General features: G+C 72.2%; 51 protein-coding genes and 1 pseudogene (1 of these 52 running past the window's edge). 29 read left to right on the top strand and 23 right to left on the bottom strand.

Annotated features, from left to right (window positions below):
• On the bottom strand, positions 1-57 hold the 5' end (the start) of the coding sequence (locus ACIF80_RS16135; protein WP_399804731.1) for an LLM class flavin-dependent oxidoreductase. It extends 1107 nt beyond the left edge of the window; only the first 57 of its 1164 coding nucleotides appear in the window; the start codon lies at positions 55-57; the stop codon falls past the left edge of the window.
• A gap of 771 nt (positions 58-828) precedes the next feature.
• Here ACIF80_RS16135 and ACIF80_RS16130 point away from each other — a divergent pair.
• From ACIF80_RS16130 to ACIF80_RS16110, 5 genes are all read left to right on the top strand, one after another.
• Positions 829-1929 (top strand): amino acid ABC transporter permease, encoded by a 1101-nt coding sequence (locus tag ACIF80_RS16130; protein ID WP_399804728.1) that lies wholly within the window; start codon positions 829-831, stop codon positions 1927-1929.
• A 148-nt stretch (positions 1930-2077) separates the two neighbouring features.
• Positions 2078-3337, top strand: coding sequence for an acyl-CoA dehydrogenase family protein (locus ACIF80_RS16125; protein ID WP_399805285.1), 1260 nt, complete (start codon positions 2078-2080; stop codon positions 3335-3337).
• Between the two features lie 53 nt (positions 3338-3390).
• Positions 3391-3849 carry an RrF2 family transcriptional regulator gene (locus tag ACIF80_RS16120; protein WP_399804725.1) on the top strand — a complete coding sequence of 153 codons (459 nt, stop codon included), beginning with the start codon at positions 3391-3393 and terminating at the stop codon, positions 3847-3849.
• Between the two features lie 555 nt (positions 3850-4404).
• Entirely contained in the window at positions 4405-5511 is a 1107-nt protein-coding gene (locus tag ACIF80_RS16115) for an aliphatic sulfonate ABC transporter substrate-binding protein (RefSeq protein ID WP_399804722.1), read from the top strand.
• A gap of 175 nt (positions 5512-5686) precedes the next feature.
• Positions 5687-6466, top strand: coding sequence for a YqjF family protein (locus tag ACIF80_RS16110; protein WP_399804719.1), 780 nt, complete (start codon positions 5687-5689; stop codon positions 6464-6466).
• A gap of 78 nt (positions 6467-6544) precedes the next feature.
• Here the strand turns inward: ACIF80_RS16110 and ACIF80_RS16105 are convergent, their stop codons facing one another.
• The gene (locus ACIF80_RS16105; RefSeq protein ID WP_399804716.1) at positions 6545-6745 is read right to left on the bottom strand and encodes a type II toxin-antitoxin system VapB family antitoxin; all 201 of its coding nucleotides are present in this window, start codon (positions 6743-6745) and stop codon (positions 6545-6547) included.
• A gap of 278 nt (positions 6746-7023) precedes the next feature.
• Between ACIF80_RS16105 and ACIF80_RS16100 the strand changes: the two genes are divergently transcribed.
• On the top strand, positions 7024-11331 hold the full coding sequence (locus tag ACIF80_RS16100) for a GH92 family glycosyl hydrolase (RefSeq protein ID WP_399804713.1): 4308 nt from the start codon (positions 7024-7026) through the stop codon (positions 11329-11331).
• 139 nt (positions 11332-11470) lie between these two features.
• On the opposite strand, the gene ACIF80_RS16095 is transcribed toward ACIF80_RS16100, so the two are convergent.
• The gene (locus tag ACIF80_RS16095; RefSeq protein WP_399804710.1) at positions 11471-11854 is read right to left on the bottom strand and encodes a hypothetical protein; all 384 of its coding nucleotides are present in this window, start codon (positions 11852-11854) and stop codon (positions 11471-11473) included.
• 290 nt (positions 11855-12144) lie between these two features.
• Between ACIF80_RS16095 and ACIF80_RS16090 the strand changes: the two genes are divergently transcribed.
• From ACIF80_RS16090 to ACIF80_RS16015, 16 genes are all read left to right on the top strand, one after another.
• Positions 12145-13944, top strand: coding sequence for a hydrogenase maturation protein (locus ACIF80_RS16090; protein WP_399804708.1), 1800 nt, complete (start codon positions 12145-12147; stop codon positions 13942-13944).
• On the top strand, positions 13916-15004 hold the full coding sequence (locus ACIF80_RS16085; RefSeq protein ID WP_399804705.1) for a hydrogenase expression protein HypE: 1089 nt from the start codon (positions 13916-13918) through the stop codon (positions 15002-15004). Before ACIF80_RS16090 ends, ACIF80_RS16085 begins: the two co-directional genes overlap by 29 nt.
• 82 nt (positions 15005-15086) lie before the next feature.
• Positions 15087-16868, top strand: a complete 1782-nt coding sequence (locus ACIF80_RS16080; RefSeq protein WP_399804703.1) for a nickel-dependent hydrogenase large subunit — start codon at positions 15087-15089, stop codon at positions 16866-16868.
• On the top strand, positions 16865-17437 hold the full coding sequence (locus ACIF80_RS16075; protein WP_399804701.1) for a hypothetical protein: 573 nt from the start codon (positions 16865-16867) through the stop codon (positions 17435-17437). The genes ACIF80_RS16080 and ACIF80_RS16075 overlap by 4 nt, the downstream gene beginning before the upstream one ends.
• Positions 17434-18099, top strand: coding sequence for a DUF5947 family protein (locus tag ACIF80_RS16070; RefSeq protein WP_399804698.1), 666 nt, complete (start codon positions 17434-17436; stop codon positions 18097-18099). Before ACIF80_RS16075 ends, ACIF80_RS16070 begins: the two co-directional genes overlap by 4 nt.
• Entirely contained in the window at positions 18096-18734 is a 639-nt protein-coding gene (locus ACIF80_RS16065; protein ID WP_399804696.1) for a DUF6084 family protein, read from the top strand. The genes ACIF80_RS16070 and ACIF80_RS16065 overlap by 4 nt, the downstream gene beginning before the upstream one ends.
• Positions 18731-20215 carry a hypothetical protein gene (locus tag ACIF80_RS16060; protein WP_399804693.1) on the top strand — a complete coding sequence of 495 codons (1485 nt, stop codon included), beginning with the start codon at positions 18731-18733 and terminating at the stop codon, positions 20213-20215. The genes ACIF80_RS16065 and ACIF80_RS16060 overlap by 4 nt, the downstream gene beginning before the upstream one ends.
• Positions 20212-20799 (top strand): hydrogenase maturation protease, encoded by a 588-nt coding sequence (locus ACIF80_RS16055; RefSeq protein WP_399804691.1) that lies wholly within the window; start codon positions 20212-20214, stop codon positions 20797-20799. Before ACIF80_RS16060 ends, ACIF80_RS16055 begins: the two co-directional genes overlap by 4 nt.
• Positions 20796-20912, top strand: a complete 117-nt coding sequence (locus ACIF80_RS16050; protein ID WP_374118310.1) for a DUF6893 family small protein — start codon at positions 20796-20798, stop codon at positions 20910-20912. The genes ACIF80_RS16055 and ACIF80_RS16050 overlap by 4 nt, the downstream gene beginning before the upstream one ends.
• A 146-nt stretch (positions 20913-21058) precedes the next feature.
• A complete protein-coding gene (locus tag ACIF80_RS16045) occupies positions 21059-21460 on the top strand; it encodes a hydrogenase maturation nickel metallochaperone HypA (RefSeq protein WP_399804687.1) in 402 nt (133 codons plus the stop codon).
• A gap of 2 nt (positions 21461-21462) precedes the next feature.
• The gene (gene hypB / locus ACIF80_RS16040; RefSeq protein WP_399805282.1) at positions 21463-22158 is read left to right on the top strand and encodes a hydrogenase nickel incorporation protein HypB; all 696 of its coding nucleotides are present in this window, start codon (positions 21463-21465) and stop codon (positions 22156-22158) included.
• Positions 22155-24542 carry a carbamoyltransferase HypF gene (gene hypF, locus ACIF80_RS16035; protein ID WP_399804684.1) on the top strand — a complete coding sequence of 796 codons (2388 nt, stop codon included), beginning with the start codon at positions 22155-22157 and terminating at the stop codon, positions 24540-24542. The genes hypB and hypF overlap by 4 nt, the downstream gene beginning before the upstream one ends.
• Positions 24543-24631: 89 nt before the next feature.
• Positions 24632-24937, top strand: a complete 306-nt coding sequence (locus tag ACIF80_RS16030) for a HypC/HybG/HupF family hydrogenase formation chaperone (protein WP_399804682.1) — start codon at positions 24632-24634, stop codon at positions 24935-24937.
• Positions 24934-26124: a hydrogenase formation protein HypD gene (gene hypD / locus ACIF80_RS16025; RefSeq protein ID WP_399804679.1), complete on the top strand. Its 1191-nt coding sequence runs from the start codon at positions 24934-24936 to the stop codon at positions 26122-26124. Before ACIF80_RS16030 ends, hypD begins: the two co-directional genes overlap by 4 nt.
• Positions 26117-27184: a hydrogenase expression/formation protein HypE gene (hypE, locus tag ACIF80_RS16020; RefSeq protein ID WP_399804677.1), complete on the top strand. Its 1068-nt coding sequence runs from the start codon at positions 26117-26119 to the stop codon at positions 27182-27184. Before hypD ends, hypE begins: the two co-directional genes overlap by 8 nt.
• A gap of 214 nt (positions 27185-27398) precedes the next feature.
• Entirely contained in the window at positions 27399-28064 is a 666-nt protein-coding gene (locus ACIF80_RS16015) for a CBS domain-containing protein (RefSeq protein WP_399804674.1), read from the top strand.
• A gap of 118 nt (positions 28065-28182) precedes the next feature.
• Here ACIF80_RS16015 and ACIF80_RS16010 read toward each other — a convergent pair whose 3' ends face one another.
• From ACIF80_RS16010 to ACIF80_RS15995, 4 genes are read right to left on the bottom strand one after another with little or no spacing between them, the layout of a single operon-like run.
• Positions 28183-29559: a GH1 family beta-glucosidase gene (locus ACIF80_RS16010; protein WP_399805279.1), complete on the bottom strand. Its 1377-nt coding sequence runs from the start codon at positions 29557-29559 to the stop codon at positions 28183-28185.
• Between the two features lie 32 nt (positions 29560-29591).
• Positions 29592-30434, bottom strand: coding sequence for a carbohydrate ABC transporter permease (locus ACIF80_RS16005; protein ID WP_399804672.1), 843 nt, complete (start codon positions 30432-30434; stop codon positions 29592-29594).
• Positions 30435-30439: 5 nt separating this feature from the next.
• Positions 30440-31393: a carbohydrate ABC transporter permease gene (locus ACIF80_RS16000; protein ID WP_399804670.1), complete on the bottom strand. Its 954-nt coding sequence runs from the start codon at positions 31391-31393 to the stop codon at positions 30440-30442.
• Positions 31390-32664: an ABC transporter substrate-binding protein gene (locus ACIF80_RS15995; protein WP_399804668.1), complete on the bottom strand. Its 1275-nt coding sequence runs from the start codon at positions 32662-32664 to the stop codon at positions 31390-31392. The genes ACIF80_RS16000 and ACIF80_RS15995 overlap by 4 nt, the downstream gene beginning before the upstream one ends.
• Before the next feature lie 319 nt (positions 32665-32983).
• Here ACIF80_RS15995 and yicI point away from each other — a divergent pair, with 319 nt between their 5' ends.
• Positions 32984-35257 carry an alpha-xylosidase gene (gene yicI, locus ACIF80_RS15990; protein ID WP_399804666.1) on the top strand — a complete coding sequence of 758 codons (2274 nt, stop codon included), beginning with the start codon at positions 32984-32986 and terminating at the stop codon, positions 35255-35257.
• 135 nt (positions 35258-35392) lie between these two features.
• Here the strand turns inward: yicI and ACIF80_RS15985 are convergent, their stop codons facing one another.
• The 7 genes and pseudogenes from ACIF80_RS15985 to ACIF80_RS15955 form a co-directional block, all read right to left on the bottom strand.
• Positions 35393-36502, bottom strand: a complete 1110-nt coding sequence (locus tag ACIF80_RS15985; protein ID WP_399804663.1) for a glycoside hydrolase family 5 protein — start codon at positions 36500-36502, stop codon at positions 35393-35395.
• A 184-nt stretch (positions 36503-36686) separates the two neighbouring features.
• Entirely contained in the window at positions 36687-36998 is a 312-nt protein-coding gene (locus ACIF80_RS15980) for a hypothetical protein (protein WP_399804661.1), read from the bottom strand.
• 67 nt (positions 36999-37065) lie between these two features.
• On the bottom strand, positions 37066-37854 hold the full coding sequence (locus ACIF80_RS15975; protein WP_399804658.1) for an SAM-dependent methyltransferase: 789 nt from the start codon (positions 37852-37854) through the stop codon (positions 37066-37068).
• Between the two features lie 120 nt (positions 37855-37974).
• Positions 37975-38183 (bottom strand): annotated as a pseudogene (locus ACIF80_RS15970) (substrate-binding domain-containing protein); the annotation flags it as partial.
• 117 nt (positions 38184-38300) lie between these two features.
• Complete coding sequence (locus ACIF80_RS15965; RefSeq protein ID WP_399804655.1) at positions 38301-39689, bottom strand: VWA-like domain-containing protein; 1389 nt, start codon at positions 39687-39689, stop codon at positions 38301-38303.
• A complete protein-coding gene (locus ACIF80_RS15960; RefSeq protein WP_399804652.1) occupies positions 39686-40978 on the bottom strand; it encodes an AAA family ATPase in 1293 nt (430 codons plus the stop codon). Before ACIF80_RS15960 ends, ACIF80_RS15965 begins: the two co-directional genes overlap by 4 nt.
• Before the next feature lie 107 nt (positions 40979-41085).
• Positions 41086-42537 carry a hypothetical protein gene (locus tag ACIF80_RS15955; RefSeq protein WP_399804649.1) on the bottom strand — a complete coding sequence of 484 codons (1452 nt, stop codon included), beginning with the start codon at positions 42535-42537 and terminating at the stop codon, positions 41086-41088.
• 307 nt (positions 42538-42844) lie between these two features.
• On the opposite strand from ACIF80_RS15955, the gene ACIF80_RS15950 reads away from it, so the two are divergent.
• The gene (locus ACIF80_RS15950) at positions 42845-43297 is read left to right on the top strand and encodes a phospholipase (RefSeq protein WP_399804646.1); all 453 of its coding nucleotides are present in this window, start codon (positions 42845-42847) and stop codon (positions 43295-43297) included.
• A 69-nt stretch (positions 43298-43366) separates the two neighbouring features.
• On the opposite strand, the gene ACIF80_RS15945 is transcribed toward ACIF80_RS15950, so the two are convergent.
• From ACIF80_RS15945 to ACIF80_RS15935, 3 genes are read right to left on the bottom strand one after another with little or no spacing between them, the layout of a single operon-like run.
• On the bottom strand, positions 43367-45445 hold the full coding sequence (locus ACIF80_RS15945) for an iron ABC transporter permease (RefSeq protein ID WP_399804644.1): 2079 nt from the start codon (positions 45443-45445) through the stop codon (positions 43367-43369).
• 4 nt (positions 45446-45449) lie between these two features.
• Positions 45450-46427 carry an ABC transporter substrate-binding protein gene (locus ACIF80_RS15940; protein ID WP_399804642.1) on the bottom strand — a complete coding sequence of 326 codons (978 nt, stop codon included), beginning with the start codon at positions 46425-46427 and terminating at the stop codon, positions 45450-45452.
• Entirely contained in the window at positions 46424-47278 is an 855-nt protein-coding gene (locus ACIF80_RS15935) for an ABC transporter ATP-binding protein (RefSeq protein WP_399804639.1), read from the bottom strand. Before ACIF80_RS15935 ends, ACIF80_RS15940 begins: the two co-directional genes overlap by 4 nt.
• A 323-nt stretch (positions 47279-47601) precedes the next feature.
• Between ACIF80_RS15935 and ACIF80_RS15930 the strand changes: the two genes are divergently transcribed.
• Positions 47602-48093, top strand: coding sequence for a DUF5949 family protein (locus tag ACIF80_RS15930; RefSeq protein WP_399804636.1), 492 nt, complete (start codon positions 47602-47604; stop codon positions 48091-48093).
• Between the two features lie 27 nt (positions 48094-48120).
• Here the strand turns inward: ACIF80_RS15930 and ACIF80_RS15925 are convergent, their stop codons facing one another.
• Positions 48121-48345 carry a hypothetical protein gene (locus ACIF80_RS15925; protein WP_399804634.1) on the bottom strand — a complete coding sequence of 75 codons (225 nt, stop codon included), beginning with the start codon at positions 48343-48345 and terminating at the stop codon, positions 48121-48123.
• Positions 48346-48408: 63 nt separating this feature from the next.
• Positions 48409-48609, bottom strand: a complete 201-nt coding sequence (locus tag ACIF80_RS15920) for a hypothetical protein (RefSeq protein ID WP_399804632.1) — start codon at positions 48607-48609, stop codon at positions 48409-48411.
• A gap of 186 nt (positions 48610-48795) precedes the next feature.
• Between ACIF80_RS15920 and ACIF80_RS15915 the strand changes: the two genes are divergently transcribed.
• Positions 48796-49269 (top strand): carboxymuconolactone decarboxylase family protein, encoded by a 474-nt coding sequence (locus ACIF80_RS15915; RefSeq protein ID WP_399805276.1) that lies wholly within the window; start codon positions 48796-48798, stop codon positions 49267-49269.
• Positions 49270-49577: 308 nt separating this feature from the next.
• Here ACIF80_RS15915 and msrA read toward each other — a convergent pair whose 3' ends face one another.
• Complete coding sequence (gene msrA / locus ACIF80_RS15910; RefSeq protein WP_381356737.1) at positions 49578-50090, bottom strand: peptide-methionine (S)-S-oxide reductase MsrA; 513 nt, start codon at positions 50088-50090, stop codon at positions 49578-49580.
• A 184-nt stretch (positions 50091-50274) separates the two neighbouring features.
• Here msrA and ACIF80_RS15905 point away from each other — a divergent pair, with 184 nt between their 5' ends.
• The 3 genes from ACIF80_RS15905 (at position 50275) to ACIF80_RS15895 (ending at position 53635) form a co-directional block, all read left to right on the top strand.
• Complete coding sequence (locus ACIF80_RS15905; protein ID WP_399804629.1) at positions 50275-50724, top strand: helix-turn-helix transcriptional regulator; 450 nt, start codon at positions 50275-50277, stop codon at positions 50722-50724.
• Between the two features lie 5 nt (positions 50725-50729).
• Positions 50730-51143, top strand: coding sequence for a VOC family protein (locus ACIF80_RS15900; RefSeq protein WP_399804626.1), 414 nt, complete (start codon positions 50730-50732; stop codon positions 51141-51143).
• Positions 51144-51235: 92 nt separating this feature from the next.
• The gene (locus tag ACIF80_RS15895) at positions 51236-53635 is read left to right on the top strand and encodes an ATP-binding cassette domain-containing protein (RefSeq protein WP_399805273.1); all 2400 of its coding nucleotides are present in this window, start codon (positions 51236-51238) and stop codon (positions 53633-53635) included.
• Positions 53636-53822: 187 nt separating this feature from the next.
• Here the strand turns inward: ACIF80_RS15895 and ACIF80_RS15890 are convergent, their stop codons facing one another.
• The 3 genes from ACIF80_RS15890 to ACIF80_RS15880 all read right to left on the bottom strand — a co-directional run bounded on the left by ACIF80_RS15890 (position 53823) and on the right by ACIF80_RS15880 (position 56151).
• Positions 53823-54275, bottom strand: coding sequence for an ATP-binding protein (locus ACIF80_RS15890; RefSeq protein ID WP_399804624.1), 453 nt, complete (start codon positions 54273-54275; stop codon positions 53823-53825).
• A 135-nt stretch (positions 54276-54410) separates the two neighbouring features.
• Positions 54411-54977, bottom strand: a complete 567-nt coding sequence (locus ACIF80_RS15885) for a DUF2269 family protein (RefSeq protein ID WP_399804621.1) — start codon at positions 54975-54977, stop codon at positions 54411-54413.
• An 88-nt stretch (positions 54978-55065) separates the two neighbouring features.
• Positions 55066-56151 (bottom strand): GNAT family N-acetyltransferase, encoded by a 1086-nt coding sequence (locus tag ACIF80_RS15880; RefSeq protein ID WP_399804619.1) that lies wholly within the window; start codon positions 56149-56151, stop codon positions 55066-55068.
• Positions 56152-56668: the final 517 nt, after the last annotated feature.

Here is a 56668-nt window from a genome sequence, read left to right as displayed (position 1 = left end):
CGGTGTCGTCTCGGTGCCGTTGTTGGTGGCCGCGATGCCAAGGAACTCCACGGGCATGGGAGAGGGCCTTTCCTCGAGTTCTGGGACGCCGCCGGCCGGCCCGGAAGCGGTGCCGGGGCGGCTCGGGGCGGTAGGAAGTCGGCAGGGAGCAGCAGGGCCGGCAGGGAGGAGCGCACGGAACCCCGGGCGGGACGGCCGCCTTTCGCGCAGCCGGGCTCGGCGGCGCTCCGGTGCGCCGGGTGCCGGGGTGGGCCGAGCAGGTGTGACGACGCCGGGGGCATGAGCCGGGGCTGGGGGAACGGGGCGGCGGCAGCGCGTGTCAGGTCCGGCGGGACCGGCCGTCCCCGAACTCGGGGTGGAGAGTCGGGTGTTCCCGACGCCCGCTCACGGCGGTTCCGCGCAGGAGGGGGTCCGGCCCCACGACGGGGGTGCCGAGGAAGGGATGGGCCGGCCGGACGGCCCGCTGCCGCGTCAGGCGCAACACTGGGCGGACCACACACGACCGAAGTCGATGTGGTCGCGAGTCACCAAGTGCTGCGCGGCGTTCATGCGACCCATTGAGCAGTACATCGCGCTTCTCGTCAACTGCCGCCCGGATACCGGACCGCCGCCGTTCTGCTGCCGAACACGGTTGACATGAGCGGGCGTTGGGCACCTACGATCGGCGGGCCGTGTTGAGGGACACGGTCAGTGCCGAGCACGACGACACCGGTTGCCACTGCGCGGGCGGACGCACGCCGTAGGCGCGCCCGTTCACGCGGGAGCCGCGTCCATGTGCCGCCGGGCGGCCACCGGCGCCCGTGCCTCCCTCACCTGGAGAGCCTTCTGATGGTCTCGTCCTCGGACACCACCGACTCCTCCCCCGATTCCTCCCCCAAGTCCCCCTCCGGGCCTTTCTCCGGCGTTTCCACCGTCTCCGCCACGGCCGTCCCGGCTGTGGAAGCCGCCGAGGCGGACGGCGGGGAGACAGCCCCGGGGTGCGGTGACGCGCTGCCGCGGATCGTGCCGCGCCGGAACGCCGGCCGGCTGGTGGCCGCCGCTGTCGCGCTGCTGCTGTTCGCGATGGCGGTCAACTCCGTCGCCCGCAACCGTGCCTTCCAGTGGGACGTGGTCGGCCGCTACTTCACCACCTCCGCCGTGCTCGACGGGCTGCTGCTCACCCTGTGGCTGACCGGTGTGGTGATGGTGCTCGGCTTTCTGCTCGGCACGCCCCTCGCCGTGATGCGGCTTTCCGCCAACCCGGTGCTGCGCACACTGAGCTGGGGCTACGTGTGGATCTTCCGGTCCACTCCCCTGCTGGTGCAGCTGCTGTTCTGGTTCAACATCGGCGCTCTGTACCCGAGGCTCGGCCTGGGGATTCCCTTCGGGCCCCAGTTCGCCACCGTCGAAACGGTGAACCTGCTCGGTCCCACCCTCACCGCCGTCATCGGCCTGACCCTGCACGAGGCGGCGTACGCCACCGAGGTGGTACGCGGCGGCATCCTGTCCGTGGACGCCGGCCAGACGGAGGCCGCCCAGGCGCTCGGCATCCCGCGGCGGCGCGTGCTGCGCAGGATCGTCGTTCCGCAGGCGATGCGCTCGATCGTGCCGACCGCGGGGAACATGCTGATCGGCACCCTGAAGGGCACGAGCATCGTCAGCGTGCTGGCCGTGCACGACCTGCTGTACTCGGTGCAGCTGGTCTACAACCAGACGTACCAGATCATCCCGCTGCTGATGGTCGCCACCCTCTGGTACGTCGCCGTCACCACCGTGCTCAGCACGGGGCAGTTCTACGTCGAGCGCCACTACGCGCGCGGTTCTGCCCGCGCGCTGCCGCCCACGCCGCTGCAGAGGCTCAACGAACGGGCGGCCACGCTGCGGACCCGCCTGGTCACGGCGACGGCACCGGACGCCCGGAGCGCGCCCGAGGACCGTCGTGACCGATAACCGACCTCCCTTCCCCACTTTCCCTATCGATTTACTAGGGAAGTGTTGACGGGGCCCGGCGCGGGTGCACAGGATGAGGAGCGGAATCCAGGTTCCGCACCGCGTGCCCGCGCCGCGCCGAGCGGCCGACCTCGAGGAGACCACCGTCATGGGCGTTGCCCCCGCACCGTCCAGCCCCGTCCAGGACCCCGACCGGCGCCCCTTCGGACGGCAGGACTCCGACCGGACCGGGCCGGACCGTGCGCACTGGCTGCGCGTCGCCCGTGAGACGGCGGACGACCTGGCCACCGACGCGGCGGCCAGGGAACAGGCGGGCAAGGCTCCCGTCGACGAGGTGTCCCGGCTGCGCGAGGCGGGACTGCTGGCCCTGCTGGTGCCGGCCCGGTTCGGCGGCGGAGGGGCAGACTGGCGTACGGCCTACGCCGTCGTCCGGGAGATAGCCGCGGCCGACGGCGCGATCGGCCAACTGCTCGGTTCGCACTACTTCCTGTCGTGGAGCGCCCGGTTCTTCACCGATCCGGCCCGTGCCGCGCGGATCGAGCGGCGGTCGGCGGCGGAGCAGTGGTGCTGGGGCGGCGGTTTCGCCCACCAGGAGCCCCCGCTGACGCTGACCGGGAAGGCCGGCGGGCAGGTGCTGGACGGCCGGCAGAGCTTCGCCGCCGGGGTCCTGGTCGCCGACCGGCTCGCCGTGCGCGCCGTCCGGGCCGACACCGGTGAACCACTGGCCGTCACGGTCGATCCGACTCTGCCCGGCGTGGGTGTCGACGGGGACGCGGACACCTTCGGCCAGCGGCTGGCGGCCGGCGGGTCCATGGAGTTCGACGCCGTGCCGGTCACCGCCGACGACGTCCTCGGCTCGCTGTCCGCGGACGAGGACGTCCTCTCGCCCCTGACGGCGCTGGCGTCCCCGGTCAGCCGCCTCCTCTCCGTGCAGCTCCGGCTCGGTCTGGCCGAGGGCGTGCTCGCCGAGGCCCGTGAGTACAGCAGGTCGGGGCAGTGGCCCTGGCATCCCGCCTGGCCCGCCGAACCGCCCCGGGATCCGCAGACGCTCACCGCGTTCGGGGAACTCACCGTCCTCACCCGTTCCGCGGCCGCGCTCACGGACCAGGCGGTGGACGCCGTACTGACGGGGCTGGAGCGCGGGGAAGGGCTCGCCTACGCCGAGTACGCGGAGATCTCGGTCCTCGTGGCGATGGCGGAAGCCGCCGCTTCCAGGGCCGCGCAGGAGTCCACGTCCCGCGCCCTCGACATCATCGGCGCCCGTTCCATGTCCGCGCGGCTGGGCTTCGACCGGTTCTGGCGCAACGCCAGGGCCCACACCCTGTACGAGCCGGTCTCGCACCGGCTGCGCGACGTCGGCGACTACTTCCTCAACGGCGCGTATCCGCCGTTCGTCCTGCCGGCCTGATCATCCGGGGGCCCGCGCCGGACACCGGCCGCGGCGTGCGGGATACTACGGACATGCGGATCTCAGCCAGGGCGGACTACGCGGTGCGGGCCGCGCTGCAGCTCGCCGCCTCACGGGACGACGCTCCCCTCAAGACCGAGGCCATCGCCGACGCCCAGGACATTCCGCACAAGTTCCTCGAAGGCATTCTGAACGACATGCGCCGGGGCGGTCTCGTCCTCAGCCAGCGCGGCGGCAACGGCGGGTACCGGCTCGCCAGGCCGGCCGAGTCCATCAGCATCGCCGATGTCATCCGTGTCGTGGACGGGCCGCTGGTCTCGGTGCGCGGGGTCCGCCCGCCCGACCTGTCCTACTCCGGGCCGGCCCAGTCGCTGCTGCCCCTGTGGATCGCGCTGCGGTCCAATGTGCGCGAGATCCTCGAAGGGGTGTCGCTGGCCGATGTCGCCGCGGCCGAACTGCCCGCCGATGTCGCGGCGTTGACCGACGCCCCGGACGCCTGGGTGAACCCCTGAGGGACCGGCCGACCAGCCGCGTATCAGATTGCGAGATGAGTCCATCCATCATATGAACACCCCCTTGGGGTGGGCGTCGTCTTCTGCCACGATCCCTATCAACCAGGTAGGAAAACTAGGGATCAGGGGGTGGCCGTGGCCATGCGTACGCTCGACCGTGCGGCTCGCCTGCTGCCCCGCCTCACCTCGCGCCGCCACATCGACTTCGGCCGCACGTCGAGCGCCATCTGTCGTCGCTCCGCACCCCGGTAGTCCCCCTCCGGGCAGCCCGACCGCGGGCCGTCGGACTCCGGACGGTCCGTCCCAGCGGACCGTCCGCCTCCCGGCACGTCCGAGGCGGCCCGCTCACGGGGCGCGCGGGCTCCGCGCAGCTCACCGCCCCGCCCCGCCCGCCCCGGCCCCGTCCGCCGGTCCCCTCGTCCGTCCGCGCCGTACGTCCCGCCCGGCCGTGAGCGGGGGCCCGGCGCCCGGCGCACCCATCGGTGCGTTCCGGCGGGCCCGCCGGAACGCACCCTGCCGTTTCGTCTCCTCACCCATCCCCGAAAGGACACCTCCGTGTCTGCCGCCAGACCGCACACCCTCCTGCGCGCCATCGCCGTCACCGCGACGCTGCCCCTCCTGCTCACCGCGTGCGGCTACGGCTCCGAGTCCACCGACGACGGCAAGCAGTCCGAGGTCGCGGCGGACGCCGAGAAGCTGTCCGTCGACGAGGTGAAGCTCGGCTACTTCCCGAACCTCACCCACGCCAACGCGCTGGTGGGCATCGAGGAGGGCCTGCTGCAGAAGGAACTCGGCGCCACCAGGATCAAGTCGGCGACCTTCAACGCCGGACCGTCCGAGATCGAGGCGCTGAACGCCGGTTCCATCGACATCGGCTGGATCGGCCCCTCCCCCTCCATCAACGGATTCACCAAGTCCCAGGGCAAGAACCTGCGCATCATCAGCGGTTCCGCCTCCGGCGGCGTGAAGCTGGTGGTGAACCCGGACAGGATCAAGTCCGAGGACGACCTCAAGGGCAAGAAGATCGCGACCCCGCAGCTCGGCAACACCCAGGACGTCGCGTTCCTCAACTGGATCGCGGAGAAGGGCTGGAAGGTCAACGCGCAGAGCGGAAAGGGCGACGTCTCCGTCGTCCGCACCGACAACAAGGTGGCGCCCGACGCCTACAGGTCCGGCTCGATCGACGGTGCCTGGGTGCCGGAGCCGACGGCGTCCAGGCTGGTCGCGGAGGGCGCCGAGGTGCTGCTCGACGAGGCCGACCTGTGGCCCGACAAGAAGTTCGTGATCACGAACATCATCGTGTCGCAGAAGTTCCTCGAGGAGCACCCAGACGTCGTCGAGGCCGTGCTGCGCGGCTCGGTGAAGACCAACGACTGGATCAAGGCCAACCCCGACAAGGCCAAGGCGTCCGCGAACAAGGCCCTCGAGGAACTGTCCGGCAAGGCCCTGCCGGAGAACGTCCTCGACCCGGCCTGGGAGTCCATCACCTTCCTCGACGACCCGCTGGCCTCCACGCTCGACTCGCAGGCGCAGCACGCGGTGAAGGCCGGTCTGCTGAAGCAGCCCACCCTGGACGGCATCTATGACCTGGCACCGCTGAACAAGGTGCTCAAGACCGAGAACAAGGAAGAGGTGGACGACGCGGGTCTCGGCGTGAAGTAGCGCCCACGCCCCGACCCGGGCGAGTCCGCGGGAGCGGCGGCCGTGGCGACGGCCGCCGCTCCCGCGTGCGCCGACCGACGTACGTCTTACGTCGGTCGTCGTACGTCGCATGTCGGTCGTACGGCTTGAGGCCCCGACAGCGTGCCCTTCCCGGAGCGGTTGAGATACTGCTGTGATGCCGTCGACCCCGCCGCCCCCGCCCCTGGGGCCCCCGGAACCCATCACCGCCGACCCGCCCAAGGCGATCGCACGTCCGCTGCTCACCCAGTCGTGGCTCGACCTGACCTTCCTCCACTGGGCCGTGGACCCGGCCGACGTGGCTCCTCTGCTGCCGCCCGGCACCGTGCCCGACACCCTGGACGGCGTCACCTACGTGGGGCTGGTCGCCTTCCGGATGCACCGGGTCGGATGGCTGCGCCTCCCCGGCATCCCCTACCTCGGCACCTTCCCCGAGACCAACGTCCGCCTCTACTCGGTGGACGAACACGGGCGCCGGGGCGTGGTGTTCCTCTCCCTGGACGCCTCCCGGCTGCTGCCCGTGGCGGTCGCCCGGGCCGGCTTCCGGATGCCCTACCTCTGGTCCCGCATGACCGTCCGGCACAGCGGCGACACCGTCACGTACACCAGCTCCCGGCGCTGGCCCGGCCCCCGCGGTGCCCGCAGCCGCATCACCGTGCGGGTCGGCGAGCGGATCGGGGAACCCACCGGGCTGGAGCACTTCCTGACCGCCCGCTGGGGCCTGCACGGCGCCTTCTTCGGCCGGTCGATGTACCTGCCCAACGCCCATCCCCGCTGGTCCCTGCACCGCGCCGAGGCGGTCGAGTGCGAGGAGGACCTGGTGACGGCGGCGGGCCTGCCGAAGCCGGTGGGCGGCCCCGTGAGCGTCCTCTACTCGCCGGGCGTCCCCGCCCGCTTCGGACGCCCCGCCCGCCCGGCGGGCATCCGGACCCCTTGACCTGTCGACGGGCCGAAGCCCGGCGCGCTGCGAGGAGTTCCGGTGGTGCGGGCCCCTGTCCGGGGCCCGCATCCGGGCTCAGCCCTGCGGCTCCTGCGGCTTGGCGTCCGTCTCGCGCAGGTTCTGGTCCGTGAGTCCGGCGCGTGCCTCCGTACGGTGACCGCGGGCGATGTAGTCCCGCACCACGACCTCGACGGCGTCCTGGGGCGACCCCACTCCGGCCAGAACCATGACTTCCACGACGAGTTCGGCGTCGAGTGTGACGGTGACCTTGGCCATGGCGCTCTCCTGACGGCGTCGGGCGCTGCGCGGCCCGGATCACCGAACTCTACAAGGCGGGCCTCGTCTCCGTTCGCGCGGACGCGTGAACCCCTGGGCGACTCCCCCGCTCTCCGGGGCATGCACGCGCCACTTCTCCCGGTGTTCATCCGGTCTTTCCCGGGGGCTTCCCTCCTGCGCACTGCGGGAGTTGAACTGTAGGCACGCGATCCGCAGTGGCCTCGGAAACCACACGGACAACGTTGTCACATCCACCGAGAGCAGAGGCATCCCCCGTCATGTGGAAGTCCGACAGGCCGCATCCACCGTCGCCCCCGCCGGGGCGCCGCAGACTCCTGGCCGCCCTTGTGGCCCTGGGCACGCTCGTGACCGGGCTGGTTCCCGCGTCCGGTGCCGCCGCCTCCCAGAGCCGTGAGGTCGCCGCGTTCGACGCCGTCGACCCGTTCATCGGCACCGGGCTGGACCCCACGCAGAACAAGGGGAACAGCGCGTACGGGAACACCTGGCCGGGAGCCACGGTGCCGTTCGGCATGGTGCAGTCCTCCCCCACCACCTACCGCTCCTCGGACGGCGACCAGAAGGGGGGCTACGAGTACACCGCTGACAGGATCCGCGGCTTCGGCATGACCCGGCTCTCCGGAACGGGCTGCGAAGGCCGGTACAGCGGCTTCGACTTCCCGGTGCTGCCCTACACCGGCGAACTCCCCGACGGTTCCCTGCCGTCCAGCCCTGCCGGGTCGATCACCGACTACTACCTGGGTTTCGACCACGACGGTGAGAAGGCGGACCCCGGCTACTACTCGGTGGATCTCGCCAACGGTGTGGAGACCGAACTGACCGCCACCACGCGCACCGCGGTGAGCCGGTACGACTTCCCCTCCGAGGGTTCCTCGACGCTGCTGTTCGACGTGGCCGGTTCCAACAACCGGGTCTTCGGCAGCGAGGTGAACGTCGAGGGCAGGACCGTCAGCGGGTGGGTGGAGACCGCCTCGGTGTGCGACGAGGGCGGACGCTACCGGGCGTACTTCTCGACCACGTTCGACCGGCCCGTGAAGGCCCACGGCACCTGGCAGGGCCCCGAGACCCGGCCGGGCGCGGACAGCGCCTCCGGTGGTGACACCAAGCACGGGGCGGGCGCCTACCTCGTCTTCGACCGCGGGGCGAAGGTCACCGCGAAGACCGGCCTCAGCTACGTCAGCGTCGCGAACGCGGCCCACAACGCGGCGGCCGAGACCCGCGGCAAGGGCTTCGACCAGGTACGCGCGCAGTCCGCGCGGGTGTGGCGGGACGCACTGGGCACGGTCGACGCCGCCGGTGGCAGCCGTGAGGAACGGGTGAAGTTCTACACCGCGCTCTACCACGCGCTGCTGCACCCGAACGTCTTCGACGACGTGAACGGGCAGTACCGGGGCTACGACGGCAAGGTGCGCCGCGTCGCCAAGGGCCGTCACCACTACGTCACCTACGCGGGCTGGGACATCTACCGCAGCCAGGCCCAGCTGATCGCCCTGCTGTTCCCGAAGGTCGGCAGCGACATCAACCAGTCGATCACCGACATGGTGCGCCAGACCGGCAACTGGCCCAACTGGCCGCACCTCAACCAGGCGCAGCAGAAGATGAGCGGCGACTCGCTGCAGTCCGTCGTCGCCTCCATCGACGCGTTCGGCTCCACCGACTACGACCGGCGGGCCGCGCTCGGCCTGATGAAGTCCACGCAGGACCTGCCCGCCGACTCGACGCTGCGCCGGCACGCCTACCAGTACGCGGCGGCCGGTTTCATCGAGAACCGCAAGGGCGACTCCGCGACGTCGAAGACGCTCGAGTACGCCGTCGACGACTTCGGCATCGCCCGGCTCGCGGAGCGCCTCGGCGACCGGGGGACGTACGACCGCTACATGGCGCGGGCGCAGAACTGGCAGAACGTCTTCGACGACGCCAGTGACCACATCCGGCCCCGGGAGCGGACGGGATTCGACCGCGGCTTCGACCTGGGTGAGCGGGGCAACCAGTTCGAGCAGGCCACCGGCTACCAGTACGGCTGGATGGTGCCGCACAACGTGGGCGGGCTCATCGAGAAGCGCGGCGGCATCGAGGCCGCCACCAAGGCCCTGGACGACCACACCCGCGTTCTCGACGCGGGCGTGTACAACACCTCCGGTGCCTATCTGAGCAACCAGCCCAGCTTCACGATGCCGTTCGTCTACAACTGGCTGCGGCGGCCGCACCGTACGGCGGACGTGCTGCGGCGGGCCGTGGACGAGATGTACGACACCACCGAGCGGGGCCTGCCGGGCAACGACGACCTCGGCTCGCTGAGCAGCTGGTACGTCTGGGCCGGCATCGGTCTCTTCCCCGCCGTCCCGGGCACCTCCGAACTGGTCGTCAGCGGGCCCATGTTCGACCGGGTCACCCTCGACAGCGCCGACAGCAGGCGGAGGATCACGCTGAAGTCGCCCGGTGGCGACGAGGCGCGTTACGTGACGTCGCTGAAGGTGAACGGCCGGTCCACCACCCGGTCCTGGATCGACGAGCGCTTCACCCGCGAGGGCGGCACGCTCGACTTCCGCATGGCCCGGACGCCCGGCACCTGGGGCACCGGCGCCGCCGACGTCCCCCCGTCGTACACGGACGGCTCCGACGCCCGGAACAACATCGGCATCACCCCGGACGGCCGGGGCACCCTCGGTTCGCTGGACCTGAGCGACAACTCGCTGTCACGGGAGCGGCTGGCCGCGGCCGGGGCCGCGCCGGGGGCCACACTGCCGCTCGGCGACACGGGCGTCGAGTTCACCTGGCCCGACACCGGGCCCGGGCAGCCCGACAACTGGATTCCGCACGGCCAGCGCATCGGGCTGGGCGGCGTCGCGGCCACCGGTGTCTCCTTCCTCGGTCTGGCCACCAACGGGCCGGCGCAGGGCACCGCGGTCGTCGAGTACACCGACGGCTCCACGCAGTCGGTGCCGGTGCAGTTCACCGACTGGACGCCGGGGACGAACCACCAGTTCGGCAACGAGCCCCTGGTGACCACCACGGGACGCAACCGGGCCTCGGGTGGTGCCGACACCGTGGAGACCAAGGTCTTCGCCACGCGGCCCCGGCTGCTGGATCCGGCGAAGCGGGTCGCCGCCGTCGTGCTGCCGCAGGGCAGCGACCGTGGTGTCATGCACGTGTTCGACGTCGCGCTCACCGACAAGCCGGACCTGGAGGTTCCCGGTTCGGCTCCGGAGCGCATCGTCCTGACGCCGACCGAGAAGCCGGAGAACTCGCAGGCCGTCACCTGGAGCACGGCCGCCGCCCTCACCTCCGGCGAGGTGCGGGTCCGCGAGGCCGGCGGCGAACAGTGGCGGACCGTCCGGGCCCGCGCCAACGAGGAGCTGTCCGCCGGCGGCGAGCAGGTGCGGACGCACTCCGCGGTCCTCGACGGCCTGTCACCCGGCACCGAGTACGAGTACCGGGTGGGCACGGGCGACCGGTTCAGCCCCGCCCACCGGTTCACCACGGCGCGTCCCGCGGGCGAGGAGTTCACCTTCCTCTACTTCGGCGACGCGCAGAACGAGCTGTCCTCGAAGTGGGCGCCGGTGGTGAAGCAGGCCTACGACCGCTACCCGGACGCCGTGGGCAGTGTCAACGCCGGCGACCTGGTCAACACCTCGGGCAACGACAGCGAGTGGCGCGACTGGTTCGGCGCGATGGACGGCTACAGCCGGACGACCAACGTCATCGCCGCGCCCGGCAACCACGAGTACGCGGGCGACACCTTCCTGAAGAAGTGGAAGTCGACGTTCGAGTACCCGGGCAACGGTCCGGGCGGCACCCCGGCCCGTGACAACAGCCCCGCCGAACGGCAGCGGGCGGCGTACGAGGCGCACATGGCCGAAGCCCTCGCCGAGACCGCGTACTACACCGACTACCAGGGGGTGCGGTTCCTCTCCCTCAACGCCGGCACGGGTGACGCGCGCCGGCTGATGACCCCGGACGACCTGCCGGCGTGCACGGAGAACTGCCCCGACCCCGAGAAGCTCTGGCTGGACCTGCAGGGCCGCTGGCTGGACGCGGCCGTCGAGGACAATCCGGGCAAGTGGGCGGTGGCGGTCTTCCACCAGCCGGTCTTCTCCGGTGCCGAGGGCCGCGACGAGAAGGCGGTGCGCGACGCCTGGCTCCCCGTGTTCCGGAGCAGCGGCATCGACCTGGTGCTGATGGGCCACGACCACGTGTACGCCCGCGGGTTCGCCGACGAGGACGCCACCGGCATGCCCGGCGTGACGACCGGGCCCGTCTACACGGTGGCCGTCTCGGGGCCGAAGTACTACGAACTCGCCCCCGAGGACGACAACGTGTGGACCCGCAACGGTGCGACGCAGGTGGTCCGCGCCGGTCACACCTCCACGTTCCAGGGGATCAGGGTCACGAAGGACCGGCTCCACTACGAGGCCGTCGTCGCGGCCAAGTGGGACGACCGGTCGACCACCGACAAGGAGGTCGGCGAGGTGCTGGACTCGTTCACCGTCACCAAGTACGACGACGGCACGAAGTACGTGACCGAGGAGGGGATACCGGCGCCGCCCGCGCCGACGTCCGGACGCTGAACGCAGGCGGCCGGACGCTGAACGCAGGCGCCGCCGCGGCCGGCTACGGCCGACGAGACCGCCGGCCCGTGCCCCCGGACCCGGTCCGGGGGCACGGGCCGGCCGCGCGGCCCCGCCGCGGCCGGGCGCCCGCCGTCCGTCAACCCGGCCGGTGTCCGGTGTCGGAGTCGTCGGGGTCGACCCCGGTGAAGGCGTCCTCGTCCTTCGTGCCGCTGGGGCGCCCGGAGCGGCCCCGGCGCCCGGTGCTCCGCACGCCCTTCTCCTGCTCGGCGCCGTACTCCTCGCCGCGCCGGGCGTCACTGCGCACGACGTCACCGGGGACCGAGGTGTGCTCCTCCTCGGTGCGCTTGCGTCCCGGTCCGCGCGAGGGGGCGTGCTCCTCCGTGTGGAAGGACCGGTGAGCGCTCGGGTTCTCCTGCTGCCGTGTCTCGTCGACGTCCGGGGACCAGCCGTGGTGCTCGGTCCCCTTGTGACGGCTTGCCCCGCCACCGGAGGGTTTCGACGGTTTGCGCTCCTTGGCCATGTCTCGGCCCACCTGTCCGCTGTCGTAGTCGTAGGCGGCACGTCTCCTGAGTGCCCAGGACAGTAAAAGTCTCCCACTTGCTCCCATCGCGGGCATATCGGCTGGCCCACGGGAGGTGGGCCCGGCGTGAGCGCGGGCGAGCCCGGCGGCCGTCTGCCACGTGGCGGGAGCGGTCACTCTGTCGAGTGAGAAGCGGGATTCATGTCGACGCTCGCGCCCCGCCATGGCCGACGATCGCAGGCAGCCGGTCGCCCCACCGTCACGGCCGCGGTACCCCGGGAAGGGTCGTCATGCGCATCCTGCTCATCGCCAGCGCGTACAACAGTCTCACTCAGCGCGTGCACGCCGAGTTGCACGGCCGCGGGCACGCCGTGGCCGTGGAGGTGACGCCCCGGGGCCCGGACGTGGTCGCCGCCGTCGGCCGGCACGAACCCGACCTGATCGTGGCGCCCATGCTGAAGACGGTCGTACCGCGAGAGGTGTGGACGGCCAGGACCTGTCTGATCGTCCATCCCGGGCCCGTCGGGGACCGCGGACCGTCGTCCCTGGACTGGGCGGTCCACGAGGACGCCCGGGAGTGGGGTGTCACCGTCCTCCAGGCCGAGGAGGAGATGGACGCGGGGCCCGTCTGGGCCACGGCGACCTTCCCCGTGCCCCGGGTGGGCAAGAGCGACCTGTACCGCAACGAGCTGTCCGACGCGGCTCTCGACGCGGTGCTGACGGCGGTCGAGCGGTTCGCGTCCGGCAGCTGCGCCCCCCTCGACCAGCGCACCCTGCCGAGCACGCCGGGTGCCCGGACCCGCCCTCCGATGCGCCAGGAGACGCGCCGCATCGCGTGGGCCGACGAGGCGACCGAGACGGTCCTGCGCAAGCTGCGCGCCGCCGACTCCCAGCCCGGCGTCCTGGACGAGCTGCTCGGCGGGGAGTGGTTCCTGCACGGCGGCCACGCCGAGCGCGGCCTGCGCGGGCGGCCCGGCGAACTGCTGGCGACCCGGGCGGGCGCGATCTGCCGGGCCACGGCGGACGGCGCGGTCTGGATTCCCGAACTGCGGGCCCGTACCGGTGCCGGTGCGCCGAGGGCCTGCAAGCTGCCCGCGGTCCACGCCCTGGACGGCCGGCTGCCGCGGCTGCCGGACCTGCCCGCTCCCGTACTGCCCTGCGCGGACGACGCCGGCTGGTCGGACATCCGCTACCGGGAGGAGGGGCCGGTGGGAGTGCTGTCCTTCTCGTTCCCCGGCGGAGCGATGTCCACCGGCCACTGCCGACGCCTGCTGGAGGCCTACCGGGCGGCCTGTGACCGGCCCACCGCCGTGCTGGTGCTCGGCGGCGCCCGCGACTTCTTCTCCAACGGCATCCACCTCGGCGTCATCGAGGCGGCCTCGGACCCCGCCGCGGAGTCCTGGGCCAACATCAACGCCATGGACGACCTCGTCGAGGCCGTCCTGAACACCACCGACCGCCTCGTGGTCGGTGCGATCGGTGGCAACGCCGCCGCCGGTGGCGTCATGCTGGCGCTGGCCGCCGACGAGGTGTGGTGCCGCTCCGGTTCCGTGCTCAACCCGCACTACCGGCGCATGGGCCTGTACGGATCCGAGTACTGGACGTACAGCCTGCCGCGCCGGGTCGGCGCCGCGACGGCCGAGCGGCTGACCCGGGAGGCGCTGCCGGTCAGCGGTGCCTCGGCCCGGGACATCGGCCTGGCCGACCGGCTGATCGAGTGCCCTCCCGCCCGTTTCACCGCCGAGGTCACCCGGCTGGCCGAACGCTGGGCGGGTTCCCCGGGGGCGCAGTCACGCCTCGCCGCGAAGAAGGCGGAGTACGAGCGCCGGGAGGCCGTCACCCCTCTGGCCGCGGTACGCGCGCGGGAACTCGCCCGCATGCGCAGAATTTTCTTCGACCCCGACGCGCCGTACCACGCGCTGCGCCGGGCGTTCGTGCGCAAGGAATCGGCTCCTGTCGGCCCGGCCGCCACGCGTGCGGAGGCGGGCGAGCGGGTCGACGCTTGGCAAGGAACCCGGCCGGTCAACCGGCTCTGCCGTAATTCCTCCCCAGGAGGCGTTGATGAACGCAGCAACCCCGGCCACCAGTGAGGCGCCTGAGACGTCCAGCGCGGCCGGCACGGACGAGAAGCCGATCCACATCCTCTGGATCAACGCCGGGCTGAGTTGCGACGGTGACTCGGTCGCCCTGACGGCGGCCATGCAGCCCAGCATCGAGGAGATCGCTCTGGGCGCCCTGCCCGGACTGCCGAAGATCGCCGTGCACTGGCCGCTCATCGACTTCGAGTGCGGACCGGTCGGTGGCGCGGACACGTTCATCGAATGGTTCTTCAAGGGGGAGCGCGGCGAGATCGACCCGTTCGTCCTCGTGATCGAGGGATCCATCCCGAACGAGGCGATCAAGAAGGAGGGCTACTGGTGCGGCTTCGGGGACGATCCCGAGACCGGCCAGCCCATCACCACCAGCGAATGGATCGACCGGCTCGCCCCGAAGGCGCTGGCGGTCGTGGCCATCGGCACCTGCGCGACCTACGGCGGCATCCACGCCATGGCGGGGAACCCGACCGGCGCCATGGGGGTGCCCGACTACCTGGGCTGGGACTGGAAGTCCAAGGCCGGGCTGCCGATCGTCTGCGTGCCGGGCTGCCCCATCCAGCCCGACAACTTCGCCGAGACCCTCACGTACCTGCTCTACCAGGCCGCCGGGTCCGCGCCGATGATCCCGCTGGACGACAAGCTCCGCCCGACCTGGCTGTTCGGGGCCACCGTGCACGAGGGATGCGACCGCGCCGGCTACTACGAGCAGGGGCAGTTCGCAACCTCCTACGACTCCCCCAAGTGCCTGGTGAAGATCGGCTGCTGGGGGCCCGTCGTGAAGTGCAACGTGCCCAAGCGCGGCTGGATGAACGGCATCGGCGGCTGCCCGAACGTGGGCGGCATCTGCATCGCCTGCACCATGCCGGGCTTCCCCGACAAGTTCATGCCGTTCATGGACGAACCCCCCGGCGCCAAGCTCTCCAGCACCGCCAGCGGCGCCTACGGGGCGGTCGTCCGCAAGCTGCGGACCATCACGGCGAAGACCGTGGACAAGGAGCCAAAGTGGCGGCACACGGGCCGGAAGATCACCACCGGCTACCGGCCGCCGTGGTGAGCGCCCCTCCCCCGCTCCCCCGCCCCGCCTGACGCGAAGACCCGCTCACCGACCCGACCGACCGAAGGGCAGCACCGACACAATGGCGACCTCGACGACGACCGGTGACGGCACCGGCCTGGTGGAGATGGCATGGGACCCGATCACCCGGATCGTGGGCAGTCTCGGCATCCACACGAAGATCGACTTCAAGCAGAAGCGGGTCGCCGAGTGCTACAGCACCTCGTCGGTCTTCCGCGGCTACAGCGTCTTCATGCGCGGCAAGGATCCGCGCGACGCCCACTTCATCACCAGCCGTATCTGCGGCATCTGCGGTGACAACCACGCCACCTGCTCGGTGTACGCGCAGAACATGGCGTACGGGGTGAAGCCGCCGCACCTCGGCGAGTGGATCATCAACCTCGGCGAGTCCGCGGAGTACATGTTCGACCACAACATCTTCCAGGAGAACCTGGTGGGGGTCGACTACTGCGAGAAGATGGTCCGCGAGACCAATCCGGGGGTGCTCGAACTCGCCGAGCGCACCGAGGCGCCGCACGCGGCCGAGCACGGCTACCGCACCATCGCCGACATCATGCGCTCGCTCAACCCGCTGGAGGGCGAGTTCTACCGGGAGGCGCTGCAGGTCAGCCGGTACACGCGGGAGATGTTCTGCCTCATGGAGGGCCGCCATGTGCACCCCTCCACGCTGTACCCGGGCGGCGTCGGCACCATCGGTTCGGTCCAGCTGTTCACGGACTACATGAGCCGCCTCATGCGCTACGTCGAGTTCATGAAGCGGGTCGTGCCGCTCCACGACGACCTGTTCGACTTCTTCTACGAGGCGCTGCCCGGCTACGAGGAGGTCGGCCGCCGGCGCGTGCTGCTCGGCTGCTGGGGCGCGCTCAACGACCCCGAGTACTGCGACTTCACCTACGCCAACATGACGGACTGGGGGCGCCGCATGTTCGTCACCCCCGGCGTGATCGTGGACGGCAAGCTGGTCACCAACGACCTCACCGAGATCAACCTCGGCATCCGCATCCTGCTGGGCAGTTCGTACTACGAGGACTGGGCGGGCAAGGAGCAGTTCGTCACCCACGACCCGCTCGGCAATCCGGTCGACCCTCGCCACCCGTGGAACCAGCACACCATCCCCGCACCGCAGAAGCGGAACTTCGACGACAAGTACAGCTGGGTGATGTCCCCCCGCTGGTTCGACGGCAAGGACCACCTGGCGCTCGACACGGGCGGCGGACCCATCGCCCGTCTGTGGTCCACGGCCCTGTCGGGGCTGGTCGACATCGGGTACGTCAAGGCGACCGGGCACAGCGTCGTCATCAACCTGCCCCGCACGCTCACCAAGCCGGAGACCACCTTCGAGTGGAAGATCCCGCAGTGGAGCAACGCGCTGGAGCGCAACCGTGCCCGCACCTACTTCCAGGCCTACGCCGCCGCCGTCGCCCTGCACTGCGCGGAGAAGGGTCTCGAGGAGGTGCGCGCCGGACGCACCCGGACCTGGGAGAAGTTCGAGGTGCCGGACGAGTCCATCGGCGTCGGCTTCACCGAGGCGGTGCGCGGTGTCCTCTCCCACCACATGGTCATCCGGGACGGGAAGATCGCCAACTACCACCCGTACCCGCCGACGCCGTGGAACGCGTCCACCCGTGACACCTACGGCACCCCCGGTCCCTACGAGGACGCGGTGCAGAACACGCCGATCTTCGAGGAGAACACCCCCGAGAACTTCAAGGGCATCGACATCATGCGCGCCGTGCGCAGCTTCGACCCGTGTCTGCCGTGCGGCGTCCACATGTACGTCGGCGACGGCAGGACCGTGAAGTCGATGCACGTGCCCACCGGCCTGAGCGGTCTGGGCGGATGAGCGGGGCGCGAGGCGGGACGGACGCGGAGACGGCCGGGCGGGCGGTCGAGGAGATCCTCGACCGTCTCGCCGCCGCCGGCGACCGCGCGGCGTGCGAGGCCGCCGAGGAACTCGTGCGGGGCCTCATGGAGTTCTACGGTGCCGGATTCGCCCGTTTCCTGGACCTGCTCGGACGTGATCCGGACAGGCCGGCCCGGGAGGCATGGGACGCCCTCCTCGGTGACGAACTCGTCGCGAGCCTCCTGGTCCTGCACCGGCTGCACCCGGACGACGTTCCCACCCGTATCACGCGGGCGCTGAACGCGGTCCCGCATCCCGTGGAGAGCGCCGGGTTCGACCCGGCCACGGGCGGGTTGCGGCTGCGGCTCACCGGATCGGGCGGCTGCGGCGGCACCCGTGAGGCCGTCGAGCAGGCGGCGCGGGACGTCCTCGCCTGTTTCGCACCGGAGGTGACCGCGGTGGTCCTGGAGGCGGACACGGAACGCGAACCGGTCCTCCTCCAGATCGGTGCGGGCCCGCCGGGCCCGTCCGGCCCGAACGGCCGGCCGCCGGCCACCACCGCGCCGTGAGCGCGCTGCCGGCCGGACCGGAACGGCTCCGGCAGCCTTCCGCGCCCCGGGGCCTGTTCCGTTTCACCGGGCCCCGTCCGCCCCGCGAGGAACGCTGCGAGCTGTGCGCGGCGGTGCTGCCCGACGAGCGTCACCGGCACCTCGTGGACGTCGAGAACCGTGCGCTGGCCTGCGCCTGCGGTCCCTGCGCCCAGCTCCTGGACCGTACGGGCGCACCGACGGGCCGCTTCCGCACGGTTCCCGGCCGCTGCCTCAGCGACCCGGGGCACCGCTTCGACGAGCAGACCTGGGAGCGGCTGCGCATCCCCGTCGGCGTCGTCTTCTTCTTCCGCAACTCCGCACTCGACCGCCTGGTCGCGCTCTATCCGAGCCCGGCCGGAGCGACCGAGAGCGAACTGGAGCCGGATTCCTGGCAGTCCGTCCTGGACGGCTCGCCCCTGGCCGGAGTCCTCGAACCCGACGTGGAGGCACTGCTGCTGCGCCGCCACCAGGGGCGGGTGGAGTGCTACCTGGTGCCGATCGACATCTGCTACGAACTGGTGGGCCGTATGCGACTGACGTGGCAGGGCTTCGACGGGGGCGCGGAGGCGCGGGCCGACCTGGACGCCTTCTTCGCCCGGGTGCGGGGCCGGGCCGGGGAGTTCGGGGGTGGCCGGTCGTGACCGGGTTCACCTTCGCGTGCACCGGTGTGCGCGCCGACCCGTACGCCGCGGGCCCCACGCTCGTGTTCCGGCTGCGCATCACCGCCTCGCCGGGCACCCGGGTCCACGCGCTGGCGCTGCGCTGCCAGATCCGTATCGAGCCCTCGCGCCGGGGCTACGGCGACGCCGAGGCCGAGGCACTGGCCGACCTGTTCGGGGAGCGGTCCCGCTGGGGCAGCAGCCTCCACCCCGTGCAGTTCGCCCACGTGCCCGTGATGGTGCAGGGGTTCACCGGCGAGACGGAGACCGATCTGGTGGTGCCCTGCACCTACGACATGGACATCGCCTCCTCCCGCTACTTCCACGCGCTGGAGGAGGGGGAGGTCCCGCTGCTGATGCTGTTCTCCGGTACGGCCTTCACCGGAGCCGGCGGCTTTCAGGTCGAGCCCGTCCCCTGGGACCGGGAGGCCACGTTCCGGATGCCGGTGAAGACCTGGCAGGAGATGGTCGAGCAGCATTTCCCGGGATCGGGCTGGATCCGTCTGCCCCGGGACACCATGGACGCGCTGCTCGCCCACCGGTCGCGGCAGGCGCTGCCCTCGTGGCAGGCGGCCGTCGAGCACCTGCTGCACGCGGCCGGGGAGAGGACGCCGTGACCACGACGACGTTCACTCCCCGGGCCGAGGCCCGGCTGGCGGTGGCACGCCACGTCGCCGACGCCGTGCTGTTCGAGGGGTACGTGCTCTACCCGTACCGTGCCTCGGCGGCCAAGAACCGGCTGCGCTGGCAGTTCGGCGTGCTCGTGCCGCCGTCCTGGACGGCGGTCGCCGCGGAGCACGACGTCCAGCGGACCGAACTGCTGATGGAGCCCCGCCGGGGCGCGGCCCTCGCCGTCGAGGTGCGCTTCCTGCACGCCCAGCGGCGCACGGTCCAGCGCGCCCTGCCGGACGGCGGTTTCGAGACCGTACGCGAACTGCCCCTGGACGACCGGGTGCTGGTGCCGTGGGACGAGGGCCGTGAGGAGCGGGTCCGCCTGGTCGTCGGTGTGGACGAGCTGACAAGGACCGGTACCGTCGTGCCCTTCGCCCGTCCGGCGGCCGAGGAGACCGAGCCCGTCACGGACGCCACGGGAGCGGTCGTGGGACGGCTGGTGCGGCGCCGTGAGGAGATCGACGGAGTCCTGCGCCTGTCGGCGAGCCCGCTGGACGGACCGTACGCCACGCAACGGCTGCGGGTGGTCGTGGAGAACACCAGCGGCTGGCTGCCCGAGGACGGTGCCGGCCGTGACGCGGCGCTGCCCCGTTCCCTGGTCGCCACCCACACACTGCTGTATCTGGACTCCGGGCAGTTCCTGTCGCTGGCGGACCCGCCCCAGTGGGCCACGGGCGCCGCGGCGGCCTGCCGCAATCTGCACACCTGGCCCGTACCGGCCGGTGAGCCGGGCTCCCGTGACCTGGTGCTCTCCTCTCCGATCATCCTGGAGGACCATCCGGCCATCGCCCCGGAGAGTCCCGGCGCCCTGTACGACGCCACGGAGATCGACGAGATCCTCGCGCTGCGCACCGCCGCCCTCACCGACGAGGAGAAGCGCGAGGCCAGAGGCACCGACGACCGGGCGGTAGCGGTGATCGACCTCACCGACTCGATGCCGGCGGAGATGCTGGAGCGACTGCACGGCGCGGTGCGGAGCCTGCGCGAGGTCACCACGCCCGGGGCTCCCGGGGTGTCCGCGCCGCGGTCACCGACGCCGGACGTGCCGGGGTCCGGCGACGGCGCCGGGGCGTCCGGCGTCTTCCGGGAGGACGGCTTCGTACGGCAGGACACACCCTGGTGGGATCCGGGCGCGGACGCCTCCGTGGATCCCGCCCGTGATCACGTCCTGGTCGAGGGACGGGAGGTGCGGGCGGGCAGCCGCGTCGTGCTGCGGCCCGGGCTGCGCCACTCCGACGCCCAGGACCTGTTCGTCGCCGGCCGGCGCGCCCTGGTCGAGGCGGTCCTGCACGATGTCGACGGCGGCGTGCACATCGCGGTCACCCTCGAGGACGACCCCGGCGCCGACATCCGCCGCGAACAGGGCCGGTACCTCTACTTCCAGCCCGACGAGGTCGACGTCGTGGACCGCGAGGAGACCTCATGACCAGCGGCCCGGCGGCCCGTCCGCACACCCTGGTCGCCGGGGTGGGCAACATCTTCCTCGGCGACGACGGCTTCGGGGTGGAGGCCGTCCGTCGGCTGACCGAACAGGGGTGCCCGGCGGGCGTCGAAGTCGCCGACATCGGCATCCGCGGCGTCCATCTGGCGTACCGGCTCCTCGACGGCTACGACACGCTCGTCCTCCTCGACGCGACGGCACGCGGAGGGGAACCCGGGACGCTGTACCTGATCGACGCCACGGAGCCCGCGGGCCGGCAGCCACCGGACGGTGTCGCCCTGGACGGCCACCGGATGTCGCCCGATGCCGTACTGGCCCTGCTGGGCACCCTGTGCGCGGGCACCGGAGCGGTGCCGCCGCGGCGCACCCTGGTGGTCGGCTGCGAACCCGCGACCGTCGAGGAGGGCATCGGCCTCAGCCCGCGGGTGGCCGACGCCGTGCCCGGGGCGGTGCGCATGGTCGGCGAACTGATCCGGGACGAAGCCGTCGTCCGGCCCGCACACCCCGTCGTACGGCCGAGCCCCGCCGGCCGGCGAGAACACCTTCCGTCCTCAGGAGAGCAAGCATGAAGAAGCGCCTCGTCGGCGGTGCCACGGCCGCCGTCACCGCAGCGGCCCTGGCAGCGCTCGTCGCGAACGTCTGGCCGGACGTCCGGCGTTATCTGCGCATCCGCAGGATGTGACACACCGGACGCCCGCTCGACGGCCCAACCGGCGTGCCCCGAAAGAGCTATGCGTCCGCCTCGTCCCGGCGTGCCGGTCGGGCGGGCGGTGCGAGCCCCCTACTACTGGGCGGTGCGACACGACCCCGGCCCAGGACGGAGAGGCGATGCACGAGATGTCCGTCGCCCTGTCGATCGTGGACCAGGTCGAGCAGGCGGCACGGTCCCGTTCCGCGCACGGTGTGCAGAAGGTCCGTCTCGACATCGGCGAACTCGCCGGAGTCGTCCCCGACGCACTCGCCTTCTGCTTCGAACTCGCCTGCTCCGGGACGGTTCTCCAGGGCGCCGAGCTCGTCACCGGGTTCGTTCCCGGCCGGGCGTCGTGCGCGCCGTGCGGGCGGACCTGGGAGACCGGGATGCCCCCGGACATGATCTGCGCCTCCTGTCGCGGAGGCGCCACCGAGCTGCTGTCGGGCCGCGAGCTGAGGATCACCGAAGTGCACTGGGCCGCGGATTCCCCCGCCCCCGCCCCCGCACCTGCCCCGGCAACCCTTCACGAGGAGAGCTGATGATGTGCCGCACAGTCGACCTCCGGCAGGCCGTGCTCGCCAAGAACACCATGGCGGCAGGCATCCTGCGCACCGAACTGTCGGCCCGGGGGACGACGGTGGTCAATCTCCTGTCGAGCCCCGGCAGCGGCAAGACGGCCCTGCTGGAACGTGAACTGCTGCTGGCGCGGGAGCGCGGTATCAGGTCCGCGGCCCTGACCGCGGACCTCGCCACCGAGAACGACGCCTCCCGCCTGGCCCGTTCGGGTGTCCCGGTCAAGCAGGTGCTCACCGACGGGCTGTGCCATCTGGAGGCGGACATGCTCGCCGGGCATCTGCACGACTGGCTGCCCGAGGGCACCCGCCTGCTGTTCGTGGAGAACGTGGGCAATCTCGTCTGTCCGGCCTCCTACGACCTCGGTGAGTCGCTGCGCGTGGTCCTCGCCTCCGTCACCGAGGGCGAGGACAAGCCGCTCAAGTACCCCACCTCGTTCGGTCTCGCCCAGCTGGTGATGGTCACCAAGTCCGACCTCGCCGGGCCCGCCGAGTTCGACGAGGCCGCTTTCCGCGCCCACGTGGAGCAGGTGAATCCCGGCGTGGACGTGGTGCTCACCTCCGCACGCACCGGTGAGGGGGCCGGTGTCCTGGTCGACCGGGCGCTCGCGGCGGCCGAGGGGGACCCCGTTCACGCTCCGGTGATGGCCCGGGCGCAGGCGTGAGCACCCTCCCGCCCGCCGGCGTGACGGCCGACGTGCGGCGCGCCCGTGTCGTCGTACGGGGCGTGGTGCAGGGGGTGGGTTTCCGCCCCTTCGTGTACGGGCTGGCCACCGGTCTGCGGCTCACCGGGCATGTCACCAACACCGGCGACGGCGTGGTCGTGGAGGTCGAGGGCCTGCCCGCGGCCGTCGATCTGTTCTGTTCCCGCCTCCTGCCCGACGCTCCCCCGCTCGCGGTGGTGGAATCGGTGGAGACGACCGGGATCACCGCCGTCGCGGACAGCGGGTTCCGCATCGTCCCGTCCCGCGCCGACGGTCCCGTCCGCACGCTCGTCGCGCCCGACACGGCGACCTGCGACGACTGCCTCGCCGAGCTGGGCGACCCCGCCGACCGGCGCCACCGGCACCCGTTCGTCACCTGTACGCACTGCGGGCCGCGTTTCACCATCGTCACCGGTCTGCCGTACGACCGTGAGCACACGACGATGGCGCGCTTCCCCCTGTGTCCCGACTGCGCCCGCGAGTACCACGATCCCGCCGACCGGCGGTTCCACGCACAGCCCGTCGCCTGTCCGTCCTGCGGTCCGCGCCTGCGGCTCGTCGCGGGGCCCGGTGTCACCGCGCCTCCCGGCGACGACCCCGTCGCCGGGGCGCGCTCACTGCTTGCCGCGGGAGCCGTCCTCGCCGTCAAGGGCCTCGGCGGCTACCACCTGGCCTGTGACGCCACCCGGCCGGAGGCGGTCACCGTACTCCGCCGCCGCAAGGCCCGCGGGGACAAGCCGTTCGCGCTGATGGCCGCGCACGTGCGGGACATCGAGCACCTGGTGCACATGAGTGCCGCGGAGCGGGAGTTGCTCACCGGGCGGGCGCGGCCCGTCGTCCTGATGCGACGGCGCACCGGCGCCCGGGCCGTACCCCGCACGCTCGTTCCCGCCGGCGCCGTCGCGCCGGGCAGTCCCGATCTCGGCATCATGCTGCCGTACACCCCGGTGCATCACCTGCTGCTGGGGACCGCGGATGCGACGGCGCCCGCGGGGGCACCCCGTCTGCTGGTGATGACGAGCGGCAACGTGTCGGGGGAACCCATCGTCACGGACGACGAGGACGCCCTGGAACGGCTGGCCGGTCTGGCCGACGCATGGCTCACGCACGACCGGCCCATCCACGTGCCGTGCGACGACTCCGTGGTCCGCGTCTGTGACGGCGAGCCGCTGGTGCTGCGCCGCTCACGCGGCTATGCCCCCCTGCCGGTCACCCTGCCCGTGCCGGTGGTCCCCGCGCTCGCCGTCGGCGGCGATCTGAAGAACGTCTTCTGCCTCGCGCAGAGCGACAAGGCCTGGCTGTCCGCCCACGTCGGGGACATGGACGGCCTGGCCACGCAGCAGGCGTTCGGCCGTGCCGAGCGGCAGCTGGAGGCGGTGACCGGTGTGCGTCCGACGGTGCTGGTCACCGACGGCCACCCGGGGTACCGGTCGGGTGCGTGGGCGCGGCGGCACGCCGAGGGCCGCCCGGTGGTCCGGGTCCAGCACCATCACGCGCACATCGCCTCCGTCCTGGCCGAGCACGGCGTGGCGGCCGGTGACCGGGTGATCGGGGTGGCCTGCGACGGCACCGGGTACGGGGACGACGGTGCCGTGTGGGGCGGCGAGTTCCTGGTCGCGGACTACGAGGGTTTCCGGCGGTTCGCCCATCTGGCCTACGTACCGCTGCCCGGTGGTGACGCGGCGGTGCGACGGCCGTACCGCATGGCACTGGCGCATCTGCACGCGGCGGGCATCGCCGCCGGCTCCGACCTGCCGTGCACGGTCGCCTGCCCGCCCGGTGAACTTACCGTCCTGGGAGCCCAGTTGGCGCAAGGGCTGAACTGTGTGCCGACGTCCAGCATGGGCCGGCTCTTCGACGCCGTCGCGTCCTTGGCGGGGGTCTGCCAGTACGTGGGATACGAGGCGCAGGCGGCGATCGAACTGGAGGCGGCGGCGGTGGCCGCCGGTGACGTGGCCGACGACCCGCGCTACGTCTTCCGACTGGAAGGGCCTCCGGACCCGGGGGGAGCGCCGCTCACCGCCGCCCCGGGACCCCTGCTGACCGCGGTCGTCGAGGACGTACGGCAGGGCGTGCCCGTGGGTGTGATCGCCGCTCGCTTCCATCTCGCCGTCGCCCGCCTGGTGCGGACGGTGTGCGCGGCGGCCGGGGAGGCCACCGGTCTGCGGACGGTCGCGCTGACCGGCGGCGTGTTCTCCAACACGCTGCTCTCCTCGGCCTGCGCGCACGACCTGCGCGCGGACGGTTTCACCGTGCTGCGCCACCGTGAAGTCCCGCCGAACGACGGCGGACTGGCCCTCGGACAGATGGTGGTGGGCGCCCGGGCACGAGCCGGGACCGGGTGACGGGCGCGGGCACCGAGCAACGAGCCACGAGCCACGAGCCACGAGCCACGAGCCACGAGCCACGAGCCACGACAAGAGAGGAGACACGTATGTGCCTGGCGGTACCCGGCAAAGTGCTGAGCATCGAGGAACGGGACGGCACCCGGATGGCCACCGTCGACTTCGGCGGAGTGGTCAAGGAGGTGTGCCTGGAGTACCTGCCCGACCTGCGGGTCGGTGAGTACGCCATCGTCCATGTGGGCTTCGCCCTGCAGCGGCTGGACGAGGAGTCGGCCCACCGGACCCTGGAGCTGTTCGAGAACCTCGGCATGCTGCAGGAGGAGTTCGGCGATCCATGGGAGCAGGCCGCGCAGGCCGGCGGCAGTGACGGTCTCGGCCGGGAGGTGCAGCGATGAAGTACATCGACGAGTTCCAGGACCCCGATCTGGCGGCGCGGCTGCTCGACGACATCAGGGCGACGGTGACCGGGCCGTGGGCGCTGATGGAGGTGTGCGGCGGCCAGACCCACAGCATCATCCGGCACGGCATCGACCAACTGCTGCCCGATGAATTGGAGTTGATCCACGGGCCGGGTTGCCCGGTGTGCGTGACGCCGCTGGAGGTGATCGACAAGGCGCTGGAGATCGCCTCGCGGCCGGAGGTGATCTTCTGCTCCTTCGGCGACATGCTCCGGGTCCCGGGTACGGGCCGTGACCTGTTCCAGGTCCGCGCCGAGGGCGGTGACGTGCGCGTCGTGTACTCCCCGCTCGACGCGCTCCGGCTCGCGGAGGAGAACCCGGACCGGGAGGTCGTGTTCTTCGGCATCGGCTTCGAGACCACGGCACCGCCCAACGCGATGACGGTGCACCAGGCCCGCAGGCGCGGCATCCGCAACTTCAGCCTGCTCGTCTCGCATGTCCGGGTCCCGCCCGCGATCGAGGCGATCATGCAGTCGCCGGACTGCCGGGTGCAGGGGTTCCTGGCGGCCGGGCATGTGTGCAGCGTGATGGGAACAGCCGAGTACCCGGCGCTCGCCGAGCGGTTCCGGGTGCCCATCGTGGTGACCGGTTTCGAGCCCCTGGACGTCCTGGAAGGCGTACGGCGGACCGTGCGACAGCTGGAACGGGGGGAGCACACGGTCGACAACGCCTACCCGCGGGCGGTCCCGCCCGAGGGCAACCCCGCCGCGCGGGCCATGCTGGACGACGTCTTCGAGGTCGCCGATCGCGCCTGGCGCGGCATCGGCGTCATCCCGGACAGCGGCTGGCGCCTGTCGGCGCGCTACCGGGACTACGACGCCGAGCCCCGCTTCCAGGTCGGGGACATCACCACGCTCGAACCGGCCGAGTGCCGCAGCGGAGAGGTGCTCCAGGGGCTGCTGAAGCCGCACGAGTGCGAGGCGTTCGGGACGACGTGCACCCCGCGCACGCCGCTCGGCGCCACCATGGTCTCCAGTGAGGGTGCCTGCGCCGCGTACTACCTGTACCGGCGGCTGGACCTGCCGGCCCGGCCCGGCTCCCGCCCGGCGCCGGCCGCCGTACCGACGGCCGGCGGCGCGGCGGCCGTGACCGTCCCGAGCCGGGAGGACAGCTCCGTTGTCTGACACCACCGCACACCCGGACCTGCTCTCCTGGACCTGCCCGGCGCCGGTGCGCGACCGGCCGCGCGTGGTGATGGGCCACGGCGGGGGCGGCGCCATGTCCGCCGAGCTGATCGAACAGGTCGTCCTTCCAGGGCTCGGCGGGCCCGCGCAGAACGCGCTGACCGACTCCGCCGTGGTCGAACTCGGCGGTGCCCGGCTCGCGTTCTCCACCGACTCCTTCGTCGTCCGGCCCTTGTTCTTCCCCGGGGGGAGCATCGGTGACCTCGCCGTCAACGGCACCGTCAACGACCTGGCCATGAGCGGGGCACGTGCGGCCTTCCTGTCGTGCGGCCTGATCCTGGAGGAGGGGGTCGAACTCGACACCGTCTCCCGCGTGGCCGAGGCGCTCGGTGCCGCCGCCCGGGCGGCCGGAGTGCGCGTGGTCACGGGCGACACCAAGGTCGTGGAGGCGGGGCACGGTGACGGCGTCTACATCAACACCTCGGGCATCGGCCTGATCCCGGCGGGGGTCGACCTGCGTCCGGAGCGGGTGGTTCCCGGCGATGTCGTGGTGATCAGCGGCGCCATCGGCGTCCATGGCGTGGCCATCATGAGCGAGCGCGAGAACCTGCGGTTCGAGGTCGGGATCGAGAGCGACTGCGCGGCGCTCGGCGGGCTCGTCGACGCGATGCTGTCCGTCACGTCGGACCTGCGGGTGCTGCGCGATCCGACCCGCGGCGGCCTGGCCGCCTCGCTCAACGAGATCGCCGCGGCCTCGGGGTGCGGGGTCGTCGTCCGGGAACGCGCCGTTCCGGTGCCGCAGCCCGTGGCCGGTGCCTGCGCCATGCTGGGGCTCGACCCGATGTACGTGGCCAACGAGGGCAAGCTCGTCGCCTTCGTGCCGCGGGAGCACGCCGACGCGGTCCTGGCCGCGATGAAGGCGCACCCCCTCGGTTCCGAGGCCGCGATCATCGGTGAGGCGGTCGCGGACCATCCGGGCATGGTCGTCGCGCGGACCGGACTCGGCGGCACCCGCGTGGTGGACATGCCGATGGGGGAACAGCTCCCGCGGATCTGCTGACCGCACCGAGCCGGCCCCCGCTCCTCATGACTCGTGACGGGCGGGGGCCGGCCCGGTGTCCGTGGCCCCTTCCCGCCGGCGGCACTGCCGTCGCGGGCCTCCGTCATTTCTCCGCTCACGCGTCCCGACCGACAATGATGTTGGTGACGGCCTCAGGCGCACACGGGTCGTCCCTACATCGGTCTTGCGCCGGCAGCAGAGAGGAACCACCACGATGAGCCACCAGAAGGTGCGCGACGTGATGAGCGGTGCGGTCGTCCGGATCCAGGGCGCGACACCGTTCAAGGAGATCGCGCACCTGCTGCTCGAGTACGACATCACAGCCGTTCCCGTCGTGGACGCCGACGACCGCCCGGTGGGCGTGGTGTCCGAGGCGGATCTGCTGCACAAGATGTGGGGCCGGCAGGAGAGCGAGGCCGGTGGGCCGGGCCTGGTGCCCCAGCCGGAGAAGGCGTGGGCCACCGACGCCGCCGGGCTGATGACGTCGCCCGCGCTGTGCGCCACCGAGGACTGGAGCGTGGTGGACGCCGCCCGGGTGATGGCGCGGCACGGGATCAAGCGACTGCTGGTGGTCGATCCGGCGGGGCGGCTGAAGGGTGTGGTGAGCAGGAGCGACCTGCTGCGCGTCTTCGTGCGCGAGGACCGGGCGATCCGTACGGAGATCGTCGAGGACGTGCTGGTGCGGGCGCTCGGCGAGGCGCCCTCGGCCGTCGAGGTGAACGTGACGCACGGTCACGTCAGCCTCATCGGGCAGTTGTCGTCCCGGGCGACGGCGGAGGAACTCGAGGAGATGTGCCGCGACGTCGACGGAGTCGTCGACGTGGAGTTCCGTACGGTGCCCGAGGCCGGCGCCGACGGCGGCCCGGCGCGGGCGGGCTGACTGCGGCGGTCCGGCAGGGCCGGGCGGGGTTCGCCGCGGGCGGCCTCGCACCGGGAACCGGAAGGGGCCGTCGCATGACGGGACGGCCCCGGTGCGGTCGCTTGTCGCCCGTGGTCCGTCAGGGGCGCTGTGCCGCGATCATCCGCCGGTACCAGTGGTAGCTGTCCTTCGGGATGCGCCGCTGGGTGTCGTAGTCGACGCGGACGATGCCGAAGCGCTTGCCGTATCCGTAGGCCCACTCGAAGTTGTCGAGCAGGGACCAGACGTAGTAGCCGCGGACGTCGACGCCCCGGTCCATCGCGGCGCGCAGGGCGGTGAGGTGGTCGCGCAGGTAGGCCACGCGGTCGGGGTCGTGGACGGCGCCGTCGGTGACCCGGTCGTCCTCGGCGGAGCCGTTCTCGGTGATGTGCAGGGGCGGCAGCGCGTCCCCGTACTGCTCCTTGAGGTCCACCAGCAGGTCGGTGAGGGTGTGGGGCACCACCGGCCAGCCCATCGCGGTGTGCCGGACGTCGGGGGTCGGGACCTCCTCGTACCGGTTGTCGGTGGCCACGCGCCGGGCGGGGTCGCTCTCGCGGTACGGGGCGTCGGCGACGGTGATGGGGCGGTAGTAGTTGATGCCGAGGAAGTCCAGTGGCTGCGAGACCAGTTCCAGGTCACCGTCGCGGCGGAAGTCCTGGCCGGTGATCAGTCCGTCCCAGGTGTCCTGTTCGGTGTCCGGGTAGCGGCCGGCCAGGAGGGGTTCGGTCCACACCAGGTTGTGCAGGGTGTCGGCACGGACGACGGCGGCCCGGTCGGCGGCGGAGCCGGTGGCGGGCAGGTGGTGGTCGAGGTTGAGGGTGATGCCCACCTCACGGACCCCGGCCGCCCTCAGCGCCTGCACGGCCAGTCCGTGGCCGACCAGCAGGTGGTGGGCGGCGGCCAGGGCGCCCCGGCCCTCGCGGGCGCCGGGGGCGTGGCGGCCGACGGAGTAGCCGAGGAAGGCGCTGCACCACGGCTCGTTGAGGGTGATCCAGCGCGGTACGCGGTCGCCGAGCCGTTCGGCGACGGCGGCGGTGTACTCGGCGAACCGCTCGGCGGTGTCGCGTACGCGCCAGCCGCCCCGGTCCTCGAGGGCCTGCGGGAGGTCCCAGTGGTAGAGGGTGGCGGCGGGTTCGATGCCGGCGGCGAGGAGCTCGTCGACCAGGCGCTCGTAGAAGTCCAGGCCCTTGGGGTTCACCGGTCCGCCGCCGTCGGGCACGATGCGCGGCCAGGCGACGGAGAAGCGGTAGGAGCCGACGCCCAGGTCGCGCAGCAGGGCGACGTCCTCGGGGTAGCGGTGGTAGTGGTCGCAGGCGACGTCTCCGGTGTCGCCGCCCTCCACCAGGCCGGGGGTGTGGCTGTAGGTGTCCCAGATCGACGGGCCGCGGCCGTCCTCCCGGACCGCCCCCTCGATCTGGTAGGACGCGGTCGCGGCGCCGAGGACGAATCCGGGCGGGAAGCTCGGGAAGTCGGACATGTGCTGGGGACCCTCCTCGGGGCGTGCGGTGGTCACTTGACGGAGCCTCCGGTGATACCGGCGGCGATGTACTTCTGGGCGAGGACGAGCAGGATCGCCGCGGGCACGGCGGAGAGCACGGACGCCGCCATCACCGCGCCCCAGTCGCCGACGTGGGCGCCGATGTACTGGTAGATGCCCAGGGTGATCGGTTTGACGTCGTCGGTGGTGTTCAGGGTGAGTGCGAACATGAAGTCGCTCCACGAGAACAGGAAGGCGAACAGGCCCGAGGTGATCAGGGCGTTGCGGCTCATCGGCAGCACCACGCGGACGAAGGTGCGCAGCGGGCCGGCTCCGTCGATCTGCGCGGCCTCGACGACCTCGCCCGGGATGGACACCATGAAGGCGCGCATCAGCACGATGGAGAAGGGGATGCCGAGCGAGGCGTCCGCGAGCATCAGGCCGAAGTGGGAGTTGACCAGGCCGAGGTCGACGTAGGAGTTGTAGAGCGCGTTGGCGATGACGATGCCCGGCACCATCTGGGTGATGAGGGTGCCGAACACGATGGTGCGGGTGCCGCGCAGCCCGAAGCGGGCCAGCCCGTAGGCGGCGGGTGCGGAGACGGCGAGGCAGATGGCGACGGCGCCGAGGGAGACGACCAGCGAGGTGAGCAGGTTTCCGCCCTGGTCGCTGATGGCCTTCGAGAAGCCGGACAGGTCCAGGCTGCCGGGGACCGGGTCGACCTGGAGCAGTCCGGACTCGGGCTGGAGTGCCGTGTTGAGCATCCAGTAGAGCGGGAAGAGCATGACGCCCAGGACGAGCAGGCCCGCCACGGTGGAGCCCAGGCGGCGTCCCCGCGCGCGTGGTGCGGCGGGGGCGGGTGTGTGAGCGGCCATGTCGGTCACTTCCCGTCGGTGCGGTTGGCCCGCAGGTAGAACACGGCGAACGCCGCGGAGATGAGGATGAGGACGTTGCCGACGACGGCGCCCGCTCCGAAGTCGAGCTGGACGAAGGAGTTCTGGTAGGTGAGCGTGCCCAGGGTCTGGGTGGCGTCGGCGGGGCCGCCGTCGGTGAGGGCGAGGATGAGGTCGAGGATCTTCACCGTCGACATGAAGCCGAGGACGAGGACGACCGTGACCACCGGTCTCAGCATGGGCAGGGTGACGGAGCGGAAGGCGCGCCAGGCCGAGGCGCCGTCCAGGGAGGCCGCCTCGTAGAGCTCTCTCGGGATCTCCTGGAGGCCGCCGTACAGGATGACCATGTTGAACGGGATGCCGATCCAGATGTTGACCAGGATCACCGACAGCAGGGCCATGTCGGGGCTGGTCAGCCAGGGGGTGTCGCCGCTGAGGCCGATGGTGCCCAGGAAGGTGTTGAGTACGCCGGTGTCCTGGTCGAGGATGCGGCGCCAGACGATGCCGGACACCACCATGGGCACCAGCCAGGGCAGCAGGATCAGGGACCGCAGGACGCCGTTCAGGGGGAACCTGCGGCTGAAGAAGACGGCGAGCGCGAGCCCGACGCAGAACTGGCCGAGCAGGGAGCCCGCGGTGAAGACGAGGGTGTGCCACAGCGCCTTGCCGAAGAGGGCGTCCTGGAGGACGGCCGACCAGTTGTCGGTACCGTTGAAGGGCGCCTCTCCGGTGAAGAACGTCTTCGGGGTGTAGTGCTGGAAGCTCATCACGACGTTGCGGACGAGCGGGTAGCCGAAGAACAGCAGCATGAAGACGACGGCGGGGGCGACGAAGCCCCACTGGGCGAGCCGGCGCCGGCGGCGCAGCCGGGCCGGGTCCGGGGCGGCGGCCTTCTCCGGCGTCTTCGTGGAGGCCGCGGCGGTGTCGGTGGCGGTGGTCATGGGCGCGTACCTCGGTTCCCGCTCGTGGCCCGCTGCTGGGCGCGCTTCAGGGCGGCCTCGCTGGACTGGCCGGTCAGGGCGGACTGGAAGGCGCTCTGCAGCGCGAGGGACACGGAGGACCAGCCGGCGCCGAGCCTGCCGGTGCGGGAGCGGGCCTCGGCGACCTGGTCGGCCAGCGCGTCGAGTTCGGGCACGCGGTCGCGCCAGACGGCGGCGGCCTTCTCGTGGGCCGGGACCATCCAGCTGTTCAGGGCGTAGGTGAGCTGTTCCTTCTCACCGGCCAGGCAGGCGACGATCCGGCCGGCCGTCCTCTCGCGGTCCTCGTCACCGGTCTTCGGCACGGTGAGCACCGCGCCGCCGAGCGGTCCCACCGAGGCGTCACCGGCCTGCGGGACGGGGATCTGGGCGATGCCCCAGCGCAGGGACTCGTCGGTGTTGAGGGTCTCGACCTGCCACGGGCCGTTGATCATCATGGCGGCGTTGCCGGCCATGAACTGGTCGTTGACGTCGGCCTGGGTCCAGTTGACGGTGGACTTGGACAGCGAGCCGTCCTGGAGCAGCGCCTTCCAGTAGTCGAGCGCCTCGACGACCTGCGGGCTGTCCAGCTCGGTCTCGTCGCCGCCGTTGGACCACATGAAGGGCGTGAACTGGAAGACGCCGTCCTCGGCGCCACCCGCGCTGAGCGCCAGGCCGTAGCGCTTGCCCTCGGTGAGCCGTTTCGCCGTGTCGCGCAGCTCGTCCCAGGTCGCGGGGACCTCCAGGCCGGCCCGGTCCAGGATGTCCTTGTTGTAGAAGAGGGCGAGGGTGTTCACGGAGCGGGCCGCACCGTAGTACGTGCCCCGGTAGGAGCCGAACTCCACGATGCCCCGGGGGATCTCGTCGGTTTCGAGGCCGAGGGTGCGCAGGTCGACGAGTCCGTCCGCCTCGGCGAAGGTCGGCATCTCGGAGGCGTCGAACTGCACGATGTCCGGCAGTGACTTCGACGAGGCCATGCGCAGCGCCTTCGTCATCACCTGCGCGGCGGGGACGCTCTGCTGCTCGATGCGGATGCCGAGCTGCTTGCCGCAGCGGGCCATCGCCTCGGCGTCCCAGCGGTGGTAGGACTCGTCGGTCGAGGAGTTCATCACGGTGTACACGTCACTGTCCCGTTGCTGTGCGCAGCCGGTGAGTGCCGCCCCGGCGACCAGTGCGGCGACGGCGGCGAAGGACGTGACGGCTCTGCGTGGACGGCGCCGACCACGCTGTGCGGCGACCGGAGGATGTGCTGTCACGGTGGGTGCCCTTGGGTGGGACCGGCTCGGCGTTCCGCCGGGCCGGGCGGCTCGTGGGAGGGGTGCGGCCGAGGGGGGACCCGAGCTGGTGAAGCGCTTCGACGATTAGTCGACCCTGCTCGTGGGAAACTCGGCTCTGAGGTGGGGTGTAATTTGTTTTGCCTGATTACTAATACGCCGGCGGACACCGGTCGCGCTAGCCCCCCGGCGATGCGATCTTCCTGCGCCAGGGCGTGACAGAAACCCGTGAACCTGTCATAGTTCCTGGTCAAATACCGCTTTCCTCCCGCCATCGCCCCCTCCCCCATCGAGGAAGATCATGAAGTTCACCGACGGCTTCTGGCGCATCCGCGACGGTGTCCAGATCTCGTACGCCACCGAGGTACGCGAGGTGCGCCCGGAATCGAAGCGCTTCACCACCTACGCCTCCGTACGGAAGGTGGCACGGAGGGGCGACACCCTCAACGCCCCGCTCGTCACGGTCGAGTGCTTCTCCCCCGCCGAGGGCGTGATCGGTGTCCGCGTCACCCATCACGCGGGCAAGCGGCGGCCGGGGCCCGACTTCTCCCTGGGCGGCGACGCCGACGGCGCCGGGACGGTCCGTCAGGACGGCCCGGTCACCGAGCTGACCAGCGGTCCGCTGACGCTCCGCCTCGACGGGTCCGGCCCCTTCGCGCTCACCTTCCACGACACCGACGGGCGTGAGCTGACCCGTGCGGACGCCAGGAACACCGCCTTCGTCACCACCGGCCACGGGGCGGAACACCACATGCTGACCCGGCTGGCACTGGGTGTCGGGGAACAGGTCTACGGTCTCGGCGAGCGCTTCACCCCGTTCGTCAAGAACGGTCAGACGGTCGACGTCTGGCAGGCCGACGGCGGCACCAGCAGCGAGCAGTCCTACAAGAACATCCCGTTCTACCTGTCGTCCCGCGGTTACGGCGTCTTCGTCAACCACCCCGGTGCGGTGTCCTTCGAGGTCGGCTCGGAGTCGGTCGGCCAGGTGCAGTTCAGCGTCGAGGACCAGTCGCTGGAGTACTACGTCGTCGCCGGCCCCACCCCGAAGGACGTCCTCACCCGTTACACGGCCCTCACCGGCCGTCCCGCCCTGCCGCCGGCCTGGTCGTTCGGCCTGTGGCTCAGCACCTCGTTCACCACCTCGTACGACGAGGAGACGGTGACGTCGTTCGTGGACGGCATGGCCGAACGCGGCATCCCGCTCACGGTGTTCCACTTCGACTGTTTCTGGATGCGCGAGTACCAGTGGTGCGACTTCCAGTGGGATCCCGACGTCTTCCCGGACCCGGACGGCATGCTGGCCCGGCTCAAGGAGAAGGGCCTGCGGATCAGTGCCTGGATCAACCCGTACATCGCGCAGAAGTCGCCGCTCTTCGACGAGGCCGCCGCTCTCGGGCACCTGGTGCGCCGGGCCGACGGCGACGTGTGGCAGTGGGACCTGTGGCAGGCCGGCATGGGCCTGGTCGACTTCACCAGCCCCGAGGCGCGGGCCTGGTTCCAGTCGAAGCTGAAACCCCTGCTCGACCAGGGCGTGGACTGTTTCAAGACGGACTTCGGCGAGCGCATCCCCACCGACGTGGTCTGGCACGACGGCTCGGACCCCGAGCGGATGCACAACTACTACACGCAGCTCTACAACCGGACGGTGTTCGAGCTTCTCGAGAAGGAGCGCGGGCAGGGCGAGGCCGTGCTCTTCGCCCGGTCCGCGACCGCCGGCGGGCAGCAGTACCCGGTGCACTGGGGCGGCGACTGCTGGTCGTCCTTCGAGGCGATGGCCGAGTCGCTGCGGGGCGGTCTGTCGCTGTCGCTGAGCGGTTTCGGTTTCTGGAGTCACGACATCGGCGGTTTCGAGGGCACGCCGGACCCCTCGGTGTTCAAGCGCTGGCTCGCCTTCGGTCTGCTGTCCTCGCACAGCCGGCTGCACGGTTCCACGTCGTACCGGGTGCCGTGGGAGTTCGGCGACGAGGCGGTGGACGTCGCCCGGCGGTTCACCCTGCTCAAGCACCGGCTGATGCCCTACCTGTACGGCGCCGCCGTCGAGGCGCACGACACCGGGGTGCCGATGATGCGGCCGATGGTGCTGGAGTTCCCGGGCGACCCGTCGTGCCGTCAGCTGGACCGCCAGTACATGCTGGGCCCGGACCTGCTCGTCGCCCCCGTGTTCGACACGGGCGGCGAGGTGGAGGTCTACCTGCCGGAGGGCACCTGGACCCACCTGCTGAGCGGCGAGAAGGTCACCGGCCCGCGCTGGCGCACCGAACGGCACGGCTACGACAGCCTCCCGCTGTACGTCAGGGAGGGCGCCGTGCTGCCGCTGGCCTCCGACGACGCGCGGCCGGACGGCGACTGGCTGGACGCGCCGGTCCTGCTCGTCCACCCGCCCGCCTCGCCCCGCTACGAGGCCGGGGTCACCGTGCCCGACACGACGGGCGCGCGGGCCGCGTCCTTCCGGGTCGTGCGCGACGGCGACGTCCTGCGGGTCACCGCGTCGGGCACCGAGCGGCCGTTCACGGTGCGTGTGGCGGGCGGGCCGGAGGCCCGGGGAACGGGCGAGGTGACGGTGCCGCTGGGGTGACGGGGGCCGGGCCTGCGGGCCTGCGGGAAGACCGCCGGCGTCCCGCCCGCCCGAAAGAGGTCCTCGGGCGGGTGGGACGGGCACGGCGGGTCCGGCGCGGAACCGGGCCGGGCGGCCGGGTCAAGCGGCCCCGGGTCAGGCGGCGGGGAAGCCGTCCGGGGTCCGGACACGGTCGCGGACCCAGACTCCGGCGGGCTTCAGGGACGCCGTGCCGGCCCAGGGTCCGTTGCTCTCGCAGGTGCCGGCGGTGAAGACGGCACCGGAGCGGTGGTCGTCGGAGAAGTTCCAGTTGACCCAGCCGATCTTCTTCTCGGCCATCAGGTCGAGATACCGCTGCGCCATCGCGAAGTCGTCGGCGCCCTCCCCGGCGTAGTTCTGGGTGCCGAACTCGGTGACGAAGACGGGGATCCGGTCGGCGGCGCGGGAGAGGGCCGCCAGGTATGCGTCGCGGTGCGAGGCGGCGTAGAAGTGGAACGTGTACATGATGTTCGAGGCGTGGACCGGGTTGTTCACGACCTCGGCCTCGTCGGCGTCCTCGGAGACGCCGAACGAGGACCAGGCGCGGGTGCCGACCAGAACGGGGGCGTCCGCGTCGATGTTCCGGATGACCGGGATGATCTGCTCCGCGTAGCCCTTGATCGCCGGCCAGCTCACGCCGCTGGGCTCGTTGGCGATCTCGTAGAGGAGGTTGTTCCGGCCCTGGTTGCGGTGGGCGATCTCGGTGAAGAACCGACGCGCGTTCTCGAGGTTGAGGTTCGGGTCACCGGGGCTGAGCATGTGCCAGTCGACGATCACGTACAGGCCGCGCTCGCTCGCCTCCCGGATCAGGGAGTCGGCCAGGTCGGTGAAGCGGGCGGGGTCGGTCTCGTAGCCGCCCTCCTGCACATAGGTGGAGACGCGCAGGACGTCGGCCCGCCAGTCGTGGGCGAGGGCGTCGAGCGAGCCGTCGGTCAGGCACTGGGCGTACCACTGGGTTCCGTGCGTGCTCATGCCGCGCAGCTGGACCGGGTTTCCGTGCTCGTTGCAGAGCTTGGTGCCGCAGACCTCGAGCTGTCCGTTGGCGGCGACCGGAGAGTCGGCCGCGGCCGTGCCGGCCTGGGAGTTCATTGTCTCCGTACGGGGTGGGGCGGCCTGCCCGGTGGGGGTGGCGGGGGCCGCGGGGGCGGTGGCGAGGAGGAGGAGCAGGGCGCTGCCGAGGGCGGCGGCGGCCGCGGCCGGGCGCAGCCGGAAAGGTGCCGTTCTCATGTGGGGGGCTCCGTTCGCACGGGCGATGGTTAGGAAACTTTCCTAACCCGATGGAACCAACAACGGACCCGCCTTTGCAAGGTGCACGACAAATTCATATGCGGGGATGTCCGGCCTGCCGCGTGACGCGCTGAGTGCGGTGGGACATGGCGAGTGCGGTGTGACACGGCGGCCGGATGTGGAGTCAGGGTGCCGGGGCTGCGGTGTGCCGCTCGTCCTGCGGGGCGGGGACCGCGCCCGTGCGGCCGCCCGGGTGGCGCAGGGCGATGTGGAAGGCGGTGCCCAGGGCGACGGCCATGCCGTGGAACACCCGTTGACCGGCCTGCGCGAAGTCCATCCGCACGGCCGGCATCGCGTCCCGCATGGCGGTGCCGGCCTCACCGCTGCCTTCCGGCACCCGGGTGTCGCCGCCTCCCGAGACCGCCTCGGTGACCTGGCGGGCGACGTCCCGGGCCTCGCCGGGCGGCACTCCGCGGGACTCCAGGGTGTTCACCACGGTGTCATCCGCGGCCGGACGCGGTACCGGGCGGTGCCCGCGGCGGGACCGGGCGGGTGGGGCGGGGTCAGCGGAGCCGGGCGACGCCCGCGTAGATGCCGCTGTCCTCGGGTGCCGGGGCCGGGGCCTTTCGGAACCACTCCGTGGCGGTGACCAGGCCCGGCTCCACCAGGTCCAGGCCGTCGAAGAAGCGGGCGACCTCGGGGCGGGTGCGGAAGCCGAGGCGGATGCCGGCAAGGGCGTACTCGGCGGTGACCCGGGCGGCCAGTTCCGCGTGGCGGTCGGACGCCGCGTGCGACAGCACCAGGTAGCTGCCCGGCGGGAGCGCGGAGAGCAACTCGCCGACGACGGCGCGGGGTTCCTGGTCGTCGGGGATGAAGTGCAGGAGGGCGATCAGGGACAGCGCGACCGGACGGCCGAAGTCGAGGACGGTCCGGGCGTGGTCGATGATCTTCCCGGGATCGCGCACATCGGCCTGGAAGTAGTCCGTGGCCCCCTCGGGACTGCTGATCAGCAGGGTTTCCGCGTGCCGCAGAACGATCGGGTCGTTGTCGGTGTAGACGACCTTCGCTGCCGGGACGACGGTCTGCACGATCTGGTGCAGGTTCGGCTCGGTGGGGATGCCGGTGCCGATGTCGAGGAACTGGTCGACGCCCTGCCCGGCGAGCCAGGCCGCGGCCCGGTGCATGAACCGGCGGTTCTGCCGGGCGGCGTCCCGCGCCTGGGGCGGCAGCTTCTCGCCGACGGCCTCGTCCACGGGGTAGTTGTCCTTGCCGCCGAGCAGCCAGTCGTAGACCCGCGCGGGGTGCGCCCTGCTGGTGTCGATCTGCGGATGGCTGGACCTGCCGGCCGGCATGACGAACTCCCTCCCACGGCGGATCACGGCGCTGGCGATCAATGAGTCTCGCACAGCAACACGCCTGTAGACAGGGTGAGTTGAGTGCGGAAAGGGCGAGTTGAGCCGGACCGGGCCGCCTCAGCCGCCCGTCCGCGCCCGCGTCGCCGGCGGCGGCGGTGCCGTACTGGCGCGCGGTACCAGGCGGGTCGGGACGAGGGTGGTCCCCCGCTCGGGGCCGTCATGGCGCATCCTGCTCAGGACGGCCGCCACACAGCGCCGCCCAGCTCGGCGAAGTCCTGGTGGACGGTGGTCAGCGGGGGCAGGAAGGAGGACGCCTCCTGGAGGTCGGCGGCCAGGTCACCCACGAGGGCGCCGCGGTGACGACCTGGGAGTCCAACTCCGGTGCCAACCGGCGGTGGACGGTCACGGACGTGACCGGGACCTGACGTCCTTCGGGCCCTGGTTCACCGGCTGCCGGGGCCCTCGGCGACGGTCACCACCCGGGCCCAGTCGGGCGGTGCGTCCGGCCGGTACCCGGGGCTGTCCTCGTCGTACGAGGAGTCGGCCGGGTGGCGGCGGGGGAACAGGCCGACCACCGTCCGGCACGGGGGCCGCCGGTCCGGCCAGGGTGTCTGACCGTCGGTCAGCACCACGAGGGCGTCCGGCAGGGGGCGCGATCCGAGGGCCGTGGTGAAACCCGTGCGCAGATCCGTTCCGCCGCCGCCCACCAGCGGTATCCCCTCAGCACGGCACAGGGACCGCACGGCTGTGGCCGCGGCGTCGCACGACACCACCGACACCATGTCGCGGCGGCCGCCCACCGCCCGGGAGATCGCCGCGACCTCCCGGAGCGCGCTGCCCAGTTCGGCGTCGCTGACCGAACCGGAGGTGTCGATGACCACCGCGACGCGGGGCGGCGTGCGCCGCAGGCTCGGCAGCACGACACCGGGCAGGCCGGCCGAGCGGCGTGCGGGACGGCCGTAGGAGTAGTCGTCGCCCGCGCCGGAGCCGGAGACCGCCGCGCGCAGTGCCGCACCGAGCAGTTCCCGCCAGGGCTGCGGCGGCTGGAACGCCTCCTCGGCCCATCGCTGCCAGCTCCTGGGGGCGTCTCCCGGCCGGGCGTTGATGCCCTGCGCGACCCGGAACCGGACCGCGTCGCGTTCCTGTTCGCTGAGGCCGTGCGCGCCGTCCGGCCCGAGGTCCCACTCCCGTTCCAGCCCGTCGGCGCCGCTGCCGCAGTCCAGCCAGGCCATGCCCTGGGTGTACGGCCCGAGCCGGAACCGGCCCAGGTAGTCCTCCATCAGCTCTCCGTCCGGAAGCCGCAGGCTCCTCGGCGTGATCGCGCCCCGGGGCCGGACCAGGCCGTCGCCGAACACGTCGTCGTTGATCTCGCAGTCCGCCGCGATGTTCATCCGCAGCCGTTCCGCCGGGCCGCTCAGGTGGTGCGCCCGTGCGTAGCGGTCGCAGCGCCCGTGATGGTCGCGCAGCAGGTGCGACACCTCGTGCACCCAGACACCGGCGAGTTCCTCCTCGGGGGTGCGGTTCACGAAGCCCGGCGAGACGTAGCACCGCCAGTGCCGGTCGACGGCCATCGTCGGTACCCGTGCCGACGCGACGGGGTGCAGGGCGAACAGTGCCGTCGCCAGGTAGGGCCGGGCGCGGGCGGCGTGCAGACGGGCGGCGAGGAGTTTGTCGGCGTCGAGGGTGCGGACGGGTGGTGGGGTCGTGGGGCGGGTGCGCGTGCTGCCGGTGCGCGTGGCATGGATGTCCGTGGTGTCACCGGACGTGGTGTCGCTGCTCGTGGTGTCACCGGCCGTGGTGTCACCGGCCGTGGCGCGGGTGCGTGTGGTCATCGGCCCGCCCTCGCCGGGGTGACGGAGCGGGCCGCCGCCCGGTCGGCCCGGTGGGACAGGGCGACCACTCCGGTGAGGCGTTCGATCGATTCCGGTACGTCCCAGTCCTCGCGGCGCAGGGTGGCGAGGGTGGTGGCGGGGACGACCACGAGGTCGGGGGCGCCGGTCTCCACGGCCCGGACGAGCAGCGCCCACGCGGCGTCCCAGCGGGACTTCTCCGGGCGTGCGCGTACCGCGGCCACCACCCCGTCGAGCACGGCCTGGCGCAGGTCTCCCCGTTCGGGCAGTTCGGCGCCCGCCGGGTCGGCGAGCAGCGTCTCGGGGTCGGGGAGGTCCATCCGGTCCAGGCTCGCCAGCAGCTCCAGTCCGGGACCGTCGCCGACGGTGCCCCTGACCAGCAGGGAGAGTACGTCGCGGGCGGAGCCGGCCGCGGTGGCGAAGGCGATCAGACGCAGGGTCATGTCCCAGCTGCGCGGTGAGGGCCAGGGACCGCCCCGGCGTGTCTCGCTGTCGGGCAGCCGGTGGACCAGCGGGGGGCGGGCGGTGAGGAACCCGCACACCGCGCGGCGGGCGAGGTCCACGGCCTCGGGCAGCTTCTCCGGGTCGAGACGTGGCAGGGTCGCCCGGGGCCAGGTCCCGCCGAGGCCGCGGACGACGACCCCGTGGTCGTGGGTCCACCGAAGGTGCACGAACCGGTTGGCCAGGGGCGGGCCGAGTTCCCAGCCGTCCGCTGCCGAGGCGCGGGGGTTGGCGGCGGCCACGATCCGTACGCCGGGAGGGAGTAGGAGGGCGCCGATACGCCGTTCCAGCACCAGGCGCAGCAGGGCGGCCTGCACGGCCGGAGGAGCGGTGGACAGCTCGTCCAGGAACAGCAGTCCGCGGCCCGCCCGCACCAGGCGCACGGCCCAGTCCGGCGGAGCCATCGGCACTCCCTGTTCGGCCGGGTCGTCCCCGACGACGGGCAGCCCCGAGAAGTCGGACGGTTCGTGCACGCTGGCGATCACGGTGGTCAGCGGCAGGTCCAGTGCGGTGGCGAGCTGGGTGAGGGCCGCGGTCTTGCCGATCCCCGGCTCGCCCCACAGCAGGACGGGCAGGTCGGCGGCCACGGCCAGGGTGAGGGCCTCCAGTTGGGTGTCGGGGCGGGGTTCGGTGGTGGTGTCGCTCAGGAGGGCGAGCAGATCACCGGCGACGTCGAGCCGGGAGGCGCGGGGCGGGCCGAAGGACGTCGGGGCGGTGCCGGAAGCGGGCGGGGGGACGGGACGGAAGACAGAAGGCGCATATGCGGTCATACATCATCACCTGTGGGCGTGAGGAGCGAGCATGGGTGTGGGTGTGGGTGCGCGGGCGGGGCGGCAGGGACGCCGGGAGAAGCGCCCCCGGTGGTGTCACTGGTGCGTCACATGGCGAGGCGAGGACGGGGACGGTGGCCGTGAGGGCACCGGCTGCCGGGCGGGAGCCGGCCCGGCGCGGGCTCGCCGAGTCCCGCCCGGTACAGGCCGTAGGCGATCCGCCGCTCGGCGGCCGCCTCGAGTTCGTCGCGCAACGGGCCGTCACGCAGGCGCGCGCCGGGACCGAGCAGTCCCTCGACCACGGCCAGCGCGCCGGTGATGTCGCCGTGGTCCAGGCGTTCGCGTACGCCGGTGAGGCAGTCCGGGCGGCGGTGTGCCCGGTCGATGGCCTGGAAGCAGGGCAGCGGCGTACCGGTCAGCGCGGCCAGCAGTTCCTCCCGCCCGGTCTCGGCCGGGTCGTGGTCCAGCGCTGCCAGCACCCCGTCGACCGGCCCGATCCGGTGCCGCTCTCCCCGGCACTCCACGAGACGCGGCTCGTCCGCCGGGTCCGTTGCGCGCCGGGAACCGGTCGGCGCCGGTCCGGGCACCGGATCCGGTGCGGAACCCGGTGCGAGCGCCGAGGCGACCAGCGGGTGCAGCCGGCCGGGGTCGAGCGCACCGGTGCGGAGGAGTTCCAGGTCGGGGAGCACGTGGGTGGCCGCGTAGGGCAGGAGGGGCAGGGCGGAGGCGCTGCCGTCGGCGGGCGCGGAGGAGATCCGGAGGACGGGCGGTGCCGGGGCGCCGTCCCCGCCGTCGGTCAGGTGCAGGAGCAGTCGGCGCCCGTTGCCGATCCGCGCGACGACCGCGCCGGTCGTGCGCCCCGCGTCGCACAGGACGAGCGCGGCCTCGTCGCGCCACCGGTCGACGGCGCAGCGATGGCCGGACGGGAGCAGTTCCGGTGAACCCGTCGGCAGCGCCCGGTCGTCGGCGTCGGCCGGGCGGTCCGCCCCGGAGCGCGACCGCAGTTCGCCGCTCCGGCGGGCGTCCCACAGGTGGCGGTGCAGGTCGAGGCGGAAGCGTGGGCTCGGACGCGGGTGCGGGTGGCGGCGGGCGTCGTCCCGGAGCCGGCGGCCGTCCCACAGCTCCAGGCCGAACCGCTGGCCTCCGTCCGCCCAGGCGGGCGGAGTCCGGACCACGAGGTGCACCGCACTGGTCCCGGTGCCGGCCCGGGGGCCGTCACCGCCCCCATCGGCGCTGCTGCCGTACCGGGCCAGGGCGATGGTCAGGCCAGGACGCAACAGCCCGTCGGGGGCGATCCGCGGCAACTGCCAGCGCAGCAGATCGGGTGCCAAGTGGCGCAGGTCGGAACGGACTTCGCCTGCGAGGGCCTGGCCATGGGTGCGGGCCAGGGACCGCAGGTCCAGGTCGACGTCGATGCCCGCGGCGGCACAGGCCCCCGCCCAGTCGCCGACGCGTCGGCGGGCGGTCGCGGTTTCGATCATGGAGGGCGGCACGGCGAACTTCCGCACGCGCAGCCAGAGAAGAAGACGGGTGTCCCCGTTCGCGGTCGGTGTGAGCATCAGTGCTCACCTTGCGCGGACGGAACCCCCGTTCTCGGAACGAAGTGAGTGATCATCACCAGGAGCATAACTCCCCCGCCCCCACGGGCCCAGCGATTATTCTCCGCTCCGCCCGTCGGTCCCGCGAGCCCGGACTCCGTTCGTCGGCCGGGGAGTTGGTCCACGCGACACGAGCACGACGCCTGGCCGACCCGAACGTTGACAGACTGTTGAGCCGCTCGTGGTGTGAAGGCGTGGACGCCACGGGCATCTTCTTGTCATGAACCTGCGGCCCGGTGGTCGGGCCGCAGTCTCGTGGAGGTGTGGGATGCACCGCAAGTTCGCCACCGCCCTGGCCGCGTCGGCTCTCGCCGCCGTCGGTGTCCTGGGTACCGCCGCAGCCGCCGAGGCCGCTCCCGCCGACAAGGCGCAGGTCCTCTCCGGCTGGACGCAGACCAGCGCGTCGAGCCACAACCAGTGGGTCGCCGCGCGCTCCAACCAGGCCGCCTGGGCCGCCTACGGGTTCGACTGGAGCACCGACTACTGTTCCACGTCCCCCGACAACCCGTTCGGCTTCCCCTTCGCGACGTCCTGCGCGCGCCACGACTTCGGTTACCGCAACTACAAGGCGGCCGGCTCCTTCGACGCCAACAAGGCACGCCTCGACAACGCCTTCCACGAAGACCTCAAGCGCGTCTGCGCCGGCTACACCGGGGCCACGAAGACCGCCTGCACCAGCACCGCGTGGACGTACTACCAGGCGGTCAGGGCCTTCGGCTGACCGTTCCCGCCCGGACCGGCCGGATGCCGCCGAGTGCCCCGAGGGCCCGGCGGCATCCGGCTTCCTCCGTTACCGCCGGCTGCGCACGAGCACGTACAGGAAGTACGGCGTGCCGATGACGGCCGTCATGAGGCCGGCGCCCAGTTGGGCCGGTGCGATCACGGTGCGGCCCAACAGGTCGGCGGTGCACACCAGTACGGCGCCGAGCAGCACCGCGACCGGCAGGACGCGGGTGTGCCGGCGCCCGACGAGGGCCCGCGCCGCGTGCGGGGCGACCAGGCCCACGAAGCCGATGGTGCCCGCGGCGGCCACCGCGGTGGCGGTGAGCAGCACACTGACGACGAGAAAGCCCAGCCGGCCGCGCGACAGGTGCAGTCCGAGGAGCCGCGGAGTGTCCTCGTCGAGGGAGACCAGGTCGAGTTCCCGGTGCCGTACGGCCGCCACCGCGATGCCGACGACGAGCACGGCGGCCAGCGGCAGGACGTCGGGCATGGTCCGGCCGTAGGTGGAGCCCGACAGCCAGGTGAGGGCCTTCGTGGCGTTGAACGGGTCGGTGAGCACGATCAGCAGGCTGATCAGGGCCGTGGTCCCGGCCGCCACGCCGACGCCGACGAGCACCAGCCGGTTCTGCTGGAAGCCTCCGCGCGCCGCGAGCCCGAAGACGACGACCGCGGTGACGGCGGCCCCCGCGAACGCCGCACCGGCGACGCTCCACGCCCCGGCGACGGGCACCGTGGTCACGAGGACGACGGCGCCGAGCGCGCCGCCGCCCGAGACGCCCAGGACCGAGGGCTCCGCGAGCGGGTTGCGGGTGACGGCCTGCACCAGCGTGCCGGCGAGCGCCAGGGCCGCTCCCGCGAGGAGCGCGGCCAGGACGCGGGGGACGCGGGTGTCGAGGACGAAGGAGACGGTCCGTCCGGCCCGGCCCTGCGCCCAGTTGAGCACGTCGCCCAGCAGGAGCATGCTGTCGCCGACGAGGGTCGCGGCGATCGTCAGGCCGACCAGGGCGACGGCCAGCACGGCGAGCGTGGCCACGAAGACGGCGCGGCTGCGGATCCGCAGCCTGTCCGGCGCGGGCGAGCCCGCGGTGTCGCGGAGCCGGGCCGCCATGACGACCAGGAACACCGCGCCGACGAGGCTGGTGACGACGCCGGTGGGCACCGCGACGGAGACGTCCGCGCTCACGAACGTACGCAGCAGCACGTCCGCCCCGAGGACCAGCGCCGCGCCGACCAGTCCGGCGACGGGCACGCCCGCCCGCAGCCGGTGCATGCCGCGGAACCGGCGTGCGAGGGGCCGGACCAGGGCGGGGGCGCACAGGCCGACGAACCCGATGGGGCCGGCGAGGGTGACGGCCGCCGCGGAGAGCAGCGTCGCCAGCACCACGGCGGTGACCCGGGTCGCCCGCACCGGAACGCCCAGTCCGCGCGCCGTGTCGTCGCCGAGGGCGAGGGCGTCGACCCGGCGGGCGACGAGCAGCAGGCCGGCCAGGCCGACGACCGCGACGGGCAGCATCTGGAGCACGCCGTCGAAACCGTTCTGGGCGATGCTGCCCTGGTTCCACTGGTACAGGCCCTCGGTCTGCTGCGGGAACAGCAGCAACAGGCTCTGGGTGACGGCCGTGAGGCCGAGGGCGAGCGCGGTGCCGGCGAGCACCAGTCGCACCGTTCCGGCCCCGAGCCCGGACAGCCCGAGGACGACGGCCGCCGCCGCGAGTCCGCCGGCGAAGGCGACGCCGGAGGAGGCGAGCAGGGGCAGCGAGACCCCGGTGACGGCCGCGAGGCCGAGGGCGAGGTAGGAGCCCGCGTTGACGGCGAGGGTGTCCGGGGAGGCCAGGACGTTGCGGCTGACGGCCTGCAGGGCGAGGCCGGCCATGCCGAGCGCGGCGCCCACCAGCAGCCCGGCGGCCATCCGGGGCAGCCGTGAGGCGATGACGACGGACGCGTCGTCCGGATCGGCACGGCCGGTGAGCGCCTTGAGGACCTCGGCCGGGCCGACGGCCGCCGTGCCCTGGGTGATGTCGACTACGGCGAGGGCCACGACCAGGAGCACGAGTGCCCCGGTCACCGCGGCCGCGCCCGTCCGGGACGCGGCCGGGGCCTGCGCCGTCTCCGGACGGACGGGGCCGGGCTTGGCGGTGACGGCCATCGCGCTACTTCGTCAGCGCCTCGACGACGGCGTCGGTGTACGCCCCCATCGAGCCGGGACCGCCGAACATCCAGATGCCGTCGGGCAGCCGGTGGACCTCACCGGACTTCACGAACGGCAGGGACTTCCACACGGAGTTCTTGGCGAGCTGGTTGCCGAAGGGATCGCTGTTGGGGTCGTCGTCGCTGCCGATGTAGGCGAACCGGACGTCCTTGCCCAGGGCCGTCAGCCCCTCGACGTCGGTGGCGGCCAGACCGTAGGCCTTGTCGCCCTCCGCCTTCCAGGCGTTCTTCAGCCCGAGCCGCTCGTTGACCGCGCCGATGAGGGAGCCGGAGGTGTAGGGGCGGACGGAGACCTGGTTGGAGGTGACGTAGCCGTCGGCGAAGGCGATCTCGGCGCCGTCCAGGTCCGCGTCGGCGAGGGCCTTCCCGCCCTCGGCGAGCTTCGCGTCGAAGTCCTTCTTCAGCGTGGCCGCCTGCTCGGTGGTGCCGGTGGCCTGGGCGATGAGGTCGACGTTCTCGAACATCTGCCCTATCTGGTCGGAGGCGTCGGCGGACGTGACCGTGAGGACGGGGGCGACCTTGCGCAGCTGCTTGAGGGCATTGGGCTGCAGGTCGCTGGTGGCGACGATGAGGTCGGGCTTCAGCGAGGCGATGGTGTCCATGCTGGGCTCGCCGCGGGTGCCGATGTCCTTGGGCTCGTTGGTGAGCGGAACGGCGGTGTTCCAGGCCTTGTAGCCCTTGACGTCGGCGACGCCGGCGGGGTCGACACCGAGCGAGATCAGGGTCTCGACGACGTTCCACTCGGTGCCGACGACGTTCTTGGCGGGGGCGTCGAGTTCGACCTTGGCGCCGGAGGCGTCGGTGAGGGTGATGGCCTCGGCGGACTCCTTCGCCTCGGTGGCGGCGGGTTCGGTGGTTCCGCAGGCGGTGAGCAGGAGGGCCGCGGCGGCCACGGGCGCGGTGAGCAGAAGGCGTCTCATGAGGGGGTGCTGAGCCTTTCGGTGCGGGTGTGGTGACGGCCGATCGCGCGGGTGCGCAGCCGGCCGGTGAGCGGGTCGGTGCCGACCTCGATCCGGATGCCGTAGACCTCGGTCAGGCGCTCCGGCGTCAGGACTTCTTCGGGCGTGCCCTCGGCGACGATGTGCCCCTCGGCGAGCAGCACGATCCGGTCGGCCACGGCCGCCGCCTGGTCGAGGTCGTGCAGGACGACGCCGACGGCGATGCCGTGGTCGTCCGCCAGATCGCGGACCAGGTCGAGGAGTTCGACCTGGTAGCGCAGGTCGAGGTAGGTGGTGGGTTCGTCGAGGAGGAGGACTCCGGTCTCCTGGGCCAGGCAGCCGGCCAGCCAGACGCGCTGGAGCTGTCCGCCGGAGAGGTGTTCGGCACCCCGGTCGGCGAGTTCGGCGACGCCCGTCAGGGTGAGGGCGCGGTCGACCGCGGCCCGCCCGCCGGGGTCGGCGCCGCCCCAGCGGCCCCGGTGGGGGTAGCGGCCGAACTCGACGACGTCGCGCACGCTCAGACCGCTGGGCGTGGGCCGTCCCTGCAGCAGCAGGGCCACGCGGCGGGAGAACTCGCGGGGGCTGAGGGCCAGGCCGTCGGTGTCGGCGTCGATCGTGAGCGTGGCCCGGCGGGGCGACTGGAGCCGCGCGACGGTGCGCAACAGGGTCGACTTGCCGCTGCCGTTGGGACCGACCAGGACCGTCGCTTCGCCCGGCCGCAGGGTCAACGCCGCGGCGTGGACGACGTCCACGCCGTCGTACGCCACGGTCACATCGGTCGCCGCCAACTCATGGCCACGCAGGCCGGAGGACGCCTCTTCACCAGGTTTCACTCCGCAAGGTTAGCCTACCCTTAGTGCGCGTTATCCGGCGGTGACCTGTACCGGAGCCGGTCGCGGCTCCGGCCCGCGGCGGAGCCCGCGACCGCACCCCTGCCCGTGCTCGTGATCTGCCGCGTCGTCATGTGGTCATGTCGTTATGCGGTCATGTCGTCATGTCCGGAGCGCCCCGGCCCACCGGGCCTCGCCCCGGAACTCCGAACACGGCCGCCCCGCGCGGCTGTTCATCCCTCATACGTGTGGAAAGCAGCCGCGGGCATCGCCCGGACGGGTGACGGCCGACCGGATGAGGACCGCCGCGCCGATACGGTTCCGCGGTGTCCACGACCTCTACCGCAGCGCAGCCATGGAACCCCGCCGACCTGGGTTCCGTCGTCGTCATGGCCTGGCGCGGGGAAACACCCGACGGCGGCGTCCCCTTCCTCCTCGCCTGCCCCCTGGGGAACGGGGCGAGCGGCCCGGACGCCACCGCGGACGCCGTGCGGCACCTGCTGCGCGGCGCGGGCCTGTCTCCCTCGGGTCGCCTCGTCGACGCCGCCGAGGAGACCGGCCCGTCCGGTGTCGTCGTCGTGCCGGGCGCGGCGTCGCTCACCCTGCCGGGCTTCGACGCCCAGTTCGTCCCACCGCCGAAGTGGGCCGACGCCGTCGGCGAACGCGGGCACGTGTACCTCGTCTTCACGACCCGGCCCTGGCCGTCCGGTGCCGAGCCCGGCGACCCCGCGACCCTGGACGCGTTCACCTCGGACCAGGACACCCTGCGGTCCGCCGCCCACGTCCTGCTGCCCGCCCGTACCCTGCACACCGGCTGACCGCCGGCGGCGGCGCCCCGGGCCGGATCAGAACAGGTGCTCCTGCTCGGCGGGCGCGCCGCCGAGCGGGGGCCGGCGCCGGCCGGGACGCCGGGCCGGTGCCTCCTCGCCGAACAGGGGCACCGTGCCGTACTCGTCGGGTTCCGCCGGAACCACGACGGGTCCGGTGCCCACGTTCAGGCACAGGGGAGCGTCCCGGTCGAAATCTCCTGGCGTCATGTCCGTCCAGTCGCATTCCTGACGCTCACTCACCGACGCTCCGCTCCCCGTCCGGGCTTCCAGTCCCCCTCATTGTTCCCGTACCCGGGCCGGATATCAGTCCTCGTCGCGGGCCTCGGTGACATGCCCGCCGACATGCCCGGCGACGACCGCCGGCAGCGGTGCGGACCGCAGTCCAGGGAACCGGGCGCCGGAGAACACCCGGACGGTGCCGGGCCGCGTCGGATCGCCGAGCGCGCCCCGGGCACGCGGCAGGGCGGTGCCGCTCCCGGCGGGTGAGAAGGCGTGGTCCTGCATGCGGCCAGGTTATCGCTCGCCCTCCGCTTCCCGAACGACACCTCCGCGACCTCGGCACCCCCGCCGGCCCCCTTCCCGCGGACCTTCTCCGGCAGGGAGACGTACGTCACACCGCGCGTCCTGTCACACCTCGGCGGGCTGTCCCGTCAGGAGTACGTAACCGCAATCGCGACCCAGGAGATCACCATGGATGCCCGTCTCGACTTCTTCGGCAACGCACTCGGCGCCAAGGTACTGAAGCACATCAACTCGGCGGGCAGGGCGGCGTCCGAATCGGGCCTGCCGCACGCCACCCAGGAACTGGTGAAGATCCGCGCCAGCCAGATCAACGGCTGCGGCTTCTGCACCGACATGCACACCAAGGACGCCGCCCACGCCGGCGAGAGCGCCCAGCGCCTCCACCTCGTCGCCGCCTGGCGCGAGGCCACCGTCTTCACCGAGGCCGAACGGGCCGCACTCGAACTCGCCGAACAGGGCACCCGTATCGCCGACGCCGCCGGCGGCGTCACCGACGAGGCGTGGGCCGACGCGGCCAAGCACTACGACGAGGACCAACTGGTCGCGCTCATTTCCCTCATCGCAGTCATCAACACCTACAACCGCATCAACGTCATCAACCAGCAGCCCGCCGGCGACTACCAGCCCGGCCAGTTCGGCTGACGGGCGTCCGCCCGCTCCGGCCCGGCCGGGACCGGGGCGGGGGCGTCCCTCCCCGGCAGCGAGGGCGCGGCGGCCGTGCCACAGGCGCCCCGCCCGCCCTGTCGAAGTGAGCGAGGACCCCGGGGAACGGAGCAATCGCGGCTGTCACCGAACGGCGTCCGTCCATCATGGTGCCGGTGATCGGTACCGGCCGGGCCGGCCCGGAGCACCGGCGTCCCACCCCAGGGGGCGCGCCGCCTCGCGTGCGCGCCCCCTGGGGTGGGACGTGGTGGGTGCCGCCCGGTCCGACGTGCCGGGACCTCAGCGGCTCAGGACTCCGCGCGCCGGGGCAGGCGCCAGCCGGGTCGGACGAAGTGGCAGGTGTAACCGTCCGGGTACCGCTGGAGGTAGTCCTGGTGCTCGGGCTCGGCCAGCCAGAACGGGCCGGCCGGTGCGACCTCGGTGACCACGGGCCCCGGCCACAGACCCGACGCGTCGACGTCGGCGATCGTCTCCTCGGCGACGCGCTTCTGCTCGTCGTCGAAGTAGAAGATGGCGGAGCGGTAGCTCAGCCCGATGTCGTTGCCCTGCCGGTTCTTCGTGCTCGGGTCGTGGATCTGGAAGAAGTACTCCAGGATCGTCCGGTAGTCGGTGACCGCCGGGTCGTAGGTGATCTCGATCGACTCGGCGTGGGTACCGTGGTTGCGGTAGGTGGCGTTGGGGACGTCGCCGCCGCTGTAGCCGACGCGTGTGCTCAGGACGCCCGGAAACGTGCGGATCAGCTCCTCCATGCCCCAGAAACAGCCGCCCGCCAGCAGCGCCTTCTCCTCGGTCCTCGTCATCTCGTCTCGCCCTTCTCCCGCGTCCTTCGACGGACCCGTCCGCCTCGCACTCATGATCCCGTACGGCCGCGGCCGTACGCGCACCGGTCACAACCATGCCGGGAGCCCTGTTGTTCCGTCCACGGCCGTCCGCCCCGGCGGATTCCGCCCTGGCCGGACAGCGGGCGTGTGTACGATCTCGCGTATGACCGGCTCACCCGCCCCGGCACAGCGGCTGCGCGATCTCGCACGGCTGCGCCGGGTCCGTGACCGGATCGACCGGGAGTACGCGCAGCCGCTGGACGTCGAGGCGCTCGCCCGGGGCGTGCACATGTCGGCCGGGCATCTGAGCCGGGAGTTCCGGGCCGCGTACGGCGAGTCGCCGTACAGCTACCTGATGACGCGGCGCATCGAGCGGGCGATGACGCTGCTGCGCCGCGGCGACCTGAGTGTCACCGAGGTCTGCTTCGCGGTCGGCAGCTCGTCGCTGGGCACGTTCAGCACGCGCTTCACCGAACTCGTCGGCATGCCGCCCAGCGCCTACCGGCGCCTCGCCGCCGACGCGACGGAGGGGATGCCGGCGTGTGTGGCGAAGCAGGTGACCAGACCGGTCAGGAATCAAGAAGCGCCCGGGGGGCGGGCGCCTCTAGCGTGACGTCCATGGACATCAGCATTCACGCGAGTTTCCTCCCCCACGACGACCCCGAGGCCTCCCTGGCCTTCTACCGCGACACCCTCGGCTTCGAGGTGCGCAAGGACGTCGGATACGGCGGCATGCGCTGGATCACCGTCGGTCCCGCCGACCGGCCCGGCACGTCCATCGTGCTGACCCCGCCGGCCGCCGATCCCGGGGTCACCGACGACGAACGCCGCATGATCACCGAGATGATGGCCAAGGGCACCTACGCGGGCCTCCTGCTGGCCACCGACGATCTCGACGGCACGTTCGCGAAACTGCAGGCGGCCGACAGCGCCGAGGTCGTCCAGGAGCCGACCGAACAACCGTACGGTGTGCGCGACTGCGCCTTCCGCGACCCTTCGGGCAACCTGATCCGCATTCAGGAGCTGCGTTGAGCCGTACCCCGGCCGCGCCGCCGGCCGGGGGCTCCGCGCCCCCGGCCGGCACCAGGACCACGGACCGCAGACGAGAGGACGGCACCACCGGCATGACCACGAGGACGAAGACGCAGTCGCCCGCACCGCACGGCGCCGACAGGCACGAACTGATCCGCGTCCACGGCGCTCGCGTGAACAACCTCAAGGACGTCAGCGTCGAGATCCCCAAGCGCCGGCTGACGGTGTTCACCGGTGTCTCCGGTTCGGGCAAGAGCTCGCTGGTGTTCGACACGATCGCGGCGGAGTCGCAGCGGCTGATCAACGAGACGTACAGCGCCTTCGTGCAGGGCTTCATGCCGACCCCGGCGCGGCCCGACGTCGACGTCCTCGAAGGGCTGACCACCGCGATCGTCGTCGACCAGCAGCGGATGGGGTCCGACCCGCGGTCCACGGTCGGCACCGTCACCGACGCCCACGCGATGCTGCGCATCCTCTTCAGCCGGCTCGGCACTCCGCACATCGGTCCGCCCGGCGCGTTCTCCTTCAACACCGCCTCGGTCCGGGCGAGCGGGGCGATCACCGTCGAACGCGGCAACAAAAAGGCGGTGAAGGCGACCTACGAGCGCACCGGCGGGATGTGTACGCGCTGCGAGGGCCGGGGCGCCGTCTCCGACATCGACCTCACCCAGCTCTACGACGACTCCAAGTCGCTGGCCGAGGGCGCGTTCACCATTCCCGGCTGGAAGTCGGACAGCTTCTGGACCGTCCGGGTCTACGCCGAGTCGGGCTTCGTCGACCCGGACAAGCCGATCCGGAAGTTCACCGAGCAGGAGATGCGGGACTTCCTGTACCGGGAACCGGTCAAGGTGAAGGTCGACGGCGTCAGCCTCACCTACGAGGGGCTGATCCCCAAGATCCAGAAATCGTTCCTGTCGAAGGACAAGGAGTCGATGCAGCCGCACATCCGGGCGTTCGTGGAGCGGGCGGTCACCTTCACCACCTGCCCCGAGTGCGACGGCACCCGGCTGAGCGAGGGGGCCCGGTCGTCGAAGATCAAGGGCATCAGCATCGCCGACGCCTGTGCGATGGAGATCCGGGACCTGGCCGAGTGGGTCCGCGGCCTGTCCGAGCCCTCGGTGGCGCCGCTGCTCACCTCGCTGGGCGGCACCCTCGACTCGTTCGTGGAGATCGGGCTCGGCTACCTCGCGCTGGAGCGGCCCTCGGGCACGCTGTCGGGCGGTGAGGCGCAGCGCGTCAAGATGATCCGCCACCTCGGCTCCCCGCTCACCGACATCACGTACGTCTTCGACGAGCCCACCATCGGCCTGCACCCCCACGACATCCAGCGGATGAACGACCTGCTGCTGAGGTTGCGGGACAAGGGCAACACGGTGCTGGTCGTGGAGCACAAGCCGGAGACGATCGCGATCGCCGACCATGTCGTCGACCTCGGCCCCGGTGCCGGTACGGCGGGCGGCACCGTCTGCTTCGAGGGAACCGTCGACGGGCTGCGGAACGGTGACACGGTCACGGGCCGCCATTTCGACGACCGGGCGACGCTGAAGGAGTCGGTGCGCAAGCCTTCGGGGGCGCTGGAGATCCGCGGAGCGACGACGCACAACCTGCGCGACGTCGACGTCGACATCCCGCTCGGCGTGCTCACGGTCGTCACCGGTGTCGCCGGTTCCGGCAAGAGTTCGCTGGTGCACGGGTCGCTGTGCACGCCGTCGGGGGCCGGTGGCGAGGGCGTGGTGTCGGTGGACCAGAGTCCGATCCGCGGCTCGCGGCGGAGCAACCCGGCGACGTACACCGGGCTGCTGGACCCGATCCGCAAGGCGTTCGCCAAGGCCAACGGTGTCAAGCCGGCGCTGTTCAGTGCCAATTCCGAGGGGGCCTGCCCCACCTGCAACGGCGCCGGTGTCGTCTTCACCGATCTGGCGATGATGGCCGGGGTGGCCGGCACCTGCGAGGACTGCGAGGGCAGGCGGTTCCAGGCGTCGGTGCTGGAGTACCGCTTCGGCGGCCGGGACATCAGCGAGGTGCTCGCGATGTCGGTGGCCGAGGCGGAGGAGTTCTTCGGCGCCGGTGAGGCGCGCACTTTGGCGGCGCACCGTGTCCTCGGCCGGCTCGCCGACGTGGGGCTCGGCTACCTCACTCTCGGCCAGCCGCTGAACACGCTGTCCGGCGGCGAGCGGCAGCGGCTGAAGCTGGCCGTGCACATGGCGGAGAAGGGCGGCGTCTACGTCCTCGACGAGCCGACCACCGGTCTGCACCTCGCCGACGTCGAGCAGCTGCTGGGTCTGCTCGACCGGCTGGTCGACTCCGGCAAGTCGGTGATCGTCGTCGAGCATCACCAGGCGGTCATGGCGCACGCCGACTGGATCATCGACCTCGGGCCGGGCGCCGGGCACGACGGCGGTCACATCGTCTTCGAGGGCACCCCCGCCGACCTGGTCGCCGCCCGCTCCACCCTCACCGCCGAGCACCTCGCGTCCTACGTCGGCGCCTGAGCCCCGGCCCGGGGCGCAGGGCTCCTGCCCGGCGCCCCGGGCCGGGAAGCCGCCGTGCGCCGTCCGGTCGCCGGTGGTTCCGGGCACCCGCAGGGTCCGGACGCAGGGGCACGGGAACCAGGGTGGATGGCGCGGAGCCGTGTGAGGCGGGGCCGTGTGACGCGGAGGTGTGTGACGCGGCCGGCCGTCACCGGTCGCCGGTCTCCATGAGGGAGATCAGGGCCGTGATGCGTTTTCCGGTCGGCTCGGGCTGCACGTCCACCCCGCGGGCGACGGCCAGCACGATCTCCAGGCCGTGCCGGCCCACGCGGTCCGGGTTCGCGACCCCGGCCACGGGCAGCGCGGTGCTGCCGTCCCGGACCATCACCTCAAGGGCGTCTCCGACGATGCGCAGGTCCAGCCGGACGGGACCGGGCGCGTACTTGCGGGCGTTGGTGACCAGCTCGCTCACCACGAGCTGGGTGACCTCCATCGCGCGGGCCGAGACGGACACCGCGTCCTCCGCCTGAGCCCGCGTCAGGAACGCGGCGGCCAGCCGCCGGGCCTCCGCTATCCACGCGCCGTCGCCGTCCAGGACATAGGACGCCCGCCGCGGTACGCCGGACACCGGATCCTCTCCACCGGCAGGAACTGCTTCCATCCAATCCGCCTTCACTCACCGATCACACTGCGCGCCTACCCGTGATCTCCGGCCGCATTCCCCCGGCCCACGGTGGTGCCCCGCGCGGGTGCTTCTCTTCCGCTCCGGGAAACGCGCCAGGCGCCTCGAATTGTGTCAGGCGCGACCGACAGGGCGGTGGGCGCCCGGTTCCGGGGCGTCCACCGGTCCGGCCGGTTCCGGGGCACGGGCTCCGGCGCGCAGGCGGCGGCCCCTGCGGGTCGGGCCCCAGGGTTTGAGGATCGAGATCGCCGTCATGAAGACATAGGCGGACAAGGACACGACCGGACCGAAGAGGACATCGCCCGCGTCGGGCAGGGGGCGCCCCGCGGCCACGGCGGTCACCGCCGCGTTCACTCCCGGCCGCAGCGCGAGGACCGTCGCCGTGGTCGTCGCCAGGGTCAGCCAGAACTTCGTGTACACCCACCGGTGCCTCGCCAGTCCCCACGGGGTGCCCAGGGACAGCACCAGTCCGCCGGCCAGGGTGAGCAGGGCGAGCGGAACCAGGAGCAGGTCGGCGAAGAGCTTCATGGCGCGGACGGACGCCTCCACGGTGGCCTCGGAACCGGTGGTGACGGCGGTGACACCGAGTGCGAGCAGCCCGAGGGTGAGCCCGAGCCAGCTCGCGGAGGAGACGACATGGACGACGAGGAGAGCCCGGCGTGCGGGGCGGCTGAGTTTCACCCGCTCCACGGTGCCGGGCCCGGACGCCCGGGGCGTCCCACAGCGGGAGTGACCCCGGGTACTGGCCTCGGCGTACGCGGGAAGCCCCTCACCGGTCGCGCAGCCGGCCCACCTCCTCCAGCGCGCGCCTCGCCGCACCGGCCAGCCGGGGGCGGTCGCGGACGAAGCGGCGGGCGGCCCGCGCCGGTTCACGGCTCAGGCGGTACGCGGCCCCGCCCGGCACCGGGCGCACCACGGCGCCTTCGTAGAGGGGCAGTTCGCGGGTCTTCAGCGAGTCCTTGTAGCGGGCCGGCCCGCTGCCCAGATCGACCATGCGGATCCCGTCGGCCGCCGCGGCCTCCAGCATCCGCAGGTGCAGCACCAGCCCGGGTGAGTATTTTCCGTAGTCGCGGTCGTACGCCGGGAACCACCAGGACAGGACCGTGGGCGAGCGCAGCCCGAAGTGGGCGGCCACGGGGCGGCCGGCGGCGTACAGCACGGAGAGCAGCCCACGGCATTCGGGGTCGTCGCCACTCGCGAGCCGCTCCACCAGAGCGGTGATCCACGGCTGCGCGAACCGGTCCCGGCGCCCGGTGCGCCGGTACTGCGCGGACTTCCAGCGCATCAGCGCCCGTAACGCGTCCGGGTCCCGCGCGTCGTACACGAACCGCACCTCTCCGACCTGACGGGCGAGTCTGCGTTCCTTGGCGAGGGTCTGCTTGAGGAAGCCCGGCGCGTTCGCCCGCAGCAGCCCGGTGTAGGAGGCGAAGCCCTCGCCGATGTCGACGACCGGACTGACGAGTCGCTCGGTGGCGTGCGGTACGAAGAGGTGCTGGCCGGCCTCCAGGTTGTCGAACTCCCACGAGGAGAGTCCGCAGGCGGCCAGGAGTCTGTGGGGGTCGACCCGGACACCGGGGTGCAGGACGGCCCCCTGGCTGTCCGACACCCCGAGCCCGATGGCCCGGCCCTGTCCCAACCGCCCCTTCTCGTAGGGGAAGAAGCCGACGGCGGTGCCGTCCTCGTGGAGTACGGCGACCCTGGCACCGGGCCTGCCGTGCCCGACGGCCGTGGTGAACGCCGGGTCGAGGAACGGGTTCTCCGGCGCGCCGGACTCGCTGCGCAGGTGTCTCCATGTCTTGTGCTCGCCGGGGCCGAGTTCGTCCGGCCGCAGAACGAGAAGGTGCTTTCGGGGCATGCGGGTCTCCTGTGTCGTCACGGGTGCCGGGACGCACGAGGGCCTGTCTGCTGCGGTGCCGTGCGGGGCGCGGGGTCGCCGGGCAGTGCTCGGGCCGCGTGGTGCAGGCCTCGGGCGGTACTGCCTCGGTTCAGCAGCGGAACGTCTGCAGGGCGCTGGCGCCGTGGGCCGGGAGTACCGGCTCCGCGCCTTGTGGGGTGCCTGACGGATACGCGTCACGGGCGGCCTGCTCCGGGGGAACCGCGTTCGCCTGGGCGTCCGTCGCCGTGTGCGGTGCCGCCCCGGCCGCTCCGGCGGTCCTCGGCGAGCGGGCGAGGCGGAGGTGGAGTGCGGCGTCCGGGACACCGGGAGGGGGCTTCCCTGCGCGCTGGGGGTCGGGACCCTCCGGGATGAGGGCCGGGGCGACTGCCGGGAGGGTCGCCGCGGGGACTCCCGCGGGGACTGTGTGGTGAACCGACGTCGGGTGGACCGGGCTCGTGGGGTGTGCGGCCATGTGCCGGGCCACCAGGGGGTGGGG

The organism is Streptomyces sp. NPDC085927 (genome assembly GCF_044540975.1).
GTDB lineage: Bacteria > Actinomycetota > Actinomycetes > Streptomycetales > Streptomycetaceae > Streptomyces > Streptomyces hirsutus.
The sequence above is the reverse complement of the archived record's forward strand: the minus strand, read 5'-3'. Positions and strand labels throughout refer to the sequence as shown.

Excerpts from the sequence above, each read along its gene's own strand:
- ACIF80_RS15945 (WP_399804644.1), bottom strand. The coding sequence starts at position 45,445 with ATGGCCGTCACCGCCAAGCCCGGCCCCGTCCGTCCGGAGACGGCGCAG.
- ACIF80_RS15920 (WP_399804632.1), bottom strand. The coding sequence starts at position 48,609 with ATGCAGGACCACGCCTTCTCACCCGCCGGGAGCGGCACCGCCCTGCCG.
- hypD (WP_399804679.1), top strand. The coding sequence starts at position 24,934 with ATGAAGTACATCGACGAGTTCCAGGACCCCGATCTGGCGGCGCGGCTG.
- ACIF80_RS15985 (WP_399804663.1), bottom strand. The coding sequence starts at position 36,502 with ATGAGAACGGCACCTTTCCGGCTGCGCCCGGCCGCGGCCGCCGCCGCC.
- msrA (WP_381356737.1), bottom strand. The coding sequence starts at position 50,090 with ATGACGAGGACCGAGGAGAAGGCGCTGCTGGCGGGCGGCTGTTTCTGG.
- yicI (WP_399804666.1), top strand. The coding sequence starts at position 32,984 with ATGAAGTTCACCGACGGCTTCTGGCGCATCCGCGACGGTGTCCAGATC.
- ACIF80_RS16080 (WP_399804703.1), top strand. The coding sequence starts at position 15,087 with ATGGCGACCTCGACGACGACCGGTGACGGCACCGGCCTGGTGGAGATG.
- ACIF80_RS16100 (WP_399804713.1), top strand. The coding sequence starts at position 7,024 with ATGTGGAAGTCCGACAGGCCGCATCCACCGTCGCCCCCGCCGGGGCGC.
- ACIF80_RS15955 (WP_399804649.1), bottom strand. The coding sequence starts at position 42,537 with ATGCTCACACCGACCGCGAACGGGGACACCCGTCTTCTTCTCTGGCTG.
- ACIF80_RS16090 (WP_399804708.1), top strand. The coding sequence starts at position 12,145 with ATGCGCATCCTGCTCATCGCCAGCGCGTACAACAGTCTCACTCAGCGC.
- ACIF80_RS15965 (WP_399804655.1), bottom strand. The coding sequence starts at position 39,689 with ATGACCACACGCACCCGCGCCACGGCCGGTGACACCACGGCCGGTGAC.
- ACIF80_RS16085 (WP_399804705.1), top strand. The coding sequence starts at position 13,916 with ATGAACGCAGCAACCCCGGCCACCAGTGAGGCGCCTGAGACGTCCAGC.
- ACIF80_RS15890 (WP_399804624.1), bottom strand. The coding sequence starts at position 54,275 with ATGGAAGCAGTTCCTGCCGGTGGAGAGGATCCGGTGTCCGGCGTACCG.
- ACIF80_RS16010 (WP_399805279.1), bottom strand. The coding sequence starts at position 29,559 with ATGTCCGACTTCCCGAGCTTCCCGCCCGGATTCGTCCTCGGCGCCGCG.
- ACIF80_RS15915 (WP_399805276.1), top strand. The coding sequence starts at position 48,796 with ATGGATGCCCGTCTCGACTTCTTCGGCAACGCACTCGGCGCCAAGGTA.
- ACIF80_RS16105 (WP_399804716.1), bottom strand. The coding sequence starts at position 6,745 with ATGGCCAAGGTCACCGTCACACTCGACGCCGAACTCGTCGTGGAAGTC.
- ACIF80_RS16075 (WP_399804701.1), top strand. The coding sequence starts at position 16,865 with ATGAGCGGGGCGCGAGGCGGGACGGACGCGGAGACGGCCGGGCGGGCG.
- ACIF80_RS15880 (WP_399804619.1), bottom strand. The coding sequence starts at position 56,151 with ATGCCCCGAAAGCACCTTCTCGTTCTGCGGCCGGACGAACTCGGCCCC.
- ACIF80_RS16000 (WP_399804670.1), bottom strand. The coding sequence starts at position 31,393 with ATGACCACCGCCACCGACACCGCCGCGGCCTCCACGAAGACGCCGGAG.
- ACIF80_RS16030 (WP_399804682.1), top strand. The coding sequence starts at position 24,632 with ATGTGCCTGGCGGTACCCGGCAAAGTGCTGAGCATCGAGGAACGGGAC.
- ACIF80_RS16125 (WP_399805285.1), top strand. The coding sequence starts at position 2,078 with ATGGGCGTTGCCCCCGCACCGTCCAGCCCCGTCCAGGACCCCGACCGG.
- hypB (WP_399805282.1), top strand. The coding sequence starts at position 21,463 with ATGTGCCGCACAGTCGACCTCCGGCAGGCCGTGCTCGCCAAGAACACC.
- ACIF80_RS15950 (WP_399804646.1), top strand. The coding sequence starts at position 42,845 with ATGCACCGCAAGTTCGCCACCGCCCTGGCCGCGTCGGCTCTCGCCGCC.
- ACIF80_RS16095 (WP_399804710.1), bottom strand. The coding sequence starts at position 11,854 with ATGGCCAAGGAGCGCAAACCGTCGAAACCCTCCGGTGGCGGGGCAAGC.
- ACIF80_RS15975 (WP_399804658.1), bottom strand. The coding sequence starts at position 37,854 with ATGCCGGCCGGCAGGTCCAGCCATCCGCAGATCGACACCAGCAGGGCG.
- ACIF80_RS15900 (WP_399804626.1), top strand. The coding sequence starts at position 50,730 with ATGGACATCAGCATTCACGCGAGTTTCCTCCCCCACGACGACCCCGAG.
- ACIF80_RS15940 (WP_399804642.1), bottom strand. The coding sequence starts at position 46,427 with ATGAGACGCCTTCTGCTCACCGCGCCCGTGGCCGCCGCGGCCCTCCTG.
- ACIF80_RS15905 (WP_399804629.1), top strand. The coding sequence starts at position 50,275 with ATGACCGGCTCACCCGCCCCGGCACAGCGGCTGCGCGATCTCGCACGG.
- ACIF80_RS16130 (WP_399804728.1), top strand. The coding sequence starts at position 829 with ATGGTCTCGTCCTCGGACACCACCGACTCCTCCCCCGATTCCTCCCCC.
- ACIF80_RS16110 (WP_399804719.1), top strand. The coding sequence starts at position 5,687 with ATGCCGTCGACCCCGCCGCCCCCGCCCCTGGGGCCCCCGGAACCCATC.
- ACIF80_RS15960 (WP_399804652.1), bottom strand. The coding sequence starts at position 40,978 with ATGACCGCATATGCGCCTTCTGTCTTCCGTCCCGTCCCCCCGCCCGCT.
- ACIF80_RS16005 (WP_399804672.1), bottom strand. The coding sequence starts at position 30,434 with ATGGCCGCTCACACACCCGCCCCCGCCGCACCACGCGCGCGGGGACGC.
- ACIF80_RS16055 (WP_399804691.1), top strand. The coding sequence starts at position 20,212 with ATGACCAGCGGCCCGGCGGCCCGTCCGCACACCCTGGTCGCCGGGGTG.
- ACIF80_RS16015 (WP_399804674.1), top strand. The coding sequence starts at position 27,399 with ATGAGCCACCAGAAGGTGCGCGACGTGATGAGCGGTGCGGTCGTCCGG.
- ACIF80_RS15895 (WP_399805273.1), top strand. The coding sequence starts at position 51,236 with ATGACCACGAGGACGAAGACGCAGTCGCCCGCACCGCACGGCGCCGAC.
- ACIF80_RS16050 (WP_374118310.1), top strand. The coding sequence starts at position 20,796 with ATGAAGAAGCGCCTCGTCGGCGGTGCCACGGCCGCCGTCACCGCAGCG.
- ACIF80_RS16045 (WP_399804687.1), top strand. The coding sequence starts at position 21,059 with ATGCACGAGATGTCCGTCGCCCTGTCGATCGTGGACCAGGTCGAGCAG.
- ACIF80_RS16120 (WP_399804725.1), top strand. The coding sequence starts at position 3,391 with ATGCGGATCTCAGCCAGGGCGGACTACGCGGTGCGGGCCGCGCTGCAG.